48 protein-coding genes, 1 tRNA gene and 1 pseudogene (1 of these 50 running past the window's edge) are annotated in these 57671 nt (G+C 48.8%); 42 read left to right on the top strand and 8 right to left on the bottom strand.

The genetic code is table 11. The features are described from left to right. Window positions 1-12, top strand: the end of a protein-coding gene (gene cysK, locus KYK14_RS03560; RefSeq protein WP_219156901.1) for a cysteine synthase A. It extends 909 nt beyond the left edge of the window; only the last 12 of its 921 coding nucleotides appear in the window; its start codon lies off the left edge, out of view; its stop codon occupies window positions 10-12. A 123-nt stretch (window positions 13-135) separates the two neighbouring features. Here the strand turns inward: cysK and KYK14_RS03555 are convergent. The 4 genes from KYK14_RS03555 to KYK14_RS03540 form a co-directional block, all read right to left on the bottom strand. Then, window positions 136-209, bottom strand: a tRNA-Ala gene (locus KYK14_RS03555). 147 nt (window positions 210-356) lie between these two features. Then, window positions 357-3884 carry a TonB-dependent receptor gene (locus KYK14_RS03550; protein WP_219156899.1) on the bottom strand — a complete coding sequence of 1176 codons (3528 nt, stop codon included), beginning with the start codon at window positions 3882-3884 and terminating at the stop codon, window positions 357-359. A 157-nt stretch (window positions 3885-4041) separates the two neighbouring features. After that, window positions 4042-7146, bottom strand: coding sequence for a TonB-dependent receptor (locus KYK14_RS03545; RefSeq protein ID WP_246601658.1), 3105 nt, complete (start codon window positions 7144-7146; stop codon window positions 4042-4044). Between the two features lie 247 nt (window positions 7147-7393). Further along, window positions 7394-8116: a C40 family peptidase gene (locus tag KYK14_RS03540; RefSeq protein WP_246601657.1), complete on the bottom strand. Its 723-nt coding sequence runs from the start codon at window positions 8114-8116 to the stop codon at window positions 7394-7396. Here KYK14_RS03540 and KYK14_RS03535 point away from each other — a divergent pair. Together KYK14_RS03535 and KYK14_RS03530 are read left to right on the top strand one after the other, a co-directional pair. Continuing rightward, on the top strand, window positions 8115-9536 hold the full coding sequence (locus tag KYK14_RS03535) for an FAD-binding oxidoreductase (protein WP_219156895.1): 1422 nt from the start codon (window positions 8115-8117) through the stop codon (window positions 9534-9536). The two genes, KYK14_RS03540 and KYK14_RS03535, sit on opposite strands and share 2 nt — an antisense overlap. A gap of 112 nt (window positions 9537-9648) precedes the next feature. Beyond that, window positions 9649-10551 carry a hypothetical protein gene (locus KYK14_RS03530; protein ID WP_219156894.1) on the top strand — a complete coding sequence of 301 codons (903 nt, stop codon included), beginning with the start codon at window positions 9649-9651 and terminating at the stop codon, window positions 10549-10551. Window positions 10552-10642: 91 nt separating this feature from the next. Here the strand turns inward: KYK14_RS03530 and KYK14_RS03525 are convergent, their stop codons facing one another. Next, complete coding sequence (locus tag KYK14_RS03525) at window positions 10643-11131, bottom strand: acyl-CoA-binding protein (protein ID WP_185282701.1); 489 nt, start codon at window positions 11129-11131, stop codon at window positions 10643-10645. Window positions 11132-11255: 124 nt separating this feature from the next. Between KYK14_RS03525 and asnB the strand changes: the two genes are divergently transcribed. The 28 genes and pseudogenes from asnB to KYK14_RS03385 all read left to right on the top strand — a co-directional run bounded on the left by asnB (window position 11256) and on the right by KYK14_RS03385 (window position 43118). After that, a complete protein-coding gene (gene asnB / locus KYK14_RS03520; protein WP_219156892.1) occupies window positions 11256-13163 on the top strand; it encodes an asparagine synthase (glutamine-hydrolyzing) in 1908 nt (635 codons plus the stop codon). A gap of 31 nt (window positions 13164-13194) precedes the next feature. Continuing rightward, window positions 13195-13866 (top strand): annotated as a pseudogene (locus KYK14_RS03515) (glycosyltransferase family 2 protein). Window positions 13867-13993: 127 nt separating this feature from the next. Beyond that, the gene (locus KYK14_RS03510; RefSeq protein ID WP_219156890.1) at window positions 13994-15331 is read left to right on the top strand and encodes a UDP-glucose dehydrogenase family protein; all 1338 of its coding nucleotides are present in this window, start codon (window positions 13994-13996) and stop codon (window positions 15329-15331) included. Window positions 15332-15421: 90 nt separating this feature from the next. After that, entirely contained in the window at window positions 15422-16408 is a 987-nt protein-coding gene (locus tag KYK14_RS03505) for a UDP-glucuronic acid decarboxylase family protein (protein ID WP_187319917.1), read from the top strand. Window positions 16409-16721: 313 nt separating this feature from the next. Continuing rightward, window positions 16722-17837, top strand: a complete 1116-nt coding sequence (locus tag KYK14_RS03500) for a DegT/DnrJ/EryC1/StrS family aminotransferase (RefSeq protein ID WP_219156888.1) — start codon at window positions 16722-16724, stop codon at window positions 17835-17837. A 147-nt stretch (window positions 17838-17984) separates the two neighbouring features. Continuing rightward, the gene (gene gmd / locus KYK14_RS03495; protein WP_185282706.1) at window positions 17985-19103 is read left to right on the top strand and encodes a GDP-mannose 4,6-dehydratase; all 1119 of its coding nucleotides are present in this window, start codon (window positions 17985-17987) and stop codon (window positions 19101-19103) included. 177 nt (window positions 19104-19280) lie between these two features. After that, window positions 19281-20216 (top strand): GDP-L-fucose synthase family protein, encoded by a 936-nt coding sequence (locus tag KYK14_RS03490; protein WP_219156886.1) that lies wholly within the window; start codon window positions 19281-19283, stop codon window positions 20214-20216. Between the two features lie 97 nt (window positions 20217-20313). Next, window positions 20314-21216 (top strand): ABC transporter permease, encoded by a 903-nt coding sequence (locus KYK14_RS03485; RefSeq protein ID WP_343217051.1) that lies wholly within the window; start codon window positions 20314-20316, stop codon window positions 21214-21216. A 54-nt stretch (window positions 21217-21270) separates the two neighbouring features. Further along, on the top strand, window positions 21271-22572 hold the full coding sequence (locus KYK14_RS03480; protein ID WP_219156884.1) for an ABC transporter ATP-binding protein: 1302 nt from the start codon (window positions 21271-21273) through the stop codon (window positions 22570-22572). Window position 22573: 1 nt separating this feature from the next. Next, window positions 22574-23344: a glucose-1-phosphate cytidylyltransferase gene (rfbF, locus tag KYK14_RS03475; protein WP_219156881.1), complete on the top strand. Its 771-nt coding sequence runs from the start codon at window positions 22574-22576 to the stop codon at window positions 23342-23344. Beyond that, window positions 23329-24426 carry a CDP-glucose 4,6-dehydratase gene (gene rfbG, locus KYK14_RS03470; RefSeq protein ID WP_246601656.1) on the top strand — a complete coding sequence of 366 codons (1098 nt, stop codon included), beginning with the start codon at window positions 23329-23331 and terminating at the stop codon, window positions 24424-24426. Before rfbF ends, rfbG begins: the two co-directional genes overlap by 16 nt. Further along, entirely contained in the window at window positions 24416-24955 is a 540-nt protein-coding gene (gene rfbC, locus KYK14_RS03465; protein WP_219156879.1) for a dTDP-4-dehydrorhamnose 3,5-epimerase, read from the top strand. The genes rfbG and rfbC overlap by 11 nt, the downstream gene beginning before the upstream one ends. Continuing rightward, window positions 24955-25869, top strand: coding sequence for an NAD-dependent epimerase/dehydratase family protein (locus KYK14_RS03460; protein ID WP_219156878.1), 915 nt, complete (start codon window positions 24955-24957; stop codon window positions 25867-25869). Before rfbC ends, KYK14_RS03460 begins: the two co-directional genes overlap by 1 nt. Before the next feature lie 13 nt (window positions 25870-25882). Next, entirely contained in the window at window positions 25883-27208 is a 1326-nt protein-coding gene (gene rfbH, locus KYK14_RS03455) for a lipopolysaccharide biosynthesis protein RfbH (RefSeq protein ID WP_219156875.1), read from the top strand. 7 nt (window positions 27209-27215) lie between these two features. Beyond that, the gene (locus tag KYK14_RS03450) at window positions 27216-28577 is read left to right on the top strand and encodes a protoporphyrinogen/coproporphyrinogen oxidase (RefSeq protein ID WP_219156873.1); all 1362 of its coding nucleotides are present in this window, start codon (window positions 27216-27218) and stop codon (window positions 28575-28577) included. Between the two features lie 8 nt (window positions 28578-28585). Further along, window positions 28586-29485, top strand: coding sequence for a glycosyltransferase (locus tag KYK14_RS03445; protein WP_219156871.1), 900 nt, complete (start codon window positions 28586-28588; stop codon window positions 29483-29485). A 113-nt stretch (window positions 29486-29598) separates the two neighbouring features. Next, window positions 29599-30717 (top strand): glycosyltransferase, encoded by a 1119-nt coding sequence (locus tag KYK14_RS03440; protein ID WP_219156869.1) that lies wholly within the window; start codon window positions 29599-29601, stop codon window positions 30715-30717. Window positions 30718-30818: 101 nt separating this feature from the next. Continuing rightward, entirely contained in the window at window positions 30819-31943 is a 1125-nt protein-coding gene (locus tag KYK14_RS03435; protein ID WP_219156867.1) for a glycosyltransferase family 4 protein, read from the top strand. Between the two features lie 136 nt (window positions 31944-32079). Continuing rightward, entirely contained in the window at window positions 32080-33150 is a 1071-nt protein-coding gene (locus KYK14_RS03430; RefSeq protein ID WP_219156865.1) for a glycosyltransferase, read from the top strand. Between the two features lie 205 nt (window positions 33151-33355). Continuing rightward, window positions 33356-34459: a glycosyltransferase gene (locus tag KYK14_RS03425; protein WP_219156863.1), complete on the top strand. Its 1104-nt coding sequence runs from the start codon at window positions 33356-33358 to the stop codon at window positions 34457-34459. 14 nt (window positions 34460-34473) lie between these two features. Then, on the top strand, window positions 34474-35550 hold the full coding sequence (locus KYK14_RS03420) for a glycosyltransferase (protein WP_219156862.1): 1077 nt from the start codon (window positions 34474-34476) through the stop codon (window positions 35548-35550). 11 nt (window positions 35551-35561) lie between these two features. Beyond that, complete coding sequence (locus KYK14_RS03415; RefSeq protein ID WP_219156860.1) at window positions 35562-36617, top strand: glycosyltransferase; 1056 nt, start codon at window positions 35562-35564, stop codon at window positions 36615-36617. A 17-nt stretch (window positions 36618-36634) separates the two neighbouring features. Then, a complete protein-coding gene (locus KYK14_RS03410) occupies window positions 36635-37303 on the top strand; it encodes a DUF1919 domain-containing protein (RefSeq protein ID WP_219156858.1) in 669 nt (222 codons plus the stop codon). Between the two features lie 215 nt (window positions 37304-37518). Then, a complete protein-coding gene (locus KYK14_RS03405) occupies window positions 37519-38403 on the top strand; it encodes a glycosyltransferase family 2 protein (protein WP_219156856.1) in 885 nt (294 codons plus the stop codon). 11 nt (window positions 38404-38414) lie between these two features. Beyond that, complete coding sequence (locus tag KYK14_RS03400) at window positions 38415-39590, top strand: glycosyltransferase family 61 protein (RefSeq protein ID WP_219156854.1); 1176 nt, start codon at window positions 38415-38417, stop codon at window positions 39588-39590. 23 nt (window positions 39591-39613) lie between these two features. After that, a complete protein-coding gene (locus KYK14_RS03395) occupies window positions 39614-40852 on the top strand; it encodes a glycosyltransferase (protein ID WP_219156852.1) in 1239 nt (412 codons plus the stop codon). A gap of 31 nt (window positions 40853-40883) precedes the next feature. Beyond that, a complete protein-coding gene (locus KYK14_RS03390; protein ID WP_219156850.1) occupies window positions 40884-42041 on the top strand; it encodes a glycosyltransferase family 4 protein in 1158 nt (385 codons plus the stop codon). Window positions 42042-42050: 9 nt separating this feature from the next. Next, window positions 42051-43118 carry a glycosyltransferase family 4 protein gene (locus KYK14_RS03385; protein WP_219156848.1) on the top strand — a complete coding sequence of 356 codons (1068 nt, stop codon included), beginning with the start codon at window positions 42051-42053 and terminating at the stop codon, window positions 43116-43118. Here KYK14_RS03385 and KYK14_RS03380 read toward each other — a convergent pair. Together KYK14_RS03380 and KYK14_RS03375 are read right to left on the bottom strand one after the other, a co-directional pair. Further along, on the bottom strand, window positions 43070-44440 hold the full coding sequence (locus tag KYK14_RS03380; RefSeq protein WP_219156846.1) for a hypothetical protein: 1371 nt from the start codon (window positions 44438-44440) through the stop codon (window positions 43070-43072). The genes KYK14_RS03385 and KYK14_RS03380 overlap by 49 nt on opposite strands. Before the next feature lie 10 nt (window positions 44441-44450). Beyond that, window positions 44451-45695 (bottom strand): tol-pal system protein YbgF, encoded by a 1245-nt coding sequence (locus KYK14_RS03375; RefSeq protein WP_219156844.1) that lies wholly within the window; start codon window positions 45693-45695, stop codon window positions 44451-44453. A gap of 111 nt (window positions 45696-45806) precedes the next feature. Between KYK14_RS03375 and KYK14_RS03370 the strand changes: the two genes are divergently transcribed. The 5 genes from KYK14_RS03370 to obgE all read left to right on the top strand — a co-directional run bounded on the left by KYK14_RS03370 (window position 45807) and on the right by obgE (window position 51791). Continuing rightward, on the top strand, window positions 45807-46721 hold the full coding sequence (locus KYK14_RS03370) for a M20/M25/M40 family metallo-hydrolase (RefSeq protein WP_219156842.1): 915 nt from the start codon (window positions 45807-45809) through the stop codon (window positions 46719-46721). Between the two features lie 118 nt (window positions 46722-46839). Continuing rightward, entirely contained in the window at window positions 46840-49077 is a 2238-nt protein-coding gene (locus KYK14_RS03365) for a sodium-translocating pyrophosphatase (protein ID WP_246601655.1), read from the top strand. Between the two features lie 255 nt (window positions 49078-49332). Continuing rightward, window positions 49333-49872 (top strand): hypoxanthine phosphoribosyltransferase, encoded by a 540-nt coding sequence (gene hpt, locus KYK14_RS03360; protein ID WP_219156840.1) that lies wholly within the window; start codon window positions 49333-49335, stop codon window positions 49870-49872. An 87-nt stretch (window positions 49873-49959) separates the two neighbouring features. Then, a complete protein-coding gene (locus KYK14_RS03355) occupies window positions 49960-50580 on the top strand; it encodes an adenylate kinase (RefSeq protein ID WP_219156838.1) in 621 nt (206 codons plus the stop codon). Between the two features lie 215 nt (window positions 50581-50795). Continuing rightward, window positions 50796-51791, top strand: a complete 996-nt coding sequence (gene obgE / locus KYK14_RS03350) for a GTPase ObgE (protein WP_219156836.1) — start codon at window positions 50796-50798, stop codon at window positions 51789-51791. Here the strand turns inward: obgE and KYK14_RS03345 are convergent. Continuing rightward, window positions 51784-52362 carry a hypothetical protein gene (locus KYK14_RS03345; RefSeq protein ID WP_185282734.1) on the bottom strand — a complete coding sequence of 193 codons (579 nt, stop codon included), beginning with the start codon at window positions 52360-52362 and terminating at the stop codon, window positions 51784-51786. The genes obgE and KYK14_RS03345 overlap by 8 nt on opposite strands. A gap of 144 nt (window positions 52363-52506) precedes the next feature. On the opposite strand from KYK14_RS03345, the gene KYK14_RS03340 reads away from it, so the two are divergent. From KYK14_RS03340 to KYK14_RS03315, 6 genes are all read left to right on the top strand, one after another. After that, complete coding sequence (locus tag KYK14_RS03340) at window positions 52507-53046, top strand: nucleotide exchange factor GrpE (RefSeq protein ID WP_219156834.1); 540 nt, start codon at window positions 52507-52509, stop codon at window positions 53044-53046. A gap of 109 nt (window positions 53047-53155) precedes the next feature. After that, the gene (gene dnaJ, locus KYK14_RS03335) at window positions 53156-54295 is read left to right on the top strand and encodes a molecular chaperone DnaJ (RefSeq protein ID WP_219156832.1); all 1140 of its coding nucleotides are present in this window, start codon (window positions 53156-53158) and stop codon (window positions 54293-54295) included. 158 nt (window positions 54296-54453) lie between these two features. Beyond that, window positions 54454-54960: an RNA polymerase sigma factor gene (locus tag KYK14_RS03330; RefSeq protein WP_219156830.1), complete on the top strand. Its 507-nt coding sequence runs from the start codon at window positions 54454-54456 to the stop codon at window positions 54958-54960. Between the two features lie 89 nt (window positions 54961-55049). Then, window positions 55050-55586 (top strand): hypothetical protein, encoded by a 537-nt coding sequence (locus KYK14_RS03325; RefSeq protein WP_208308745.1) that lies wholly within the window; start codon window positions 55050-55052, stop codon window positions 55584-55586. 43 nt (window positions 55587-55629) lie between these two features. Further along, window positions 55630-56577 (top strand): ABC transporter ATP-binding protein, encoded by a 948-nt coding sequence (locus KYK14_RS03320; RefSeq protein ID WP_185282739.1) that lies wholly within the window; start codon window positions 55630-55632, stop codon window positions 56575-56577. Between the two features lie 15 nt (window positions 56578-56592). Further along, the coding region (locus KYK14_RS03315) for an ABC transporter permease (protein WP_219156828.1) at window positions 56593-57671 on the top strand (1079 nt) is incomplete at its 3' end.

Here is a 57671-nt window from a genome sequence, read left to right as displayed (position 1 = left end):
TTGTTTGTGTAGCGCCCTCGCCCTCTTATCTTCTCAACGATACGGCCCTGCTTTCTACGTGAAAGCAGGGCCATGTCAGTTATTGACAAAAACAAAAAAGTCTGACTTTTTCAAGTCAGACTTTTGCAACGGGAGTGGAGAATATCGGAGTCGAACCGATGACCTCTTGCATGCCATGCAAGCGCTCTAGCCAGCTGAGCTAATCCCCCGTTTTTGTCAACCAAGCCGCCAATTGCGTTTTGGTGATGCAAAAGTAGGGTAGATTTTGGTATCCGCAAGGGCAGCACTGAAATATTTGTCAAAAAAACAGGGCTGGCACCAATGCCAGCCCTGTTTCAGAATGCTAACCTTCTGAACTAGTTGAAGATGTAGCGCAGACCAATCTGGCCCTGCCAGCGTGAGCCAATACCACCCGTGTCATTGCGGAAGGTTTTAGTCAGCGGGGTACCTGGCGTAACGGCCCCCGTGGTAGCATTACGGGTAGGGTTATTTAGATAGGGAAAGGTATATACCGGCTGCCCTTGCGCATTATAGCCGGAGAATGACACTGGGTTTACCTTATTCGGCGTCTGGAACACACCCCAGTCGCTGTTGATCAGGTTGCCAATATTAAAGATATCGATGCTGAGTTGGAGCGTGTTACGGTTTTCACCAATGTTGGTGAAGATATCCTGCAACAGACGGGCATCCAGACGATTCTGCCAGGGGCGAATACCACCGTTGCGCTCAGCATACTTACCACGGTTCTTGCTCAAGTAATCGTCTTGCTGAATGTAAGCAGTCAAATCAGCATATTGCTGAGCGGCGGTATAGCGAGCGTATTCTCCTGTCAGGTTGCGTGAATCAGTGTAGAACACAATGTCACGCAGGTTGACTTCACTAGCATTACGCGGGATGTACATCAGGTCGTTGGCGTTTTGGTTATCACCGTTCATATCGCCTGCGTACACATAGGAGAAGCGGCTTTGCGGGGCAGCCTCATAGAACAGAGAGATGGTGGTACCCAAGTGGCCCAGGTACTCCTTGCGGTAGGAGCCGGACGCAATAATGCGGTGCTTCTGCAAAAACTGCGAGTAGCTCAATACATCAGCATTTGGGTCGCCGGATATCTGCCGGTCACGCCAGATAGATTGGGCAATCGAGCCACCATCATTCACCGAGCGCGAGTCGGAGTAGGTGTACGCCGCACTAACGTAGAAGCCGCTCACAAACGACTTTTGCAACTGCGCCGTCACGGCATACGAATAGCCTTTGTTGGTATTCTTCATCAGGATAGCATCACTGATGTTGGGGTTGGAAGCCGATGCTGTGCCCTGTCCTCCGTAGATTCGTTCGTTGCGGGTGATGTTCACCAAGCCAGCGTTTGCACCCGTCTGGGCTGCACCGAAACTATAGAAAATCGGCCGCCGGTCGCCGGCATAGATGCGGTTATTTTCTGTCGCGCCCACCGCATAAGTCAGTGGCTGAGGCAGATTCACGTTTTGGTGATAGACGGCGTTCAGGTCTTTCGTATAGAAGCCTTCCAGGGTAGCAATAATGCCACCGGGCAACTGCTGATCGATAGCCAGGTTGGAGCGCCACACCTGCGGAAATTTAAAGTCTTCGTCCGTTACAGCTAGGTTATAAGCCGTATTGGCCGAGGCATTCTCCGGGCGGTAGGCATTCGCATCGCCATTGAAGTAGGAAGGAGTGCCCGATACGGGGTTAACCGTGTTGGAGCCGCTCAGGCTATACGAGCCAAACTGCACACCATTGTTGCTGGCCTGGTTGGAAAGCCACACGAAAGGCACGCGACCCGTGAAGATACCCGTACCACCCCGTACCTGCGTTTTCTTGTTATCGTTGGCATCCCAGTTGAAGCCTACACGAGGCGAGAACAGCACGCGCTCTTTCGGTGTAGCAGAAGTATTGATCTTTACCCCATCGCGGAAAGTCAGATTCGCTGCGTTGGTGTTTTGCAGCAAATCCGAAGCCACGAAGGGTAGGTCAGCACGGATGCCGTAAGTCAGCTTAAAATTGCTGCGCGGCGACCATTCATCCTGCACATACAAACCCAACTGCATAGCCTGAATGTCGGCATAAGGAAACTCGCCACCGGGTAGGGCAGAGTATTGCAGATTATAGCGTGCCGGGCCGGGGCGTGAAATACCGGTGCCGAGAGGCTCAATCGATGGCATGCTGGTGCCGTTGCTACGGGTGTAGTTATACCCAGCCGAGGCGTAGAAATCCTCTAGGGAGTTAAAGGAATAGTTGCCGTAGTAGTTGGGAGCAAAGCCGTTACGGAACTTATAATACTCGTTATAAGTACCCACCGTCACGTTGTGCTTGCCGAGGTAGGCCGTGAAGTTGTCACCTAACTGATATACGTCGGAGTTCAGTATGTTGAAGGCCGTGAAAGGTTCGTAGCCGAATGAGGTTAGGGTATTAGAAGCTTGGATGCCGTTGATAGCGGCGGTAGAAGTGCTACGACCTGCGCTATTGCCGATATCTACCAGCGGGAAAATAGATCCACCGGGGCTTTGGCGGAAATCGCGGAAAGCAGAATAGCCAGCCGTTAGGTTGTTCGAGAACTTACCCCCGCCAATAGTACTGTTCAACTCGGCAATGAACGAGTTCAGGTTGTTGTTGATGGTGTAGTACGACGAGAAGAACGGCAAACCGAACTGCGACTGTGCGCGGTTACCTCCAATAGCGCCCGAGGTGCTCGGGTTGATATCAGCGTACGACTTCAAGTAGTTGTACTTGATGTTGAAGCGGTTGTTCTGGTTGATGTTCCAGTCAAGCTTGATTGTGGCCTTGTCGCTGTTGGCGCGCTGGTTGTAGCCTTCGTAGGGACCGGGGTTGTAACTGTACTGCTGCTGTAGGAAGTTGCTTAGGAAATCGAGGTCATTGGCATTTACCTGCGAAGTCTGCGAACCGGCAGCCGGCGCCGTGGCGGAGCGATTAGCCGTGAAGTTGCCCGTCGGCGGGTCAGTACGGCGCTCCTGCTCTGCATTGACAAAGAAGAATAGCTTGTCTTTGATGATAGGACCACCTGCCCGAAAGCCGTAGTTTTTCAGGTTGAAGCTTGGGTACGGGTTTTTGACGTCGCCTACCTTATCGCCTACCAAGTCCTGGTTGCGATAGAAGCCATACACCGAGCCCGAAAATTTGTTGGTGCCCGAGCGGGTTACTACGTTAATACCAGCACCTGTGAAAGAGCCTTGGCGTACGTCGTACGGCGCAATGGCCACCTGAATCTGGTCGATAGCATCCAACGAAATAGGTTGGGCACTGGCCTGACCACCTACCGTTGAGTTAAGACCGAAAGCATTGTTGAAAATGGCACCGTCGATGGTAATGTTGTTGTAGCCGCTGTTGCGGCCGCCGAAGCTCTGGCCGTTGGCCTGTGGCGTAAGACGGGTGAAGTCGTTGAGGGAACGATTTAGGGTAGGCAGGCGCTCAATCTGTTCGCGCTGTACCGTGGTAGCAGCACCCGTGCGGTTGGAGTTGATAACAGGGTCCTGACGGCCCGATACCACTACCTCGCCCAGTTGCTGAGCTGCCTCGCTCAGGTTCACATCCAGACGCAGGTTCTGACCCAGCGTCAGGTACACGCCTTCACGTAGGAAATCCTGGTAGCCTACAAAGGTCACGCGTACGGTGTAGGGGCCACCTACGCGCATGTTTTGAATGTTGAAGCGGCCATCCGAGTTGGTAGGGGCCACATACTGCGTGTTGGTGGGGGTATGTACCGCAATAATTGTAGCACCAGGTAGACCTGCTCCCGTTTGATCGGTAATCGTACCGTTCATAGCGGAAGTAGTTACGCCCTGCGTCCAGCCGACGTGGGCAATTAGCAATAGCAACGCTACCACTAAGTAACGTGTAAAATTGTGTTTCATACAGAGGGTTAAATGAAAAACGGCACAAATGTAAGTGTCGACTCCTCTGCTGTAGTATTACTAAATTGTTATGATGTGATGGCTAATGATCATATAGCTAAGACACAAAAAAAGGGTGGAGATTTCTCCACCCTTTTTTAATGAAATTGCTAAGCAATTAGTTGAAAATATAACGTATGCCTAATTGACCCTGCCAGCGTGAAGCTAATGGAGCGATAGAATATGCCCGGTTGCCGTTGCTCACGTAAGAACTGGGAAATGAGAAGGTAGGTTGCACATTAGGGCCAGTTGACTCTACACGTAGAATTTCAGCAGCATTGTTGTTGACAAAGTACTGACGACCCCAATCTTTATTCAGCAGATTACCGGCATTGATAATATCAAAAGTAATCTGGATCGTGTTGCGCTTTCCGCCAGCCATGAAGTTGAAATCCTGCGCAACGCGCAAATCCACTTGGTGGGTCCAGGGCAAACGTGCGCCGAAACGCTCTACATACTGGCCACGGTGGCTGCGCAAGTAGGGGTCGTTCTCAATGAAAGTATTAAACTCATCCTGAATTTGTGACAAGCTTCGGTTAGCTGTGCGGTCAGCTGCAGTCTGCACAAGAATGATTTCATTACCGTCGCGCACATCGCGGGGTACGTAGAGCAAGTCGTTGCCGAAGTTATTATCTCGGTTCAGGTCACTGTTGTTGCCGTATATATACGTAAGGGGTGCGCCAGCATAACCTTCGTATACAGCTGAGATAGTAGTGGCAAGCTTTTCACCAGCGTAGGTGAACTTATAACCAGCAGTCGCCAGAATACGGTGGCGTTGGTCGTTGCGAGAGTAGCCTAACTCGGGGTTATTAGGATCGGCCACAATCTGATTGAACTGGAAGTTGGATGAGGCTGTGCTGCTGGAACCACTGTTGATTTCCTTTGCAACCCCATATGTGTAGGACAACGACGTATTCAAGCCACTGATAAATTGCTTCTGCAACTGAGCTGTTGCGTTATACCGATAGCCACGGCTGGTATTTTGCAACAAGTAAACGTTAGTATAGTTAGAATTAACGCGCCTGTCTTTCGTCTCAGCAGCATATACAGGCCGTTGATCCGGACCGGCTAGACGACCAACTGGATCCGTTAAGTTGATATCTTGATAATAAATATCGTTGATCGTCTTAGAATAGATACCCTCAACGGTAGCTACTACATCACCGGGTAGGCGGAAATCAACTGCGAGGTTGGTGCGCCATACTTGAGGAAGCTTAAAGTCTTTGCCAAGTAGATTGATTTGTGATGTGCTAACAGCACCAGAGCTATAATAGCTTGGGAAGCGTGAAATGTCGGTCAATACTCCTACTTGGCCATTTCCATTCTGCGTAGCTGCTGGGTTTGTCACGTCAACTGCGCCCTGAATTAGACCACTGTTGGTGTAGCTGTTTGAAATCCAAACAAACGGCACTCGGCCCGTGAAGATTCCTGTACCACCACGCACTTGCACTTTAGAGTCGTTGTTCACATCCCAGTTAAAGCCTAGACGGGGTGCCCACAGAAGCTGGCCGCTAGGTACATTATCAGTGCGCAAATCGCTGCCAAATTGTGTGGTTACGCCCTGGTTGAAACCGGGCTTATCGAAGAATACGGGGATATCAAGACGAACTCCCAGGGTCAGACGCAGATTCTCTATTGGTGCGTACTGATCTTGTGCGTAGAAACCCAACTGTAAAGCTGAGAAGGAGGCTTCGCCATTGTCAGCAGTAGGGTAGGCGGCTTGAATTCGGTTTGACCGGTTATTACGAAAATCGGCTAGCGAACGGAATGTATAGTATCCGTTGCCGTTGTTGAGAAACAGATTACGGAACTTATAGAATTCGTTGTGCGTGCCTACAGTGAGCGTATGCTTACCAAAGCCAGCCGTCAGGTTATCTGTCAATTCTACAATGTCCTGATCCAGACTGTTGGCAGCCGAGCTACGTTCTGTACCCAGTACATAGGTATTTCCATTTTCTGTTATCTGAAATTGGGGGAACAACTCTCCAAGCGTACTACGCTGATCCCGGATTCTGTTGTAGCTCAGAATTAGTTTATTGGAATAGCGGCCTAAGCGGCTATTCAATTCTGCTACTGAGGTATTAGTCGAGTTATCAAAACGGTAACCGTTGTTACCAAAACGGAATTGGTTAGAACTACGCGAAATATTATCATCAAAAGCATCAATGAAATTATGACGCAACGTCAGCGTATTGTTTTCCGAAAGGTTGAAGTCTAAGCGAGCAAATATCTTGTTACTCTGCGTGCGACGGTTGATTTCGCCCGTAGCTCCTACCTCATAACCGTAGCGAGAGAGAGCTAGCGAACCAATCTCATTAATAACAGCAGGATCCAACGTAGACCCATCCGTACCAGGTAAGAAGGTTAGAGGAGTGCTGTTACGAGCAATTTCGGCATTTAGGAAAAAGAATACTTTATCCTTCACAACAGCACCACCAACTCGGAAACCAGTTTGGTAGTTGTAGAACTCATCTACGCGTGTCCGATTGCCATTAGCATCACGAGTAACGCTTTTGCCAATAGTATTTTGATTACGTCCAAAACCATAGATGGAAGCCGACAGATCATTTGAACCTGAGCGAGTTACTGCGTTGATACCACCACCAGCAAAGTTGCCTAGCGTTATATCATAAGGAGCAACTACTACCTGAATCTGATCAATAGCATCCAGCGCAATAGGAGTAGTACCAGCCTGACCTCCAGGTGTACCACTACTAGCTAGTCCAAAAATATCATTATTGACAGCGCCGTCAATGGTGATATTATTATACCGGTTATTGGCTCCACCAATAGAACTGCTACCACCACCATTAGCTTGGGGGGAAAGACGAGTGAAGTCGTTTAATGAACGGCTTAGAGTAGGTAGATTCTGAATCTGAGCACGGCTCACGTTCGTTTCGGCTCCTGTACGGCCCGAATTAATTACTGGGTCGCGGCGGCCTGAAACCACTACCTCACCCAACTGCTGCGTCGATTCGCTCAGATTAACATCTAAGCGCAGATTCTGGCCGAGGGTCAGAAAAATACCATCACGGGTTACGTCTTGGTAGCCCACAAACGTTACGCGCACTGAGTACGGACCACCCACGCGCATACCCTGAATGTTAAAGCGTCCATCCGAATTGGTAGGCGCTACATACTGCGTGTTGGTGGGCGTATGCACGGCAATGATGGTGGCGCCGGGTAGGCCACTACCAGTCTGATCGGTAATGGTACCGTTCATGGCCGCCGTAGTAGCCCCCTGCGTCCAGCCACGCTGTACTGACAAAACTGTCAGCAGTAGCACAAGCAAGTTGCGTAAAAGTGTTTGTCTCATAAAGAGAAGGAAAAAGTGAAAAAAAGCTCGCTAAGGACTAAGGAAAAACGCCGCAAAAGTAATAGTTCTGCTGTTGGAGATAATGTTAAGAAATTGTTACGTTGTAAAGGAGTCAATTGAAAGAAATCTACTTATAAAGTTAATTGTCAATTAATTATAATCTAGGACGCACAGCCTTAATAAACCGGCTGAGGTAATAATCTGTCTCCAGACTGTTTTCAGTAACCCCCAATGAGCTGGATGCATGAATAAATTGCACTCCCTCGGTGCTAGACTCCGTCACCATACCCACGTGCGTAATGGTGCCGCTGCCAGGATTGGCGCCGAAGAATATTAAATCCCCTACTTGTAGGTTTTGGGGTTTCACGGGGTCGCCCCAAGCGGCCTGTTCGTTGGAGGAGCGCGGAATGGCTACGTTTATAGCTGCAAATGAATTATAGAGCAGCCCTGAGCAGTCCATACCCAAACGGGAGGTGCCACCAAACTTATAAGGAGTGCCCTGGTAGGAGCGGGCCGTGGCAATGACAGTGGCCATTTCGCGCGGCACATTAGCTGGCAGAGAACTGCGTTTCACCACAATCTTGGTGCGGCCGGAGGGTAGGGCCTTTCGGGTCTTGGTGCGGGCCATCGGGCGACTCCGGCTGGTGCCGCGGCGCCGATCCTCGGCCTTCATGCGGGCCATATCGCGGGCCGAGTAATAGCGGCCGTTGCGGTAATTTACTTTGCGGGTGCCGTTGCAGGAGCTGAGCCACAACACTATCCCCATCAGGAAAATAGTGAAAAGCCGCCGCGCCTGCTCCGAATACTGTACCTTCGCGATGGATGCCTGCATCGGCACAAAGATAGGTGAATCGGTCATTTGTTCTTTTTCTACCATGAATTTCCAGTCTCTCACTCCCGAGCTGATTGCTGCTTTCGAGCAAATAGTAGGCCCGGCATACATCTTAACCGCTCAGCACGCTGAAGCCGATGCGTACGCCGACTACGGCCGCGACCACACCGAGGACTTACACTACGCACCCGATGTGGTTCTCCGACCCGCTAACGCTGAGGAAATCAGCCAGATTGTGCATCTCTGCCATAAACACCACATTCCGGTGACGCCCCGCGGCGCTGGTACTGGCTTAAGCGGCGGGGCCCTGCCTGTGCACAATGGAGTATTGCTCAGTACCGATCGGCTCAATAAAATCGTTGAAATCGATGAGCGCAATTTGCAGGCTACCGTAGAGCCAGGGGTAGTAAATGAAGCATTTCAGCAGGCTGTGCAAGCCGTGGGACTGTTCTACCCTCCTGATCCGGCCAGCAAGGGTAGTTGCTTTTTAGGAGGCAATCTGGCCCATAGCAGTGGTGGTCCTAAAGCGGTGAAATATGGTACTACCCGCGACTACGTACTAAATCTGCAAGTGGTATTACCTACCGGTGATATCATCTGGACAGCAGCCAATACGCTCAAAAACTCTACTGGCTACAACCTAACTCAGCTGATGGTAGGCTCGGAAGGTACGCTTGGCATCATCACAAAAGTGGTATTTCGGCTGTTGCCCTACCCTAAGCACAACATTCTAATGCTGGTACCCTTCCGCCAGGAAGCACAGGCAGCAGAGGCAGTATCGGCAGTGTTCCGGGCGGGTATCATCCCATCGGGTATGGAGTTTATGGAGCGCGAAGCTATTGCGTGGTCTTCCGATTACCTGAAAATTCCGCTTACTCTGCCAGATGATATTACAGCACATCTACTTATCGAACTGGACGGCCAGGACCTGGATGATCTGTATAAAGAGGCCGAGCAGGTATATACAGTACTGGAGAACTACGACGTAGGCGAAATCCTACTGGCCGATAACGCCACACAGAAAGACGAGTTGTGGAAAATTCGTCGCAACATTGGCAACTCGGTGCGCTACAACTCGGTGTACAAAGAAGAAGATACGGTAGTGCCCCGCGCGGAGCTGCCTACCCTGCTACGAGGCGTGAAGGAGATAGGGGCTCGCTACGGTTTTAAGAGTGTGTGCTACGGCCACGCTGGCGACGGTAACCTACATGTCAATATCATCCGCGGCGACTTAGACGACGAAAAATGGAATGTAGGCCTGCGCAAGCCTATTTCCGAAATCTTTGAGCTGTGTGTAAAATTAGGCGGCACAATCAGCGGCGAGCATGGCATCGGATTAGTGCAGCAAGGCTATATCGGCATCGCGTTAAAAGAAGCCAATCTCAACCTGATGCGCGGCATCAAGAAGGTATTTGATCCGCATGGTATTATGAATCCGGGTAAAATTTTCAAGTCCACAGAGTGAAAAATCGAATAGATTAAGATAACGAAGGGTTTGAATTTGATATAGATGCTTAAAAAAATAAATTTCGTTTTCTGTTAAAAAATACTGTATCAACATGCAGCGTAATCTAATCATGGGTCTGGCAATTGGCTATACATTTGAAAAAATTAAGCCATTTGTACTCTCGCTAATTAAATGCCAGTACAAAGGTAAGTTAGTTTTAATTGCTGATGATAATTTACATATTCCTCCTGAAGTAAAGATGCAGCTTGATATTGATATACTGTTCGAGCCGGTATTCAGGAAGACAATATTCAAAAGATTGTTGGGTAAGCTTCTTATGCAAAAGCCTGCTCAAACTGCTGTCCATAATTACTTACAAGCTAATATTGGAGGTTTTAAATCTAAATTTATTAAATATTTCATCTATTTGTATGAACGACAAACAGCTCGATACGCTTATTATTACAATTATCTTATTAATAATGAAGTATATGATAAAATACTTATCACTGATGTCAGAGATGTTGTCTTTCAGCAAAACCCTTTCCTTGGGTTAGATTCTATATTGGCTGTATTTCGCGAGGCGCCAGGTGTTAAGTTAATTGATCAATCTCATAACCGAGCTTGGATAGAACAGGGCTTTGGCAAAAAGGTGCTTAGTCAAATGGCTTCTGAACCTATTTTTTGCTCTGGAACAATTATGGGTACTTATGATGGAATACTAAATTTTTTAAGGGCTTTTATGAAAACCTGCATTGAGCACAAGATTCCTTTGAATATTTTAGGTATGGATCAAGGTATATTTAACTATATGATCTTTTGTAATGTTATTCCTTTTGCTGAAAAGTATGATAATGGAAATATTGTTTTAACAATTAATTCTGAATTAGAAGATAAGATGGAATTAAAAGACAAATTATTGACATATAATAAGTATACGCCAAATATTTTGCATCAGTATGATCGTGTAGAAAGGTTTAATAAATATTTTTATTCTGATGCTTATTTTAAGAACGAGCAAATTTGTTTGTAAAGTTAAATATATGTTCTGCTGAAATAAATTTAGATAATGGTAATTTGTTAGCATGAGGCATTAATAGCCAACAAATTACCATTATCTAAATTTATGGCTTTAGCTTTAAGTCATCTTCGCCACCATAAGGAGTGCCACTTTCTAGGTTACCTTGCAAGCCACCAGGGGCCGATTTTCCAGGCTGCGGATCATCAACTCTGGCAGTACCAGCAGGATTTACCTGAGTAGCAGTAGCAGGCTGGCCGTTTCCAGTGATAATATTAGCCGCCTCGCCTACCGGGCCGGCAATTTTTTCGACTAAGGCCACATACTGACGTTTGGCTTCTTCCTCGGGCATTCCTTTATACTTGCTCCACGAGTCCCACTGTGCCTGTGAGAGGCCGGCAGGGCCGTTGGGATTGTCGTGGTCGTCGGTGTCTACCTCGTCATGTTTAGTGTCGTGGTCGCCGTCGGTGGCTTGTTTGTAGAGACCGTAGAGGTCAGTCATGTGTTCAGCGCCTTTTTCGGCAGGTAGGGCGTCTACGCGCGTAATGGCGACTTCAAATTGCTTTTGTAGGCTCATTTGTTCTTGCAGATTCATAATAAAGGGAGGCTGAGGGTGAGCAGGTACCAAGGTGTACTAAACCAGCCGGGCTTTGGTTGCGGAGGTATCTGGCACTTTATTTACAGGGTAGTCCGCAGACTTCGTACTTTTACCCACTGCTATGTGTGGAATTACCGGAACATTCGCCTTTACTGATGCGGGTCGCACGACGCTGGCCGCCCTACCCGCCGCTACCGATGCCATTGAGAGCCGCGGCCCCGACTCGCGGGGGCAATACGTATACGACTGCGTAGGCTTAGGCTTCCGCCGTCTGGCCATTCTAGATTTGTCGGCCGATGGCAACCAGCCCATGACCGACGAGTCGGAGCGCTATACCATTGTCTTTAACGGGGAGATATTCAACTTTAAGGAGTTGCGGCAAAAGCTAGTAGCAAAAGGCTGCCGCTTTCATTCCCAGACCGATACTGAGGTTATTCTTCAACTCTATATCACTGAGGGCCGAAACTTTCTGAAGAAGCTCAACGGATTCTTCGGCTTGGCGATTTATGATAAAGAGGAAAACTCCTTATTCATTGCCCGCGACCGAATGGGGGAGAAGCCCATCTTGGTGTACCGCGACGAAGACAAATTACTATTTGGCTCCGAGATGAAGTCGCTGCTGGCGCTGGGCGTGCCACGTAAACTGGATTATACATCGCTGAGTCATTATTTGCAGCTGAACTACATTCCGGGTCCGGCCACTATTTTCAAAGGGGTCAAGAAATTATTACCCGGCCACTATCTTTATATCAAAGGCAAGAAGGTAGTGCGCAAGCGCTGGTACAAAGTGCCCTATGACCCCAAGAAGGTCCAAAAGAACAAACTCAGCTACGAGCAGCAACAGAAAAAGCTGGTTGATTTGCTCGATGATGCCACATCACGCCGTCTGGTAGCCGACGTGCCGCTGGGTGCTTTCCTGAGCGGGGGCATCGATTCATCTGTGGTAGTGGCACTGGCCTCGCGTCATACGCAGCACCTAAACACCTTCAGCATTGGTTACCGCGACGAGCCGTTTTTCGACGAAACTAAATACGCCAAGCTGGTAGCCGACCGCTATAAGACCAATCACACGGTTTTCTCGCTTACCAACCAGGATTTATACGACCACATCTTCGATGTGCTGAACTATCTCGATGAGCCCTTCGCTGATTCCTCAGCATTGGCGGTGTATATTCTGAGCAAGCGCACCCGCGAGAAAGTAACTGTGGCCCTGTCCGGTGATGGGGCCGATGAGCTATTTTCGGGCTATAACAAGCACATGGGGGAGTTTCAGGTGCGGCAGGGCGGCTTCAAGGCCGAGGCCGTGACCAGCCTGAACCTGCTGTGGGATGTGTTGCCTAAATCACGCAACTCATTCTTTGGCAACCGGGTGCGGCAATTCCAGCGCTTTTCGCGCGGCATGCTCAGCGGCCCCAAAGATCGGTATTGGGATTGGGCTACCTTTGCTTCGGCCACCGATGCGCGTAGTCTGCTCAGCCCCGCTGCCCAGGAGAAAATCAACAAGAAGCTAGCCGACAAACGCCGCAAAGACATTCTGCAACACCTGCACGCCGACGGTGACCTGAATGAGGTACTACTCACCGATGTACAGCTGGTGCTACCCTACGATATGTTGGCTAAGGTAGATCTAATGAGCATGGCTTGCTCGTTGGAGGTGCGTCCGCCGTTTCTGGACCACAATGTGGTTAACTTTGCTTTCTCCCTACCGGTATCGAGCAAAATTGACGAGAATCTGAAAAAGAAGATTGTGCAGGATGCTTTCCGGCCTATGTTGCCCGAGGAGCTATACAAGCGTCCCAAGCACGGCTTCGAAGTGCCCTTGCTTAAGTGGTTCCGCGGCGAGCTGCGTCCGCTGATTGAAGATGACCTGCTTTCCGATGCATTCATCGAAGCCCAAGGGATTTTCGACATAGGAGCTATTCGCGCCCTCAAAACCCAACTATTCTCCCGTAGCCCCGGCGACGTGCACGCCCGCATCTGGGCGCTTATCGTATTTCAGTGGTGGTGGAAAAAATGGATGCAAGCGTAGCTACTTCCACTCTAGGTTTTCTCTTTGCTGCATGAGTTCTATTGCGCCGGTCAGTAAGCTTTCTATGGTGATTCCGGCTTATAATGAAGGCGCAACGATTGTTAAAATACTGGAGCAGATAGAAGCGGTGGAATTGCTTAGCAACCTAGCCAAAGAAGTAATTATTGTTGACGATTGCTCTGAGGATAATACGGCACACGCCGTGCAGCAGTACCAAGCCAACCACCCTAACCTGTCTTTGCAGTACCACAAACATGCAGTGAATTAAGGAAAAGGAGCGGCGCTGCATATCGGTATAAGAGCCGCTACCGGCAACTACATCGTAATTCAGGACGCGGATTTGGAATATGATCCTGCCGAATACAACCTACTGCTGCAACCTGTACTGCGTGGGGTAGCCTATTTGGTATATGGCTCACGCTTTATGGGGGGTAGTCCTCATCGGGTACTGTTTTTGTGGCACAGTATCAGCAGTCATTGGCTAACCATGCTGACCAATTCGTTCGCCAACCTCAATCTGACGGATATGGAAACGTGTTATAAACTTTTTTGGCGCGATATCGTACAGGGCCTGACGCTAGCGGAAAAACGCTTCGGCTTTGAGCCGAAAGTAACGCTCAAAGTAGCCCACTTACCCCGTATACGCATCTATGGAGTAGGAATCAGCTGCTATGGCCGCACCTATGCTGAAGGCAAAAAATAGGGTAGCGTGACGGGGTGTGGGCAATTTATTGCATTATTAGGTATGGATTATTGAGATAATCCATGATTCCTACTTCTTTTTGTTTCACCTTTGCACTGAAGTTATACCAGACTTTTTTCCATCAATTATGAAAATTGCAGTAGTAGGTACGGGCTATGTGGGCCTTGTAACGGGTACATGCTTTGCCGAGGTAGGCATTGAGGTAACCTGCATCGACATCGACCAAAAGAAAATAGATAACCTACACAAGGGGATACTACCCATCTACGAGCCGGGCTTGGAGGAAATGGTAAGCCGCAACGTGTCGGCTGGCCGCCTGAATTTCTCTACTAATCTGGCAGAGGCTATCAAAGAGTGTGATGTGGCATTCATTGCCGTAGGCACTCCTCCCGGTGAAGACGGTTCCGCCGACTTGAAATACGTGCTGGCCGTAGCCCGTGGTATTGGCGAGAACATGAACGATTACTGCGTAGTAGTAACCAAGAGTACGGTACCAGTAGGCACGGCTGCTAAAGTGCACAAGGAGTTGAAAGATGCGTTGGCCAAGCGCGGTGCCAACATCGAGTTTGACGTAGCTTCCAATCCCGAGTTCCTGAAAGAAGGTGCTGCCATCGACGACTTCCTGAAACCTGACCGCATTGTGGTCGGTATTTCGTCGGAGCGGGCCGAAGAGGTGATGAGCCGCCTCTATAAGCCGTTCCTGCTCAACGGCCACCCCATCATCTTCATGGATATTCCGTCGGCCGAAATGACGAAATATGCAGCCAATTCCATGTTGGCTACCAAGATTTCGTTCATGAACGACATTGCCAACCTGTGCGAAATCATGGGCGCTGACGTGAACATGGTGCGCAAAGGCATCGGTTCCGATGTCCGTATTGGCCACCGCTTTATCTATCCCGGCATCGGCTACGGTGGCTCTTGCTTCCCCAAAGACGTGAAGGCCCTCATCAAGACCGCTTCCGAAAACGGCTACGAGATGCAGGTGCTGAAGGCCGTGGAAAACGTGAACGACGCCCAGAAGGAAGTGCTGTTTGATAAAGTAAGCAAGCACTTTGGCGGTGAGCTGAGCGGTAAAAAATTTGCTGTGTGGGGCCTGTCTTTCAAGCCCAAAACCGACGACATGCGTGAGGCGCCCTCACTGGTTATTATCGAGAAGCTGCTGGCCGAAGGCAGCACCGTATCGGCCTATGACCCGGTAGCGATGGAAGAAGCCAGGCACTCGCTAGGCGACCGTATCACCTACGCTAAAGACCCCTTCGAGGCCTTGGTAGATGCCGATGCGCTGTTGGTCGTAACGGAGTGGCCTGAGTTCCGCTCACCCAGCTTCGAGGTAGTAGGTAAGTTATTGAAGGACAAAGTTATATTCGATGGCCGCAATATCTACGACCCAGCCGAGCTGCGCGAAATAGGTTTTGCCTACCATTGCATCGGCGTTAAAACCGCCCACAAAGAGCCAGCTTAGAATAGCTGATAGCTAACAGCTGATTGTTTGAATTCTTGGTCTATTACAAAAAGCTATTAGCTATTAGCTAATAGCTAACAGCTTAACTATATGTCCGACAAAAAACGCGTACTTATTACAGGCGGAGCCGGTTTTCTGGGCTCTCACCTTTGCGACCGATTCCTAGCGGAGGGTTACCACGTCATTGCCATGGATAACCTGGTGACGGGTGACCTCCAGAATATTGAACACCTGTTTGGGAAAGAGGACTTCGAGTTTCATCATCATGATGTGTCGAAGTTTGTGTTCGTGCCCGGCAAGCTGGATTACATCCTGCACTTTGCCTCGCCTGCTTCGCCTATCGACTACCTCAAAATCCCGATTCAGACGTTAAAGGTAGGTTCGTTGGGTACGCACAATTTGCTGGGCTTGGCCCGTGTGAAGGGTGCACGCATGCTGATTGCCAGCACCTCGGAAGTGTATGGTGACCCGGAGATTCATCCACAAGTGGAGGAGTACTTTGGCAACGTAAACCCTGTAGGACCGCGTGGCTGCTACGATGAGGCGAAGCGTTTCCAGGAAGCTATTACGATGGCCTACCACAACCACCACGGTCTGGAAACGCGCATTGTACGAATCTTCAATACTTACGGTCCCCGTATGCGCCTCAACGATGGCCGCGTATTGCCAGCATTTCTGTCGCAGGCCCTGCGCGGCGAGAGCCTGACGGTATTCGGCGACGGTTCACAAACTCGTTCGTTCTGCTACGTTGATGACCTAATTGAGGGTATTTACCGCCTATTGCTGTCGGATTACCCGATGCCGGTGAACGTAGGGAATCCCGATGAAATCACTATCAAGGAGTTCGGGGAAGAAATTGCACGCCTAATGAATGTGGAGTTCAAACCCAGTTACCAAGAACTGCCCCAGAACGACCCAATGAAGCGTAAGCCTGATATCACCAAGGCTAAAGAAATCCTGGGCTGGGAGCCGAAGGTGGACCGCGCTGAAGGCTTGAAGCGTACGCTAGAGTATTTCAAAGAGCACGTGAGCGAGGTAATGGCCGGCAAGGTCGACAACACGCCGCGCAGCTTCTAGGGTGTCGCATTGATGCTGATTCACCTGGCAAGGTAGCTTTAACAAAAGCAGCAATGCTTTGAATCAGAAGTAGATAGTGTTTGTTTAAATACAGAAGCACCTTTACCTCTTCTTAGAAGCGATAAAGGTGCTTCTGTTATATAGGGTGCAATAGGTCGTCCATAATAATAACTTTCTGAACTGTCTTACGCGAGGTAGAGGCTAATAATGACATACCTGTTTGCTGCTGTACCAAGCCTGCAAACAGCAAAATTCGGTTTCTATCTACTTGAACCGGACGCGTTGGACACTGCGCACAACCTACTTTGCATTCATGTCATCTATTCCGTTCCTATCCTTTGAAGCCCAACACCAGCCTCTGCGCGAAGTTATTCTAGCAGCTATAGCACGCGTCTACGATTCGGGGCAGCTTGTGCTTGGGGAAGAGGTAGCAGGCTTCGAGCGGGAATATGCCCGCTTCAATGGCACGGCGGAATGCGTGGGGGTAGGCAACGGACTGGACGCGCTGTACTTCGCCCTGCTGGCGCTAGATATAGGGCCGGGAGACGAGGTTATTGTGCCCAGCAATACGTACATCGCTACCTGGCTGGCCGTTACCAAAACAGGTGCTACTCCCGTACCCGTAGAGCCGGACCTAACCACCAGCAATCTGAATCCTGACTTGCTGCCGGCGGCCATTACACTACGTACTCGCGCTATACTACCCGTGCATTTATATGGTCAGGCGTGCCGCATGACGGAGATTATGGAAATCGCCCGACGTTACGGCTTATCAGTAGTAGAAGACAACGCGCAGGCGCAGGGCGCTACGTTTGCGGGGCAGCCAACCGGCAGCTTTGGAGAGCTGAATGGGACAAGCTTCTACCCTGGTAAAAACCTGGGTGCTCTGGGCGACGCCGGAGCTGTTACGACCAACAATCCAGAACTAGCACGTAAAATTCGGCTACTTCGTAACTATGGTTCGCAACAAAAATATTACAACGACGTAATGGGCCATAATTCGCGCCTGGATGAGCTACAAGCGGCCGTGCTGCGGATTAAACTTCCTTTTCTGATAACTTGGACCGCTCAGCGGCAGCAACTGGCTATCTGGTATAATTCCTATTTGGCTGATATTCCTACTCTACACCTGCCAGCAGTCCAGCCCGGTGCCACGCACGTTTATCACTTGTACGTTATTCATACTCCCCACCGCAATGCCCTTCAACACTATCTAGCGGGCCAGGGCATTGCTACAATGATCCACTATCCAGTGCCACCACATCGGCAGCTTGCTTACCAAGGACTTACACTACCGCAATCACTGCCTATTGCAGAGCAATTAGCGGCTACCTGCTTAAGCTTACCCCTGTGGCCAGGCATGACACAAATTCAGATTGAGAAGATAGCAAACGCTATTCGGGCTTTTTATTCCCAAACTGCTATTTGATTTCGCGTTTCAGTACAATATCGTATTAGAAAAAATGCTAATTTCACCTTTCTGAACGCCCATTTGCCAAATCCACCCATTTTTTCTTATTACCCAACAGCGTCTCTCACTTCGATTAATTCCATCATCACTTCAAACACATTACACATGGCAAAATGTGCACTCATTACCGGTATTACAGGGCAGGATGGTACTTACCTGGCTGAATTGCTACTGAGCAAGGGCTACGAAGTTCACGGCGTTAAGCGTCGTGCTTCCCTGTTTAACACCAGTCGTATCGACCACCTCTATCAGGATCCGCACGAAAAGAACGTGCGCTTCACGTTGCACTACGGCGACCTAACGGACTCTACCAACCTGATTCGCATTATTCAGGAGGTACAGCCCGACGAGATCTACAACCTCGGTGCCATGTCGCACGTGAAAGTATCGTTCGATACGCCTGAGTACACTGCCGACGTGGATGGTATTGGTACACTACGTCTGTTGGAAGCCGTTCGCATCTTGGGCATGACCAAGAAAACCCGTATTTATCAAGCTTCTACCTCCGAGCTATACGGTTTGGTGCAGGAGGTGCCCCAGCGCGAAACTACGCCCTTCTACCCCCGTTCGCCCTACGCCGTGGCTAAAATGTACGGCTTCTGGATTACGGTGAATTACCGCGAAGCCTACGACATGTATGCCTGTAACGGTATCCTGTTCAACCACGAAAGCCCCCTGCGCGGCGAAACCTTCGTGACGCGCAAAATCACCCGTGCCGTATCGCGCATTGCCCTAGGCCTACAGGATTGCCTATACCTGGGTAACTTGAGCGCTAAACGCGACTGGGGTCACGCTAAAGACTATGTGGAAGGCATGTGGCGTATGCTGCAGCAGGAAACCGCCGAAGATTTTGTACTTGCTACTGGCGTAACCACTACTGTACGCGACTTTGTACGGCTGGCATTTGCCGAGGTAGGCGTAGAGCTGGCTTTTGAAGGTGAAGAAGACAAAGAGGTAGCCCGCGTAGTAGCCTGCAACAACCCTGACTACCAGCTCGAAATTGGTTCTATCGTGACGAAAGTAGACGAGCGTTATTTCCGTCCCACGGAAGTAGAGCTGCTCATTGGTGATCCTACCAAAGCCAAAACTAAACTTGGCTGGGAGCCTAAATATGATTTGCAGGGCTTGGTAAAAGAAATGATGCAGTCGGATTTGGACGAGTCGCGCCGCGACGAGTATCTGCGCGAAGGGGGGCATACCATCCTGAAAAACTACGCCGAGTAGTTTGTTGTTAAACTCTAGAAATTAGCTCCCCTGCTTTTTCAGGAGGGGTGGGGGTAGTGACAGGTAGAGATTAGAACACTAGAATTAACTATTGTTCAATGATTTGAACCTCCCCCTGCCCCTTGAAATGAAAAAGGAGGGGAGCTAATTTTATAGCGCTCATAAAAAAAACTTCTAATGGAAAAGAACGCCAAAATATACGTAGCTGGTCACCGGGGTATGGTAGGCGGGGCTTTAGTACGTCGGTTACAGCAAGCTGGCTACCAAAATATTATCACCCGATCTTCCAAAGAACTAGACCTGCGTAATAAAGAGGCTGTAGACACTTTCTTCACAGTGGAAAAGCCAGAGTATGTATTCCTGGCTGCTGCTAAAGTAGGCGGCATACTAGCTAACAATACCTACCGGGCCGATTTTCTGCTAGATAATCTCCAGATTCAGAATAACGTCATTCAGGCCAGCTTCAATCAAAATGTGAAGAAGCTGTTGTTTTTGGGCTCGTCGTGCATCTACCCCAAAATGGCACCTCAGCCTATAAAGGAGGAGTACTTACTAACTGGCCCTCTAGAAGCTACCAACGAGCCCTACGCGCTAGCTAAAATTGCGGGCTTGAAGCTTTGCGAAGCATTCCGTGACCAGCATGGTAGCAATTACATTTCCGCCATGCCTACCAATCTCTATGGCCCTGGTGATAACTATGACCTGCAGAATTCGCACGTGCTACCCGCATTGCTGCGTAAGTTTCACGAGGCTAAGGAAAGCAATGCTCCAGAAGTAGAAGTATGGGGCACGGGCACACCGCGCCGCGAGTTCCTGCACGTAGACGACCTAGCAGACGCCTGTTTGCACCTGATGCTGCACTATAACGGTAAAGAGCCTGTAAATGTGGGCACTGGTGAAGACCTTACCATCCGTGAGTTAGTAGAACTGGTGCGCGATACAGTCGGATATGAAGGGAACATCCGCTTCAACACCGACAAGCCTGATGGTACTCCGCGCAAGTTACTCGATGTTTCGAAGTTGGCCGAGGCAGGGTGGAAGTATAAGATTGCACTGCCGGAAGGCATAAAGGCTGTGTACCAAGAGGCCTTTCAACCAGCTGTAGTGGCTTAGGTACGGTCCTTGTAAGCGGTTTGTTCCGCTGTATAGTTATCTTTGCGCCCGCAAGTAGCTACCTGCGGGCGCATCTTTTTCCTAACCCACCCCCTTTGTGGATACCACAAACGTTGTAAGTAAGCCAGAGCAAACCTACGTTGATGCTAACGTGCAGGATGACAACTGGACCGAAGTAATTCAGCCCCGCACACGCCTGTTGGACCTGGGCCTAGCCGATGTGTGGCGCTACCGCGACCTAGTAATGCTATTCGTACGGCGCGACTTCGTCTCAACTTATAAGCAGACAGTGCTGGGCCCTATCTGGTTTTTCATCCAGCCCCTGCTCACTACTATCACCTACGTTGTCATCTTTGGCAATGTAGCGCAGCTCTCTACCGATGGCCTACCCATGATGGTATTCTACCTATCGGGTATTACCATTTGGAACTATTTTGCCCAGACGCTGACGAATACGTCTACGGTTTTCCGGGACAATGCTGGTATGTTTGGCAAGGTCTACTTTCCTCGCCTAACGATGCCGCTATCCATCGTTCTTTCTAACCTGGTGCGGTTCGCTATTCAGTTCGGCTTATTTATCGTTGTCTGGCTGTACTACCTACTGAAAGGGGATAGTGGCATACACCCTAACTGGCTAGTGCTACTTACCCCCCTATTGGTAGTTGTCATGGGGCTGATGTCGTTGGGCCTGGGGATGATATTCAGTGCAATGACCACTAAGTATCGTGATTTAGCGATGCTATTGGCTTTCGGTGTACAACTGTTGATGTATGCTACGCCGGTTATCTACCCATTGTCCAGCATCACCGGCAAATACAGATATCTGATTCTGGCTAACCCAATGACCTCTATTGTCGAAACCTTTCGGTACGCTTTCCTGGGTTCCGGCACATTCGATTGGGCCTATCTGGCCTACAGTGTGGCTTTCACCCTAGTAATTCTGCTGTTGGGAACTATCATCTTCAATCGGGTACAGAAGAGTTTCACCGATACTGTGTAGATGCTAATATAGTATTCGGGTCGAACTAACTACTCGCTATTACGCTGAAGACAAATGAGTGATATTGCTATTAAAGTAGAAAACCTGAGCAAGCTTTATCGCTTGGGCGAAGTAGGAACCGGCACTATGAGCCAGGACCTGAACCGCTGGTGGGCCAGCGTGCGGGGCAAAGAAGACCCTTTCGCTACCATTGGAGAAACCAACGACCGCACCAAGAAGGGTAGCAGTAATTACGTATGGTCTTTAAAGGATGTGAACTTCGAAGTGAAGCAAGGGGAGGTGCTAGGCATTATCGGTCGCAATGGGGCCGGTAAATCTACGCTGCTCAAAATTCTGTCGAAAATTACTGCACCTACTACGGGGAGTATTAAGGTAAATGGTCGTATTGCTTCGCTGCTAGAAGTTGGTACGGGCTTTCATCCAGAACTGACCGGACGGGAAAATATCTTTCTCAACGGGGCTATCCTGGGTATGAGTAAAACCGAGATTCGCTCGAAGTTTGATGAGATTGTCGATTTCTCCGGAGTAGAGCGCTACATCGACACGCCCGTGAAGCGGTATAGTAGCGGCATGTATGTACGTCTGGCCTTCGCCGTATCGGCATTCCTGGAGCCCGAAATTTTGATTGTAGACGAGGTGCTGGCCGTGGGTGATGCCGAGTTTCAAAAGAAGTGCCTGGGACGAATGAAGGATGTAAGCCGCAACGACGGTCGTACGATTCTGTTCGTAAGCCACAGTATGGCAGCTGTGAAGAATATTTGCACAACAGGGCTGTTAATGCAGAATGGGCAAGTTTCCTTTGGCGGAACATCAGACGAAGTTGTAGATTATTACATAGCAAATTTTTTAAATTTTAATAGTGATACAAAAATTCAGATAACAGATGCACATCGTACTAATCGCAACCTTTCGCGCTTTATAGAATATAAATCCATAGAATTTGTAAATCCTGTAGATAATAATTTGTATTCCATAGATGACGATATTGTTATTGCAGTAAGGTTTACTAGTAAAGTTGACAAAGAATCATTTCGCTTAGCTTTTTCTATATGCAAAATGGACGAAAGTGCAGTAGGTACTTTCTTCTCAGAAGAAGCTTTGTCAATAAAAAAGGGCCAAGAGAAAGAGTTTTCAATAACTATAAAGAACCATCAACTGGCTAAGGGTCAATATTATTTTGATTTGTCAGTAGGAATTGGCAATGAACTAACGGGTACAACTGATTACGATGTTATTTCAAAAACACTATTTTTTGAAATAGCATATAAAGATCGTCTCAAAACTCAGATGATGACCTTGTGGCATTCCGAATGGGGTAGTATGAATTTTCAAGAAGTTGAATTGAAAGCCGTATAAAATGAAAGTTGTAATTCTAGCTGGAGGCTTAGGTACCCGTCTTTCCGAAGAAACAGTTTTGAAACCAAAGCCTATGGTAGAAATCGGTGATATGCCTATTCTGTGGCATATCATGAAAATCTATTCCTCACATGGTTTCAACGATTTCGTGATTTGTCTGGGTTATAAGGGATATGTCATCAAAGAGTATTTCGCCAACTACTTTTTGCACAAGTCGGACGTAACCATCAACCTCAAGGAAAACTCCCTGCAGGTGCATGATAGTTTTGCTGAGCCTTGGAATATTACGCTTGTGGATACCGGTATGAATACCATGACTGGGGGGCGCATCAAGCGGGTGAAGCAGCATATCGGGGACGAAACCTTCTTCCTAACGTACGGCGATGGTGTAGCCGATGTGAATATTGGTGAGTCGCTAGCCTATCATCAGCAGAGTGGCAAGTTGTGCACTGTAACGGCCGTACAGCCCAGTGGCCGTTTTGGTGCCCTTAACTTTGGTGAGCAAGATGAGGTAACTTCTTTTACGGAAAAACCTAAAGGCGACGGTGCTTGGATCAACGGGGGCTTTTTTGTGTGTGAGCCCGGCGTAATCGATTATATCAAAGACGATACAACCATCTGGGAACGTGAGCCGCTGGAGGGTATTGCGGCGGCCGACCAGATGCAAGCCTATAAACATCATGGCTTCTGGAAGCCCATGGACACACTGCGTGACAAAGTAGAATTGGAAGGTGATTGGCAGCAGGGTGTAGCAAAATGGAAAATCTGGTAATGATGAACCTACCGAGCACTTACCAGGACAAAAAAGTATTCTTGACTGGCCACACCGGCTTCAAAGGCGCGTGGCTACTGCAGTGGCTGCACCTACTGGGTGCCCAAGTGAAGGGCTACGCATTAGCCCCAGAGCATGATGAGGACTTATACAACCTGATTGAGGGCGATACACTGTGTGAGTCGGTAATTGCGGATCTACGCGACGCAGCCCGTCTGGAACAGGAGGTGTTGCGCTTTCAGCCAGACTTTATTTTTCACTTGGCCGCTCAGCCACTGGTACGGCTTTCCTACGAGATACCCGCTGCCACCTTCGCAGTGAATGCCATTGGCACCGCCTATGTACTGGACGCTGTGCGCAAGCTGGAAAAGCCTTGCACGGTTGTACTGATTACAACCGACAAGGTATACGAGAACCAGGAGTGGGTATACTCGTATCGGGAAACCGACCGTTTGGGCGGTTATGACCCGTACAGCGCCAGCAAGGCCTGCGCGGAACTAGTCATCAACTCGTATACCCAATCGTTCTTCAACCCTGCGGCCTTTTCGCACCACCAGAAGGGAATAGCCAGCGCCCGAGCTGGTAACGTAATCGGGGGCGGCGACTGGGCCAAAGACCGGATCATTCCGGACATTGTGCGGGCGCTACGAGCCGGGCAGCCCGTAACGGTGCGCAACCCAAAGGCTGTGCGGCCCTGGCAGCATGTCCTAGAACCACTCGGTGGCTATCTGCTGTTGGGGGCTAGGTTAGCTGCCGAGCCGTTGCGTTACGGCAGCGCCTGGAATTTTGGTCCATATGCAGAGGACAATAAGGTAGTGGAAGCCTTGGTAAAAACGGCGCTGGCTATATGGGGAAGTGGTACTTACGAGAAGCCAACCCTTACTAATCAGCCCCACGAAGCGGGCTTATTGAAGCTGGATATCAGTAAAGCAGTTAGCGAGCTGGCCTGGCAACCTCAGTATACTGCCGATAAGGCCATTAGCCAAACCTTAGAATGGTATAAGGCTTACGATGCACAACCAACTGCTATCCGCGATTTTACGGTGCAGCAGATCAAGACTTTTGCTACGCATGAAAGTTAATGCTACTTCGCTGGCAGGCGTACAATTACTCGAAAACTTCGTCAGCCAAGACAAGCGGGGCACGTTCGTGAAAACTTTTCACTTAGGTGCTTTTCAAGAGCATGGATTGGCAGTGGATTTTCGGGAAAGCTATTATTCCATCTCACACAAAAACGTGATCCGGGGGATGCACTTTCAGCTTCCACCACATGAACATGATAAGCTTGTGTACGTCACTCAGGGAGCGATTCTGGATGTAGTAGTGGACTTGCGGTCCGGCTCACCTACGTACCTCCAGCACCTAGCTGTTTCGTTAGACGAGCATAACCAGGCCATTTATATCCCACGTGGGTGCGCTCATGGTTTCCTAGCATTAAGCAATACAGCAACAGTGGTCTATAATGTGACCAGCGTGTATGAGCCTAAAGCGGATGCCGGTGTTCGATGGGACTCCATTGGGTTTAAGTGGCCTGTACAAAACCCCATTGTATCAGATCGGGATGCCACTTTCAAGAGTCTGAACGACTTTCATTTGACTTCCTGTTTGTGATGAAGATATTAATTACAGGGGCTACAGGTTCCATAGGCAAAGAATTAGTGAAATCTTTGTGTGTGAGAGAGCATGAGGTTGCAATCTTGGCCCGTAATCCAGACAAGGTATACTCTGTTTTCTCGAAAGAAAACATTCAAGGAATAAAAGTAATAGACAGCAGCAATGATAGATGGCCAACTGAAGTAGCTGGATTTACTCCTGAAGTAGTTGTGCATCTTGCAGCTCTTTTAACTAGCAAAGATGATTTAAATATAATACCTGTATTAATAGAAAGTAACATAACGTTTGGTACTCAGCTTTTGCAATCATTAAAAAACGTTGGATTAAAAGTTTTTATAAACACAGGTACATTTGCTGAATATTTTTACGGAGATGGACAATATAGCCCATCTTATCTGTATTCTGCAACTAAAACCGCATTTCATAACATTATCAAATATTATCAACAAATTAGTGGTTTTAAAGTCATTAATGTGATTCCTTACACCGTTTATGGTCAAGTGGATTCACAACCTAAAATTATTGATATTATTTACAATAGCTTTTACAAGGAGTTTCCATCTGATATGTCTGGTGGTGAGCAATTTTTAGACTTTATTCATATTGAAGACGTTGTATTATTTTACTGTTTATTGATTGACCAAGCGAAACTGGTTGAAAACAATTGGGAAGATTATCACTTGGGTACAGGTCAAGGAAGTACACTGAAAAGGATAGCAAGCATATTAAGTGAAAAGCTGGAGATGCCAGAAAATATTAACTGGGGAGCAATCCCTTATAGAAATCGTGATACTATGCATTCAGTTGCTCCTATTGCTAAGCTAGTAAAGCATTTTAATTGGATACCTACTATAACTATAGATGAAGGAATAAATAAGTTTATTTCTGGAAAGAAACCCTCAAGCTTCTGAAATCAGCTCTCACATGTATAAAAATTTCACCGACCCTATTTTGCTTGATAGCCTAAGGCTAATAGCAGAAAAAAATGTCACTAAGACATTTGTTCCAGGCCAAGATTACCTACCCGTAACGGGTAAGGTGTTGGATGCCGAAGATTTGTTGAACGGAGTAGACGCTACCCTTGATGGATGGCTCACGACAGGCCGTTTTGGGCCGAAGTTCGAGCAAAAACTGGCTAAATGGTTTGGGTGTAAATCCTCTATTTTGGTCAATTCCGGCTCGTCGGCCAACTTGGTAGCCTTTTACACGCTGACTTCGCCTAAGCTGGGGGACCGGGCCATCAAACCTGGCGATGAAGTGATTACGGTAGCAGCTGGCTTTCCGACCACTGTCAACCCGATGATTCAGTTCGGTTGCGTGCCAGTGTTCGTAGATGTGGACATTCCTACCTACAACATCAAGCCCGAGTTGATTGAACAGGCAGTGTCGCCCAAAACGAAAGCCATTATGATTGCCCACACGTTGGGCAACCCGTTCAACCTGGAGGAGGTGATGCGCGTGGCGAAGAAGTACAATCTTTGGGTAATCGAAGACGATTGCGACTCGTTGGGTGCTACCTATAATGGCAAGAAAACTGGCACCTTTGGCGATTTGGCCACGCTGTCGTTCTACCCCGCCCACCACATCACTATGGGCGAAGGCGGAGCTGTGTTGATTAATAATATTCGGTTGAAGATGATAGCCGAAAGCTTCCGCGACTGGGGGCGCGACTGCTACTGTGAGCCTGGCAAGGATAATACCTGCAACAAGCGCTTCTGCTGGCAGCTGGGCGAACTGCCCTACGGTTACGACCATAAATACACCTACTCACATATCGGCTTCAACCTGAAGGTAACCGATATGCAGGCCGCAATTGGTCTGAGCCAGCTCAACAAAGCTGATCATTTTGTGCAACGTCGCCGTGAGAACCATGCGATGCTGCTCAGCAAAATGAAGCAGTTTGAAGAGCACTTTATCCTGCCCGAAGCTACGCCTAACTCTGACCCAAGCTGGTTCGGCTTTCTATTAACAATTCGGGAGAATAGCCCGATCGAAAGGCAGGACCTGATTCAGCACTTGGAAGACCACAAAATTGGTACGCGCCTACTATTTGCCGGCAACCTGCTCCGCCAGCCTGCTTATCAGAACATAGAGCATCGCGTTGTTGGTGGACTGGAAAACACGGATACCATTATGAACAAGTCTTTCTGGCTTGGGGTATGGCCCGGTTTGGAAGAGCAACACTACGATTACATTATAGAAGTGCTGGCTGCATACCTGAAAACGGTTGGTGTAGGAGAAGTAAAATAAAAGAGCAATGATTGTAATCCTTGGTGCTGGTTTGGCTGGAATAAGTGCTTCCTATCATATCGGGCATAGTAAATGTCAGATATTTGAGCAACATGCTTACGCAGGAGGACATATACACAGTGAAACCAGAGATGGATTCATTTGGGATGAAGGTCCGCACGTTTCATTTACAAAAAGTGAATACGTGCGAGACCTTTTTGCCAGTAGCACGGAGTTCGTGGAATACCCAGTATTCCCAGCTAATTACTACAAGGGCTCCTGGATACCACATCCTGCACAAACCAACTTATATGCTGCTCCACAGGAAATAAGGGAAGAATGTGTCAAGGATTTCCTATCAATCAGAGAATCACCAGATAAAGCCGATTTTACACCGGCAAACTATCAGGAATGGTTGGAGTTCGCATACGGCAACACATTTGCGGACAACTTTCCTGGGGCTTATACGCGAAAGTATTGGACAACTGAGCCACAAAACCTGACGACAGATTGGGTTGGAGGAAGAATGTACTTTCCGGCGGTTAATGATGTACTAGAGGGCGCTCAGCATCCCTTAGAGAAATCGACGCATTACATAACCTCCGTTCGTTATCCTAAGACGGGCGGCTACTTATCATTCGCTCAGAAGATGTTGGCAGAAGCTAACATTGAGTACGGAAAAAAAGTCTCTTTCACTTCCTTTAAAGATAGAACTGTTTGTTTCTCAGATGGCACTAAAGTGAAGTTTGAAAAACTAATCAGCACTATTCCATTACCGGTGCTAATCCAGCAGAGTGATGCTCCTGACGTAATAAAGGAGGCGGCCAGCCAACTAAGCTGTTCATCTGTCTTACTGGTAAATATCATTGCAAATCATCCAACTCAACGAGAGAACAACTGGATATATGTATATGATGAGGATAAGTATAGCTCACGAATAAATTTCACAGAGCTACTATCTCCTGCGAACGGCATAGTTGGAAAAACTGGTATTCAAGTGGAAGTGTACTTTTCTAAGTACAAGCCAATGAAAGAAAGCCAGGATGAAATTATCTCTGCTGTGTGCAATGAGATGATTGAGATGGGGCTAATTCAAACAGCCGAGAGCATAGAATCTACACACTCGAAGTGGGTAGAGTGGGCAAACGTCATTTTTGATCATCCTAGAAAGAAGGCGCTTGGTAGCATTTATAACTGGCTAGAGCAATATGGTTTAGTAAGGGAAGAAAATGATTTAGAGCCAACGACAGATTGGGATCAACAATTTGCAAAGGATCCTTGTATAGCTTCAGGAAGCTTATTCCTTGCGGGTAGATTCGGTCAATGGAATTATTTTTGGAGCGATGACTGTGTTTTGCGAGGGAGATGTTTAGGTCAAAATGCTTTTTAATAAATTTTATGAAACCTACTTGGTCAGTTACTATACCCACATATAACTCTGCTGCATTTTTGGAAGAAACACTTTTAAGTGTTTTAAAGCAAGATTTAGGGGAAGAAAGAATGGAGATAATTGTTGTTGATAACTGCTCTACTGATAATACAGAAGAAATTGTTGAAAAAACAGGAGGAGGAAGGATAAAATTTTATAGTAATGACGAGAATATTGGCGCTATTGGAAATTTCAATAGATGCTTAGAGGCTGCAACAGGTGAGTTGATACATATACTTAATTCTGATGATCTAGTTATTCTAAATTTTTACAAAGAAATCGAAAATTGTTTTGAAGCAAATGCTGAAGCTTCCTTAGTTGTATGCACTGCCGAACTGATTGATGAAAGCGGAAAGCACAAAGGTTATTCTCCTTCAATAGAATCATTATCAGCTCCATCTGATGATATTGAAGAACTTATATATACTAATCCTGTGCGTACTCCAGCTGTTGTTGTTAAGAAGAATGCTTATTTAAAAGTTGGTAAGTTTGATAAAAATTTGTCCCATGTCGCTGATTGGGATATGTGGGTACGTATAATAAGTAATTTTAAAGGAGTATATCTAGATAAAGTTTTATGTAAATATCGAGTGCATTCTAAAAACGAAACTTCTAGAGTTTTTTTCTCTGGGGAAGATATTTTGGAATATGAAAGGATTTTTCAAAAATTTGAATCAATGGGCTATCCTATAGAAAATAAAAAATACAAACAAATTTTAAAAAAATTCGCTGAAAATAACTATTCAATTATATATAGTAAGTATCGTTATAACAAGGAAGCTGTCGTAAGCTTAAGAGCTATATATAAGCGATATGCGTCTCCTTTAGAATATTTGAAATTAGCTGTAAAGCTTAAATACTTACAGTAAAATATAAATTTGTATATCTTGTGTAAGTGTAATATTTGTTGAATTACTATTTTAATAGTATATTATATATATGAGTGCTTTTTGAGTTTTTGAAATTTAATAACGACAAACCAATGATTGACCTGTTTTATATATCTACGAACTCAATGTGGAGTGGTAGTGAAGAACTTTGGTCAAGGTCAGCAAAAACATTTATTGATGCGGGATATTCTGTTTGCGTCGCTACAGTATATGATCATGAGAAATTAGATGAGCTTAAAGTTAAGCGGCTAAATTTTTTAAATCGTTTTGTTCCCAAGCCATTTTTAAAAAGAGGTATAGAGCGGTTTTTGCCCATTAAGTTCGAAACTAAAGATTCTTTAAAAGATTTACTTTTAGAAGCTAAACCTCAGCTTGTTATTATATCACAAGGTAATATATATGAGTCTATAGATGTAATAAATCTATGTAAATATTTGAATTTTCCATATATTACATTGACTCAGTTGGTGTCCGATCTGTTTATCTGGGTTGGTAAAAATGAGCATGTTTTTACTTTTAGAGAAGTATATAGAAATGCAAAGAAGAATTTTTTTGTCTCTCATAGTAATTTAAAACTTAATAATTTTATTCTTGGCTGTGATCTACTTAATGCGGAAGTAGTTTACAACCCTTGTAAACTACTGAATGACGAATTACCTGCATTCTCGAAAATCAGCGGCTTTTACACAATTGGTTTAGTAGGAAGAATAGAGTGTTGGCACAAAGGGTATGACCTACTTGTACAGGTTCTAAGTGAGGATAAATGGAAAAAGAGACCGATTCAGTTTAACATGTATGGAGATGGCCCCCACACTGAATTCATAAAAACTTATATTTCTAAATGGGAACTTAAGAATCTTGTTCTAAAAGGGCATAGTAATCATATAGGCGAAGTTTGGAGTGAGAATCAGATCTTGCTGATGCCATCTCGTTTCGAAGGGCAAGCATTAGCTTTGATAGAAGCTATGTGGTGTCAGCGAGCTGCCATTGTTACAGACGTAGGTGGTGCTTCTGAGTTAATCGAAGAGGGAGTAAGTGGCTTTATTGCCGATGCACCTACTATTGCATCGATAGATGCAGCATTAGAGCGAGCATGGGAAAAAAGAGATGAGTGGCAACAAATGGGTATTAAGGCAGCAGCTTCACTGAGAGAGAAGCATCCTGCTGATGCTGTTGAATACTTCAACCAGCAACTTCTAAAACTGCTTTGAATGATACCTCTACTGCTAAGTACAACAGTAAAAGGAACTAGAATTTTGTATATATGAGACGGCAACATCATTTCTGCTGTCTAATCTAAGTTATTTTCTTGATGAAGGTTGTCTTCGTATCGTTGTTGCGCGTGTTGCCTTGGGGCGGTAGCGAAGAACTGTGGTTTAGAACAGCAAAGCTTGCCATCGCACAAGGGCATACGGTTTACACACTTACCCAGCATTGGGATACTACTCCGGGGAGAATTGCAGAGCTTCAGAAGCTTGGTGCTACTGCGCTGTTTTACCAAAAGCCTCAGTACTCGCTACTCGATAGAGTAGCTATCAAAGCTAAAGTCAAGCAAAGCGTAGCAGAAGTAGTGCCGCCTGTTGAGGCCGATGTGTTGGTAATATCCAACGGCACCACTTTTGATTTCGCTTACCAGCCTGATATTATGGCTGTATTGTTAAAGAGTGCTAAGCCGTATATACTTATTAGTCAGCATAGCTTTGAGAATGGCAATGTGATCAGCGCTTCCATACGTGAAAGGAATTTGCATATCATGCGCCAAGCTGCTAAGTTCTTTTTCGTTTCGAAGCGGAACCTACACAGTATACAGCGGCAAATTGCGTGTTACCTAGATAATACGCAAATTATCAGTAATCCACTGAACATAAAAGACATTGCTATCAAGCCATTCCCTGCTACCCAGAAGCTGCTGATGGCCTGCGTAGCCCGTCTCGATTGTGGCTTTAAGGGACAAGATATACTACTAGAGGTACTAAGTGGCGAGCAATGGCGCAACCGCGACTTTCACCTCAGCTTTTACGGTACCGGCCCCGACCAGGAACACCTACGGCACTTAATTCAGTTATATGATCTTCAGGAAAAGGTGAAGATTGAGGGGCACGTTAGTGACATAGACCAAATCTGGCAAGCTAACCATGTCTTAGTGCTGCCTTCTTTAAGTGAAGGAACACCCTTGGCGCTGGTGGAGGCCATGCTATCCGGTAGGGCTGCTGTCACCACAGATGTTGGCGATAATAGTGAGTACGTGTTACACGGGATTACTGGCTTTCTGGCGGATTGTGCCTCGAGGAAGTGCATTACTGCTGTCTTAGAAGAGCTATGGCTAAAGAAAGATCATCTTCAGGTAATGGGTGAGCGTGCATTCGAGCACGCTTCTAAGATAACCGATCTTCATCCTGACGAAACCCTGCTGAGCTTTATCGAAACAGTGAAATAAAATGGTGGTGGTAACAATACAGTTAACTCCTATGTAGCTACCAACAAGTAACTCCAAGGTATCCTGTATTTTTGTTTTCGGCTAATGGCACCCGTGACTGGGTAAAGTTATCTGTATCATATTCTACCACACGATAATGGCATCACTTCGAGCAGGAGTTTCCTTTTTGATTTGCACGTACAACGGTGTTGAGCGTATCTCGGAAACGCTGGCTTGCCTAGCGCGGCAAAAAGGGGCTTCTACTATCGAGTGGGAAGTAATATTTGTAGATAACGCCTCTACTGACAATACCACCTCAGTAGCACAGGTGTATTGGGAAAAGCTAGGTTCGCCTGTACCTCTGCGCACGTTTGAGGAGCCACGGCCCGGTAAGAATTTTGCTGTGGAAGTAGCTTTCAGCCAAGCAAGTTATGGTTATGTGTGTATCGTCGACGATGACAATCGTTTAGCGTCTGACTACCTCCAAATTGGCTACGATTTATTAGAATCAAACCCCAAAATTGGCATATTAGGTGGCCAAAATACTGGGGTTTTTGAAGTGATGCCACCCGACTGGTTTTCTGCATATCAGGCTCTGTATGCGGTTGGTCCGCAACTTAGACCTTATCAATCTATACCGCTTCCAGATGGCTTGGTAGAGGAGGCGGTGCTCTGGGGTGCAGGTATGTTTGTCCGAATGGAGGTGTGGTATAAGCTTCGGCAAGGAGAATTTAAGAGCTTGTTTCTAGGACGCCAAGGCACGAAAAACCTGACGGCGGGTGAGGACGACGAACTGTGCTACGCATCTAGGTTGCTAGGGTACGAAGTGTGGTATTCATCGAACCTGAAGCTGCAACACTACATGACGGCTAGTCGTCTGACAGAAGCCTACCGTGACCGACTTTTCTACGGCACGGTGTGGTCCCAGGCGCGCCTGAAAGTGTACCGCGACGTATTAGGTAATTCATCAGGCAAGCAGCTAGGCTCTACCACCAATCTTACGAAAGACATTCTGTACATGAGCCGAACAGTTGCCCAACGGCTCTTGTCCCGCGGCTACGTACAGGCACTTTTAAATGGTGATAACAAGCATTTAATGAGCTGCCACCATCAGCTACTTACTCTCTACGACTTTATCCGTAACTTTCGGGAAATTCAGGACTACTACAAAGTGGTAAAAGCTTTCAAACAGCGCGTGTCTAAGTCCCCTGTTGAGCAGATTGCCTGAGTTAGAAAAGAAGTTGTTGGTTTGGTGTATAATATCGTGGCGTTCTTTTTGAATGGATTCCATAGAAAGTAAAGGCGTATTTTGGTGCGCTTTTTATTTATACGGAGCTAAGTGCATCTTTTTAGGTCCAAATAATGGTTATAGGACTGCTGAGCACTACCAGTCCCTTTGAGCGGCTAGGCTCTCGCGCTAATTCATTTGCTTAATGATGCATACTAATCCTGTTGGTGTCTCTGTTTTAGTTTGTACTTACAATGGGGGTGCTAGAATCACGGAAACCTTGTCCCATCTGGCTCGCCAAAAGGTGGCGCTTGGTTTGCAATGGGAAGTCATTCTGGTCGATAACGCCTCCACCGACAATACGCTGGCAGTAGCAACCGACTATTGGGTCAGCAGTGCGGCGCCTGCCCCGCTCCGGACGTACGTTCAGCCGAAACCTGGTAAAAATTACGCACTGGAGCTAGCCTATGACGAAGCCAGCTACAGCTACATGTGTATTGTGGATGATGATAACTGGCTGGCTCCTGACTACGTGCAAAATGGCTTCGACATCTTACAAAGTCATCCGGAAATAGGCCTGCTAGGGGGAAAAACAGCAGGTGCTTTCGAAGTAGAGCCACCAGCTTGGTTTAAGCAGTATCAACACTACTATGCGGTTGGGGCACCGGTGCTTTACGACGGCAACATTCCGCGCCCCATAGATGATGGCCCTGTAGTTGGTTTTGAGTTATGGGGCGCAGGACTATTCGTGCGCCGCTCTATTTGGGAAGAAATGACAGCGTTACGCTTTGAAAGCCTCCTTTCCGGACGTAAGGGTAAGGATTTAGTTGCAGGTGAAGATCATGAGCTTTCCTATATAGCTCGCCTTCTAGGGTACACAGTATGGTACTCGTCTTCACTATCTCTTACTCACTTCATGACGAAAAGCCGGCTCACAGCTGCGTACCGAGACCAACTCTTGCATGCTTGCGCTATTGGTAGCTTACAATTATTACCTTATAAGTATGCACTGTTAAATAAGAAAGAAGAACCTAATATTACATTAGATGTACTAAAAGATTTTTATTATATAGAATTTTTTACTGTTAAAAACATATTTTCTGCTAATTATTTGGGTTTCTTATTTGGGAAAGAAAAAACATCATTCATCATTAATAATGTACATGTGAAATATATTTATAAATTCTTCTTAAATATTAAGAATATAACAGAGAACTATAAGAAGGTAATAGGTTTTAAACGTAGAGTTATTGCTTATAGAGTAAGTCAAGAGTCGTTAGCAAATCGGTTGGAAATCAAAGAAGCCTAGGGGTGCGTTTAGCAATGAAGCATACTCGTCCGGCTGGTGTGTCGGTTCTTATTTGTACCTACAACGGAGCCCAGCGCCTTGCTCCAACGTTAGAGCACCTCTCGCAGCAGAAACTTACATTAGGTATTCCCTGGGAGGTAGTACTAGTTGACAATAGTTCGACCGACAACTCTATAGCGCTTAGTACTGCTTGCTGGCAACGATACGGAGCCCCTGTACCTTTGCGTCCGTTTCGGCAGCCTATACCCGGTAAAAACTACGCACTGGAAATGGCTTATGATGAAGCACGTTATGAGTTTATGTGCATTGTGGATGATGATAATTGGTTGAATAACGATTACCTGCAAGTTGGGTTTGATTTGTTGAGCCGGCATGATGCTATTGGGTTACTCGGCGGACGCAGCATAGGGGCTTTTGAGGTGCCTATGCCATTGTGGTTTCCGAAGGTCAGTCGGAGCTACGCGGTAGGTACTCCGGTGCTGTTCACTGGAAATCCACCACGGCTATTGACGGAAGCGGGCCCTATTACGCAGGGGGCTCTTTGCGGCGCTGGTCTTTTTATGAGGCATGCCGCATGGCGCTTGCTGCAACAAGCTGATTTTCAAAGTCTATTGAATGGTCGTATAGGCGAAAAGCAGTTAATGGGTGGGGAGGATGACGAACTGAGTTACGCTGTAAAACTTGCTGGTTATGAAATATGGTACACGCCAACATTATGTCTTACTCACTTTATGACTAAGAATCGATTAACCAAGGAATATGTACCTCGTATTATCCATTCTTTCAGCGAAACCTTTACGAGGTTATCCGTTTATCGCCGTCTAGCCTATAATTCAACTATAGATTATTCTCAAGTGTATCCTTGGATAAAGGATTTTATATATCTTACTATACGTACATTCTCTATGAGAAATTTATTAAAATACTTAAAGTTGCGTTTTAAAGATGATATTGAATATTTGCTGATACAAGAACAATTTTATATCTGGATTAATTTTATGAAAGAATTTAATGAAACTCGCCTTAATTACATTAAAGTGAAAAATATGCAGCAACGTGCACGCTTGCTTTATAAAGGAAACAATCAATAGTTATTAAATTAATGCCCGCTTTGTTTTCACCCAACGGAGTTACACTCCTCATCTGTACGCACAACGGCGAGAGTCGATTACATACTACTCTGCATCATATTGCCGCTCAACAGGTTCCGATGCATATAAGTTGGGAGGTAATACTTGTCAGCAACGCTTCGTTAGATAAAACAATAGAAGTAGCTACCGATTTATGTGAGGAGTTGCAATTGCCTGTTCCATATAGAGTACTAGATGAATCTGTGGCAGGCAAGGAAAATGCACTCATTCGAGGATTTGAGGCAGCTAAATACGAGTTTATTGCAATTGTAGATGACGACAATTGGTTAGCTGCTGATTATGTGGCGGTAGCATACGAAACTATGCTTGCTCATCCAGAGATTGGTATCTTGGGTGCGCATGCACAAGGTGCTTACGAAATTACTCCACCTGAATGGTTTGATCAATTTAAAGCGGTATATGCTATTGGCCCACAAAATGAGGGAGTTAATGGGCCACTGCCTGATAATGTAGGTTACATTTATGGTGCCGGCTCAGTGGTGCGGCAATCGGGTTGGCGTAAGCTGTATGCGCACGGTTTCTCTTTCACCACCTCGGCTAAACGAGGAAAAGTGCTTTCAGGAGGAGAAGACCTAGAACTAGGTGATGCGCTCCGTTTGGCAGGCTACAAGTTATGGTACAATGATCAGCTACGCTTCCAACATTTTATGTTTAAAGAGCGAATGACATGGCAATACCTCATGCGTATGGCCCGTAGTACAGCATCTTCGCAGATAACAAGTGTAGTATATTACTTTATCTTTCGGCATCCATCTCTTACTGTGTCACGTTTTCGCTTTCTTTATACTAAACGCTTATTGTGGCTTAGTATACAAATTGTTCGACAGCCTAGGGCATTAATCAATGCACTCCTTTACACAGATCAAGAAAGTCTAACGCACAACTTTGAGATGTTACGCTTAATATACAACATCAAAAGTTCTTTGCGTAATTGGAGAAAATCGACATTTGTTTTTAAAAGTGTAAATAATTTGAAAAAAAGTTTAGTAAACAAAAGATATATTTAAATTATAGCATCAGGTTTATGAGCCATCTTATTAATTCCAAACGTAAAGAAGTAGGTCAAATAATTAATCGAATTCGATTAAGAAACACTGATTTTACGATTTTCTCTAATGACTGTTGGGGTTCGGAGGTTTATAAATATTTTAATTTGCCATATAATACCCCCTTCGTTGGATTAATGTTAATGGCTCCTTGTTACATTAAGTTTTTATCTGACCCTAAATTTTATTTATCTAAAAAATTAGTTTTTCAAAAAGAGTCTCGTTACGAGTCAATAAATGAGTTGCGAAAACGAATAAATAAAAATTTTCCAATGGCAAATTTGAATGAAGAAATAGAAATTCATTTTTTGCATTATGAAAGCGAAAAAGAAGCGTTTGATAAATGGGCACGCCGTGTAAAAAGAATTAATTGGGATAATATATTCGTTAAATTTGATGGAAGTAAAGATTATGCAACTACCAGTTTGGTGTATGAGTTTGATAAATTACCATTCTCATCTTTGCAGTTTTTAAAGGATAATATAAAGTCAGTTTCTACAGCAGTAACCATTCCTAACTACACAACAGATGGTAAGGCGCAATTTGAGATATCTCTCAAATATATAGATATAGTTAGTTGGTTAAATGGGTCTTCTTTTCAGTCCTCGTTGAAGTTACGCTTATTTAATTATATATTTTCAATATAAAAATATTATGTGTTAATCGGAATAAAATATTTTATTATAATTTAATCTAATATTTTAAATAAATTATAATAATTTTTGTTAACATAATAGTAAAGGAGTTAATAGAGTTTTTGTAATTGTGTTAAGTTGCTAAAATAGACAGATATTTGATGAAAAATATTGCGCTGTAAAATAATTGGTTATGTGGTTTCGAGAAAATAAATGTTTTGCCAGTAATGCTTCTCTTTTCGATTATTGTTCCTTGTTACAACCGTGCCGTAATTATTCCGGACACTGTGGCCGCTATTCTAAAGCAGGAGTACTCTGATTTTGAATTGATTCTGGTAAATGATGGAAGTAATGATGAAACTGCTGCAGTAATAGAGAAGCTTGCTGCCGTTGATTCTCGTGTTCAGGTATTTCATAAGGAAAACGGTGAGCGAGGAGCTGCTCGCAACTATGGCGCAAGGCAAGCTCGCGGCCAGTACCTGAACTTCTTCGATTCCGACGATGAGATGTACCCTAACCACTTGCGGGTGGTACAGGCATTTCTCAGCCAGCACGGGGAGGTGGAAATAATGCACACCGGCTATGAACGACTAGATGGTCAAGGCCGCCTGATAAGTGAGGTGTGCGCGTTTCGGGAAGATACCAACCAAGTACTACTGCATGACAACCCCCTAGCGTGCAATACCGTCTTCGTACGTCGGGATATTGCTTTGGCTAATCCATTTGTGGAAGATCGACGATTGTCCTCGGCGGAAGACTGGGAACTATGGCTCCGTCTAGCCAGTCAATACCAATTTCACTCTATCCGTGAAAAAACGTTTTGCTTGCGTGAGCATGACGGCCGTAGCCTCAATACCATTTCCCCAGAGGCTGTGCGAGCTCGGGATGAGCTGTTTGGACAACTCGTGCAGCGGAATCCGGAATTTGCACATCGGTTTCCTGGTAAGGTTGGCCAGTTTGTTGCCGACCGCTATACGTTTATTGCCCTTACTCTAGCCCTAAGTAAGCAGTATCGCGTTGAAACGGCACGTTATCTTTGGAAGGCAGTGCAACAGGACACTAGCGTATTGTGGCGGCGTCGGTTTTTAGCCTCTGTGAAGCATTGGGTGTAAAAGCGGTAGCTATGTTGAAAACGATAATTAAAAAGTTAGTACCAGTTGCATTGCTTAGTAAAGCGTATGCACATTATAATAAGCTGCGTATCAATACTATTGATAAAATAGTATTTCCAGAAAAACGATTTGACGAGCAAGATTTTTTTATTAAGCGCGACGCCTATCCATTTCAAATAACTTCTGTACCGAAGGATCATCTAGACACCCGACTTCAGTATCAAGTTAATGAATACGAAAACTGGACCCAAGATGAGTATCTGTTAGTATACAAAGATGAGTGCTTGATTGACCCGAAATACGGTTGGGCGCTAGCAGCTGATAGGAAGTTAATATATCCGTCGCTAGGGTTTAGTCGGGTTTACTATCTGCAAAAACCTTCCCTGCGTATGCGGCATCTTTTACTTGAAACGTTGCCCGCTCACGATGTATTAGTGTCATTGCGTGATACGGGAGAAGAGAACTATTATCATTTTTACAATGACATATTAGCCAAATTGTTCTTCTTAGAGGAACAATTGCAACTGCCCTATGAAGTTCCGTTGCTTATAGCTGAAACCTTATACAACCGGCCCTATTTTCAGTACTTTTTACAGCATCCCTACTTGAAGAATAGAAATTGGGTAGTGCAGAAACCGGGAGAATATATACGTAGCCGGAAGACGTATTTCTGTAAGCCCTTAACGCATACGGCATCCTACTATGCTAGAATTAGAGAACTAGTACCGGTGCAGGACCTGGTGCCTGTTGGTAGTGCCAACCGTCGTATATTCATCACCCGTAGTCCTAAACGTGGACGCTATATTGAAAACGCTGCAGAAATAGAAGCTATTTGTCGTGCGGAAGGATTCGAGGTCATCGACTTTGACGTGATGACTCTTGCCCAACAAATTAAATTAATGAGAGAGGCTCGCTATGTAGTGGGGATTCATGGAGCAGGCCTAGTGAATATGCTGTTCCATGGTACGCAACCGATGGGGCTGATGGAGTTGCTTCCGCCTGGCGAGTTTTATCCTTTTCACTACATGCTGATGGCGGCTCAATTAGGCTACCAATATGATGGAATGATTGGGGAGGTAGCCAAAAGTAAATACGTAAATGGTTTCTATATTAATCCTGTCTCTTTTCAGAAACACATGATGGATTGGTTGTCTCTAGCGAGTGCTAGGATAAAGGTGCAGGCATAATCTAGCATAACTGGGTGACGATAGTGAAAAAAAGTATTCTGATGATCATTCCCAACTTCGGTCTTGGGGGCGCCCAACGGGTGTTTCATGATCATAGTGTGGAATTGCAGAAGCAATACGAGGTGACGGAGGCAGTTTTTAATCTGGACGAGCCAAACCTGTACCCGAGTGGTAACCCGCTGGAGAATATGGAAGTACCTGGGGGAAATAATGCTAAGCAAAAAGCTGTTAACTTCATACAGCGGATTATTCGTTTAAAAGCCATTAAAAGGCGGTTACATACGGATGTATGTATAAGTCATCTGGAAGGTGCCGATTATGTTAATCTGCTCAGCAAGAGCTGTGAGAAAATAATTCTGCTGATTCATGGATCCAAGACGCACGACCGCAACATCAACGGCGTTGTAGGGTGGCTGCGGAAGAAAGTGTTGATGCCGTTGCTCTACAGGCGTGCCGACCGTATCGTGACGGTGAGCCGGGATATCATTCCGGAAATGGTGGAAGACTTCGGGGTAGATCCGCACAAGCTGGTGGTAATCAACAACTCGTTTGATGTAGCGCAGGTACGTGCGCAGTCCCTGGAGCTTGTAGACGACGCGATGCAAGCTATCTATGCAACTGCACCTGTGCTGATTACCTCCGGCCGCTTGGCTATTCAGAAAAACCAGGCGCCACTGCTAGATATTTTTGCAACATTGCTGGCCCGGCAACCGGCCAAGCTAGTCTTTATTGGCGATGGTGAACTGCGCACCGATTTGGTGAAACATGCGCGCGCGCTGGGCCTGCGAGTATATGAGGCTTGGAACAACGATTCACTCACGCCCGACTACGATATATACTTCATTGGGCTACAAGCCAACCCATTCAAGTATATCCGGCCGGCAACGCTTTTCGTTTTTCCTTCGGCTTGGGAAGGGTTTCCGCTAGCGCTAGGAGAGGCTATGACCTGTGGCATACCCGTAGTAACGACAGATTGCCCCACTGGCCCCCGCGAGATGCTAGCACCTATTTCCTCTACCCCTTTCCAACCTATACGGGCGATGGAGCGGGGGGAATATGGAATATTAATGCCCATGCTCACCGAAGCCGTTACCCTGACTGCCGATAAACAAGTGTGGGTAGATACGCTGGACCAACTATTATCTAATGCTGTAGAACGAGAACAACTGGGTAAGGCTGCACAGCAACGATCCGATGACTTTTCGCACGCCCGCACGTTTGAGCGCTGGGCGCAGGTAATAGATGCCGTGCTGGCAGAGTAGGCGTGTTTATTCCTTTTTAACTACCGTCCGCTTGAGTAAAGTTCACCTGTCCGCAAAGCCCACCATTCTGATCATCGATAACTCTCGGGCCGTAACGGGGGCCTTAAATGCGATTCGGAGTGCAACGGATCCATTGCGCACGCAGTATCGGTTTGTGTACGTACTGCCGGCAGGTAGCACTGGTCGGGCCGTGCTAGAACAGGCCGGTTATTCAATTCATGAATTGCCGTTTGTGGAAATTAGCCGGCGGGTAGGAGACCTTATCCGTTATGTGCCTATGCTGCTATTGAATGGCTGGCGGCTCCGCCAACTAGCCCGACATGAGGAGGCAACGCTGTTGCACCTCAACGATTTTTACAATTTGACAGGCTACGTGGCCCAACTACTAAGTGGGGGGCGGCTGCGCGTGGTAACGCACGTGCGTTTCCTGCCGCAGAGTCTGCCGCAGTTACTGGCTTGCACGTGGCGCTGGTTGGCAGAACGTTTTGCCGATCGTGTGGTATGTGTGTCACAGGCAGTTCAAGCATATTTTAGTGTAACAGCAAAGGTGCAGGTGGTTTTCGACCCGATACCGGAAACAGAACGTTATGTGGTACCGGTGGTACCAACACCACGTCACCCAGCTACCGTAGAACTGCTCTACCTCAGCAACTACATTCAGGGGAAAGGCCAGAACTTCGCCTTAGTGGCTTTCAAAGAAGCTTACGCGCAGTACCCCAACCTGCGTCTGCATTTTGCGGGTGGGGACATGGGTATGCCGAAAAACCGAGAATTTCGGCAGCAGTTGGAAGCGCAGGTACAAGCAGCCGGCTTGGAGCAGATTGTAACGTTTGGCAGTTTCGTGCAGGACGTGGAAGCCGCCATTAAACAGGCCGATATCGTGCTCAACTTTTCCGAGTCGGAATCATTCTCTCTGACTTGCCTGGACGCGTTGTATTACGGTACCCCGCTTATTGCCTCCAACTGCGGTGGGCCTGCTGAGTTGTTTGAGAACGAACGCTCCGGCCTGCTGGTGCCTAACCGCGACGTGGCGGCCATGACTGCCGCCATCACTACGCTGGCCGTCGATACCGAAAAGAGGCGCAAATTTGCGATGGCTGGCCGGGCATTTGTCCGGCAGAAATTTAGTCCGCAGTCCACTTACCTACGTTTGGGTAGCCTGTATAAGGAGCTGGTGGCTCGGCAGTAGCTTGCACGCATGAAGATTCTGTTTATTGCGCCTTATCCCTTAGGGCAGGCTCCCTCACAACGTTTCCGCTTTGAGCAATATCTGGGCATGTTGACGCAGCGTGGGCATCAGTGGCATCTGTCCCCGTTTCTGTCGATTGCCACTTGGCGAATCCTTTACAAGCCAGGGCATACACTGGCCAAGGCTACGGGCATTGTGGCCGGCTTTGTGCGGAGGGTAGGGCTGCTGTTCATGGTGCCGCGTTACGACTATGTGTTTATTCACCGGGAAGCATCACCCATCGGGCCGCCGGTGTTTGAGTGGTTGATAGCAAAGGTGTTGCGTAAGAAAATTATTTACGACTTTGATGATTCTATCTGGTTGGCTAATACCTCGGAAGCCAACAAGCTGGTGGCTGGTATTAAGTGGCACCAGAAAGTGGATAGCATCTGCCGGTGGTCGTACAAGGTGAGTTGCGGCAACGCCTACCTGCATGCCTATGCCCGGCAGTTCAACACGCAGGCTATCATTAACCCAACTACCATAGACACTGAGCACCTGCATAACCGGGTGCGTGATCAACAGGCCCCCGGTAAACTTATTATCGGCTGGACGGGCACGCACTCTACCCTGAAATACTTGCACCAAGTAGTGCCCGTATTGGCCCGGCTGGAGCAGGAGTTCGACTTTGAGTTTCGGGTAATTTCCAATCAGCCGCCATCTTTACCCCTGCAGTCGCTTGTGTATCAGCCGTGGCGTAAGGAAACCGAAATTGCTGATCTACTAGAGTTTCATGTGGGCCTGATGCCGCTGGAAGATGACCTGTGGGCGCAGGGTAAATGCGCTTTTAAAGCCTTACAATATATGGCCTTGGGTGAACCTGCCCTAGTATCGCCAGTAGGGATGAATACAGAGGTAGTAACCGATGGCGTAAATGGCAATATCTGTACTACCCCATTAGAGTGGGAGACAGCTTTACGCCGTTTGCTACTCGATGCGAGCCTGCGTGCGCAGATGGGCGCCGCCGCTCGCCAAACTGTAGAGAAGCGTTATTCCGTGCTGGCCAATAATTCTACCTTCTTAGCCCTGTTCACCTGAGGTTGTGCAGTTCTAATCTTTCGCTGGGGGCGCGCCATAAATTGCATGATGTAAAGCGCACCGAGATAGAAGGGCATCAGCGGAATCTTATAGCGCACTAAGGTGCCGAAGTTGCCGCTGTTGGTGCCTACTCCAATGGCTAATACCACCGAAAAGATAAAGCAGAACGTAAGAATGGGCTGCGACGCAATAAGCCGAAAGCTTTTCAGCACGCCCGTCTTGTAGAAAAGGCTGACCGTAAGGTAGAGAAATAATGCTGCTTCCATGGCAGACAATAGCATAACTGGGTTCCGGGCCTCAAATAAAAAAGGTCGGAATAAACTAACGGTAATTGCCTGCGGCGCCACCTTCACCATAGAACCCAACGAGCCATCAAACGAGCCGATATTATAAGCGGAGCCGTTGGCTACCTGTGAGGTAAGGTACTCTGAGTTGATCTTAGTGCGTTCTCCGATCTTATCAACGTCATATTTGTCATCACCGGCTGTAAGGCGAGTGGCACCTAGATAGCCAGCTCCCAGCCCCATGAGCAGGAAAAAGGGCTTGAGCAGCATCCGCGCCGCTGCCGATTTAATGCGTCTGTTATTTTCGTTGAATACCCAAAGAAGAGCTGGGGGCAAAAAGGAAAGCAGGATGTAAACTTTCACTGAAACCAACAGATACGCACCAATTAACCCTATAATAGTCGAAAATAAAACGTTGCGTTTGAGAATAGTAGCATGGTAGAAACCGTAAAAAGTCCACCCAAGCGCCCCAATACATACGGAATCTTTCATCAGGCCAGAACCCCAGAAAAATACAGAGGGTAGGAAGAATACGGCAATAGCTAACTTTTTATATGCTAACGGATAAATGTGGATAAACGTCAGATACATAGCCCACATACCACTGAAGCTCAGCGCAGCGAAAAGCAGACCGATAATTGTATAGGTATTAAAACAGAAGAGACCGAAGAAAGAAGCAATTCTTACTACAAAATATTCTGTATCAGCATGGTACCAATACAAGCGGCCCACGTACTGCGCTACTTCTGGGTTATAACCTTCCGTGGAACCAAAAATAAGCTGTAGCCCCGCCGATGGCGAGTTCATAAAGGCTTCGTATACTACTTTGGTGTGGCCGTAGTAGTTAAACGTATCACCCCCACCATAATAGAACTGGTAAATTAACCCCAGTGCAATAGCTCCTAGAAACTTCAACGAAAGCGCTGGAATGAAATACTTTTTCGTGAGCGCATTGGTATACTTCTTACGCACCGAAAAAGCAATACCGTAGAAAATAGCTAAGTAAATAGGCGTTAGCAACAGGTCCTTCAGCTCCATACCAGCAGGATTATTTGTGCTTTTTCAGATACGCCTTGGCCTCGCGGTACTGATCCGATTTATGGCTGGCTTTGTCCTCTACTACTGTGTAGTGTTTTTTGGCCGCTGCTATGTCTTTCGCCTTATCGGCCATACGAGCCAGGTTGATGTGGGAGTAGATGTAGAAGCCGCCCGAAGTTTCGCCGGTGCCTTCGGCGAATACAATGCAGCGCTGGTAGTAATCCTTGGCCTTGGCTAGGTCGTTGTACTTATTCTGCATCAGCCAGCCCAGAAAATAGGTGGCATAGCGGCCGCTGATAAACTCGTAGCCAGGAAGTCCCCGATTGATTTTATCCAGAATCTCGCGGCTCACCCGCTCGCTCTCCGTAAACTCGCCCTGATGGAAACAGTTGAGGGCATAGAAGCGTTGAAAATAGCCGTTGTCGGGGTAGTTGGTGGCTAGGTAGCGAGAGAGGGGTAGGGCTTCTTTGGGACTGTTTTCCTCGTTATAGAGAATCTTCATGAGGAAAAACTTGGCCTCGGTGCCAGTGTAAAAACCGTTGTCGGCCACACTGCGCAACTGTTTGAGGCCGAGGGCACGGTCGCCTTTCGGGAAGAAGAGTAGGACGGGGCGCAGAAGCTTATACTCTTCTGAAATCCAGACGGCGTAGTAGTTAAATAAGGCCTGCCCGAACAAAAACTCTGGGCTGAGGCCATTGGCTTCTTTGCTGATTTGCAGGTAGTCCAACGCGTGCTTGCTGCTGAAGGTAGCCTTGCGCCAGTCTTTTCGCTCGGCGTGCAGACGGGCATTGAAGCCATAGGCGGCAGAAAGGAAAAAGCAGGCTTCGTAATTCTTGTTATCTGCCTCATACATTTTCTCGCCTACCGCAATGGCCGAGTCCATGTAAGCAAAGAACAACTTGTCGTACTGCGTAGTCTGTACGTTGGTCGGCACGATCTTCCACCAAGTGCTCAGGCCCATCAGAAAGTAGGGCATAGGGTGATTGGGGTAACGCCGCCGCAGGGACCGAAACTGCTTTTCAGCCTTGTCGTACTTGAAGTTGTACATATTCTGTATGGCCCCCTCCAACTCCAACTGAATGTCGCGGTCCAGCAACAGCCAGCCTTTCGTATCGACCGCGCCGGGTAGCACGTCCACGTTTTCCACCTGAATATTGCGGATGGGAGCCGGTACGCGAGCAGTGTCGGGGCGTTGCGCTAAGGCCAGGAAGGGCAACAGGAGCAACAACAGAAGAAAATAACGTGGGTGGGTCATGGGCACGGATACGAACACAGACAATGGGTACGGTAAACCAGTCAGTCAGTATTCAACGAATAAGCTAAAGTATATCTTTTGCCCTAGTTTCGAATTAACAACCTACACTTCATGCAACTTCTACGAACTCTGTGCCACATACCGGCACCTTCTGGCCACGAAACACGGCTCACCGAATTTTTGCTCCAGTACATTGCCACAGAGCAGAAAAACTGGCAAACTACTCCGCAAGTGCTAGCTGGTGAACAATTCCAGGATTGCATCATCCTCGTGTTTGGGCAGCCCCGTACAGCTGTTTTCGCCCACTTAGATAGCATCGGCTTCACGGTGCGCTACGGCCGGCAACTCGTGCGCATTGGTGGCCCCGACGCGGAGCCCGGCTACCGTTTGGTAGGCGAAGACACACAAGGACCTATCGAATGCACACTGACAGTTGATGAGGAAACCGGCGCATTAGGCTATGAGTTCACCCGAGACATCGAACGCGGTACGGAACTCACATTCTTCTGCGACTTCCGCGAAACCGATGCCACCGTGCAAAGCTGCTACCTCGACAACCGCCTAGGCGTGTGGAACGCCCTGCGCCTTTGCGAAACGCTGGAGCACGGCATTGTAGTGTTCAGTTGCTGGGAGGAGCACGGAGGCGGCTCGGTGGCCTACCTCGCCAAATACATCTACGAAACCTACGGGGTACGCCAGGCCCTAATTTCGGATATTACGTGGGTGACGGAAGGTGTGCGGCCGGGCGAGGGAGTAGCTATTTCCCTACGCGACTCTCTGATTCCGCGCCGTGCCTATGTAGACCGCATCCAGCAGATTGCGGCGGCCTCGGGCATACCGCATCAGTTGGAGGTAGAAGGCGCCGGAGGCTCCGATGCCAAGGAGCTGCAACACGCCGACGCACCTTGGGACTGGTGCTTTGTGGGTGCCCCTGAAGACAACGTGCACTCGCCCGACGAAATCGTGGACAAGCGCGATATCGAAAGTATGCTGGCACTGTACCAAGTGCTGATGCAGGAGTTGTAGGGTAGGGATAGGGAATAGCTGAGGGCTTGATTATTAATGGATAAAGGGTATTTTAACAACCCGTTTGGCTTCGGCCGGCGGGTTGTTCTTTTCTTCCCACCCTCTCACTCCACCCACTATGCTGTTCCTTTACCTGGTGCCCGGCCTCGGGCTGTTAGCGTTATTGTATACTTGGCTGCGTTCAGGCTGGGTTAGCCGGCAGGATGCTGGCGACGAGCGGATGCGCACCATTGCCGGCTACATCGCCGACGGCGCCATTGCCTTCCTGAAGGCTGAGTACCGCGTCCTGACGTTGTTCGGCCTGATTGCCTCCGCTTTTCTATTCTACCTGGGTAGCACCGGCGAGAAATCCAGCCCGGTGATTGTGCTGGCCTTTATCATCGGAGCGGTTTTCTCGGCTCTGGCGGGCTTTATTGGGATGAAGATTGCCACCAAGGCCAATGTACGCACGGCTCAGGCGGCGCGCACCAGCCTGAGCAAAGCCCTGAACGTGTCATTTTCGGGCGGCTCGGTGATGGGTATGGGTGTGGCAGGGCTGGCTGTGCTGGGGCTGGGGTCGTTGTTTATCGTGTTCTACCAGTTGTTTGTGGTGAACAAAGGCGGCGGGGCCAATGGCATCGAGATGGAAACCGCACTGGAGGTGCTCACTGGCTTTTCGTTGGGGGCCGAGAGCATTGCGCTGTTTGCCAGGGTAGGGGGCGGCATCTACACCAAAGCTGCCGACGTAGGTGCCGACCTTGTGGGAAAGGTAGAAGCTGGCATTCCCGAAGACGACCCCCGCAACCCCGCCACCATTGCCGATAATGTGGGCGACAACGTGGGCGATGTAGCCGGCATGGGCGCCGACCTGTTCGGTTCCTATGTAGCCACCATCCTGGCTACCATGGTACTGGGCCGCGAGGTAGTAGCTACCAACGACCAGTTCGACGGCCTCTCACCCATTCTGCTACCCATGGTCATTGCCGGGATGGGCATTGTGGCGTCGCTAGTGGGTATTCTGCTGGTGCGCGTGAAGGAAGGTGGCAACGTGCAGGCGGCGCTCAATTTTGGCAACTATGCCTCGGTTATCGTGTCGGGCATCGCCTCATTCTTTATCATCCGGTGGATGCTGCCCGTGGGCACGCTTGTGATTGGCCGGCCGGGTGCGGCTCCCTTCACGTCGCTGGATGTCTTTTATGCCGTGTTGGTAGGGCTAGTGGTGGGCACACTCATGAGCATCATCACCGAGTACTACACCGCCATGGGCAAGCGGCCCGTCAACAGTATCGTGCAGCAGAGCAGCACCGGGCACGCTACCACCGTCATTGGCGGGCTGGCCGTGGGTATGGAGTCTACAGTGCTACCCATTATTGTGCTGGCCGCCGGCATTATCTTCTCCTACGAGTTTGCCGGCCTCTACGGGGTAGCCATTGCCGCCGCGGGCATGATGGCCACCACCGCTATGCAGCTGGCCATCGACGCTTTCGGGCCGATTGCCGACAACGCCGGCGGCATTGCTGAAATGAGCGAGCTACCTAAGGAAGTGCGCGAACGCACCGACATTTTAGATGCTGTGGGCAACACCACTGCCGCCACCGGCAAAGGCTTCGCTATTGCCTCAGCTGCACTTACCTCGCTGGCGCTGTTTGCAGCGTTTATGGGCACAGCCAATATTTCGGTCATCGACATCAGCAATGCCCGCGTGCTGGCCGGCCTGTTCGTGGGCGCCATGATTCCGTTTATTTTCTCGGCGCTGGCTATATCGGCGGTAGGGCGGGCCGCTATGGCGATGGTGCAGGAAGTGCGGCGGCAGTTCCGCGAAATTCCGGGCATCATGGAAGGTACTGGCCGGCCCGAATATGAGAAATGTGTGGCCATTTCTACCTCGGCTGCTATTCGGGAAATGATGCTGCCGGGCGCTATTGCCCTTATTGTACCCGTCCTCATCGGTTTCACGCTAGGACCGGAGGTATTGGGCGGCACGCTGGCTGGCATCACGGTGAGCGGGGTGCTGATGGCCATGTTCCAGAGCAACGCCGGCGGCGCCTGGGACAACGCCAAGAAGTCTTTCGAAAAAGGTGTGTTGATTGACGGCGTGATGGTCTACAAAGGCTCCGAACAACACAAAGCGTCCGTGACGGGCGACACGGTAGGCGACCCATTCAAAGACACATCGGGCCCCAGCATGAACATCCTCATCAAGCTCATGAGCATCGTGTCGCTGGTGATTGCCCCGCACATTGCCGCGCCCGGCGGCGCAGCACGCAACCTAACGCCAGCCCTGTCGATTCCTAAAACTGAGTTAGGCATTCGTCCTACTGTGCGCTATGTGCATTTTAGCCCAGTGCAGGAAATGCGAAAGGCTGATTTGAGGTAGAGACGCATATTTGCGTCTCGTCGTTGAACGTCCGCCTCCCAAATCGTTCAGCGACGAGACGCAAATATGCGTCTCTACATCGTTCAAGCTTTTTGAAAACGAGCGTCAGGTGGAGCCGTTTCATTCTCCTGGCAGAAGTGTTTCGGCGTCGCTTGGTATAACACACGGCCTTCAATTCAACGCTTAAAACGCAACACTCAACACTTCAGCCCCTACCTTTGCTCGTGCATTTGCACAGGTTTCAACTCTATCTGGATGCCAACGTCAACTATTTCGCTGCACAACAAGCAGTTTGCTCCTTATCTGTCGGCTGGTGAGCTGGCACAGGCCATTCAGCAACTCGCTACCCGCCTTAATCAGGACTACGCCGGCAAGCAGCCCCTGTTTCTATCGGTGCTCAACGGCGCGTTCATGTTCACGGCCGACTTGCTGAAAAACGTGACCATCGACTGCGAGGTGACGTTTATTCGGGTAGCGTCTTACGCGGGTACCGCCAGTACGGGTAGCGTTAAGGAAGTACTTGGGCTGTATGAGGAACTGACTGATCGACACGTGGTTATCCTGGAAGATATTGTGGACACGGGCCACACCATGCGGATGCTGCTGGATACCATCGCGGCCAAAAAACCGGCGTCGTTGGAGGTAGCCACGTTGTTTCTCAAGCCCGAATGTTTGCAGCATGAGCTAGCGGTGCAATACGTAGGCCTGTCGATTCCCAATGACTTTATTGTGGGCTATGGGCTTGATTACGACGGGCTGGGCCGCAACTACCCCGACGTGTACAAAGCGGTGTAATTGCTGCATTAATCGGAGTTGCTGAAGGCAGATTGCCTATCTTGCCACTTTCTTTCACCTTCTGCACTATCTGCGAAACCATTACCCATGCTTAATCTCGTGCTCTTCGGCCCGCCCGGCGCCGGCAAAGGAACGCAAAGCCAAAAGCTAATTGCTCACTACAACCTGGTGCACCTCTCCACCGGCGACCTGCTCCGCGCCCAGATTGCGCAGGGTACGGTGCTGGGGCTACAGGCCAAAAAGCTGATGGACGAAGGCCTGCTGGTGCCCGATGAAGTGGTAATTGGTATGATCGACAGTGCCCTGAAAGAGAATGTGCAATCGGATGGCTTCATCTTCGATGGCTTTCCGCGCACCGTACCGCAGGCCGAAAGCCTCGATGCCCTGCTGGCCCAGCACAACACCAATGTGTCGTGCATGGTGGCACTGGAAGTAGACGAGCAGGAACTGGTGAAGCGCCTGCTGGAGCGCGGCAAAACCAGCGGCCGCCCCGACGACCAGAACGAGGAAAAAATCCGCAAGCGTGTGCAGGTGTACAACACCGAAACCGCGCAAGTAGCCGGTTATTACGCCAGTCAGCATAAATTTCATGCCCTCAACGGCATTGGCGCTATCGAGGATATTTTCCAGCAGATCTGCGCCGTAGTCGATCAGCACCAGCCTACCTCCGAAGGTAGCCAGCAGGCTACCGACGAAGTAAAAGCGTAACTTTGCGATTCTAAATTCGCAACCCTCTGTCATCCTGAGCGCAGCGAAGGACCTTATCACGCGAGAACGAGTCGTTGGTACGATGGTCGTTTTGACGTGGCAAGGTCCTTCGCTGCGCTCAGGATGACAGCCTTTTTTATACAGCACAATTAAGAATCAGGAAGGTGGAATGCAATAATTCCTAATTCCTAATTCTTAATTTTTAATTCAAAACCGTGGCTTCCAATAACTTCATCGACTACGTTAAAATCAACTGCCGCTCGGGTAGGGGCGGGGCGGGTTCGCACCACTTCTTCCGGGCCAAGGGCCTACCCAATGGCGGCCCCGATGGCGGCGATGGTGGCCGAGGCGGCCACATCATCTTGGAAGGTAGCTCCCAACTCTGGACGTTGCTGCACCTGCAATACCAGAAACACCTGATTGCCAAGCCAGGCGAAAACGGCGGCGAAAACCTACGCACCGGCGCCCAGGGCGACGATATCGTGATTCAGGTGCCACTAGGCACCGTGGCCCGCGACGCCGAAACCGGCGAGAAGCGCCTGGAAATCACCGAGGATGGCCAGCGCCTGATCCTAACGCCCGGCGGCCGCGGCGGCCTTGGCAACGACCACTTCAAATCGGCCACCAACCAGGCACCTACCTACGCGCAGCCCGGCGAGCCCGGCATCGACGAGTGGATTATTCTGGAGCTGAAACTGCTGGCCGACGTGGGCCTGGTAGGCCTACCCAACGCTGGCAAGAGCACTTTGCTTTCGGTAGTGTCGGCGGCCCGCCCGAAAATTGCCGATTACGCCTTTACTACCCTCGTGCCTAACCTGGGTGTAGTAGCCTACCGCGACTATCAATCCTTCGTGATGGCCGATATTCCGGGCATTATTGAGGGCGCCGCCGAGGGCAAAGGTTTGGGTACGCGCTTCCTGCGCCACATCGAGCGCAACGCTACCCTGCTGTTCATGATCAGCTGCGACAGCCCCGATATTGCCGCCGAGTACCAGGTACTGCTGGGTGAATTGGAGCAATTCAACCCCGAATTGCTGGACAAGAAACGCCTGCTGGCCATCACCAAATCCGATATGCTGGATGAAGAGCTGGAAGAGGAAATTCGTCAGGCGCTACCCACAGATTTACCTACGGTGTTCATATCCAGCCTAACGAATAAGAATATTCAGAAGCTGAAGGATATGATTTGGGCACAGTTGCATGCTAAGTAGTAGAAGGCGAATCTTGCGGCTTGCGTAGCGTGTAGACGAATCCCAACTCTCGCATGCGCTCCTGTATCTGTGGCTCATCTTCAAGATAGTCAGATGTATAGTCCCAACCTGGCTCCCCAACTAGCAGAACCAACGATTGTGTTTCGATTGCTTTGCTACAGACATGTGGCAGTAGAAAGTCGAAGTGTTTGTTGTCTGTAGTAAAGCCGGTAAGGTGGTTTTCTGTGGTCGGCTTAAATATAGCGAGCGTCTTACCCTTGTTACTGTCAGAGTACAAAGGCTGACCCAGCGCTGTACTTGCTGCCGGAAAAGGAGCCCAGCGAAATGCTAATGTTACAGGTGCTATCGGTAAAAAGACAGACGGAATCAGTTCTTCATCACTGAATACATCTGTGCTTTGTTCTTCCACATCATACTGAAATGACATAGCGCTGCATGCCATTTCAGCATTGCGAGCATAGGGATGATCCGGATCGTGCAGTATAAGCAGCCAATAAGCAAATGTATCGTTCCAATCCTCGTTCCCAGCTTCTCTGTTTAGCTCAACGAAGTCAAAAAGCTGTTGCAGCATAGTGTAAGTTATCAGTTGAATAACTAAGGTACATTTCTGTGTCAAACTGACAGCCAAAACCGCTTTGGCAAACTCCTTGCGCCCGAGTGCTTGCCAATTGGCTAAAACTGAGTGAAAAACCCCTTCCGACGATTATTTCATCCAATGACTGACGATAAGCAACAACCCCAGGACGACAACTTGACGGCTGACCAAGCTACTACTGCTGGCGAAACGGCAGAAACAGCTCCAGTTGATGACGCACCGAAAACCGATGCGGAGCTGGCGGAACTGAAAGACAAATACCTGCGCTTAGCGGCTGAGTTTGATAACTACAAGCGTCGCACGGCCAAGGAGCGCCAGGAACTGTTTAAGACGGCTAGTCAGGAGCTAATGGTGGCTTTGCTACCCGTAATGGACGATTTTGAGCGGGCTAATACCTACACAAAAGACTCGACGGACGTTACCGCTGTTCGCGAGAGCATCGACATTATTTATAACAAATTGGTGAAGACCCTGCAACAAAAGGGACTGACACCTATGGAAACCAAAGGCGGTGCGTTCGACCCCGATCTGCACGAGGCCATCACCCAGATTCCGGCCCCCAGCGAGGAGTTGAAAGGCAAGGTAGTGGACGAGGTAGAGAAGGGCTACTACTTAGGCGACAAGGTGTTGCGCCACGCCAAGGTAGTACTGGGTCAATAATTGCTGAGCATCTGCAACAGCCACAAACGAGCACTGAAACCTTCTGCCCGTTTGTGGCTGTTGCGGCAACAAGCCGGCGGCGCAAACCGCACCGGTCGACTAACGAAATATGGCAACCAAGCGAGATTACTACGAAATACTGGGCGTCGTGAAAACGGCGTCGGGGGACGAGATTAAGAAGGCCTACCGCAAAGTAGCCATCAAGTATCACCCCGATAAAAACCCCGACGACCCATCGGCTGAAGACAAGTTCAAGGAGGCTGCCGAGGCCTACGAGGTGCTGTCGGACCAGGATAAGCGTGCCCGCTACGACCGGTTTGGGCACCAGGGGGTAGGTGGCGCCAGTGGCGGCGGCCCCAACATGGAAGACATTTTCTCCCAGTTCGGCGACATTTTCGGCGGGGGCGGCTTCGAGGGTTTCTTCGGGGGCGGCCAGCGCGGCGGTGGCCGGCGCGTGAAAAAAGGCTCCAACCTGCGCATCAAGCTAAAGCTGGACCTGGAGGAAGTAGCCAGCGGCGTAGAGAAGAAAATCAAGGTGAAGCGCTACACGGCCTGCAACACCTGCTCGGGCACCGGCGCCAAAAACGGCACCGACCTGCGCGAGTGCGCTACCTGCCACGGCGAAGGCCAAGTGAAGCGGGTAGTGAACACCATGCTGGGCCAGATGGTGAGTGCTTCTACCTGCCCTACCTGCCACGGCGAGGGAAAGGTGGTAACCAGCAAGTGCGACGTATGCCACGGAGAAGGCCGCCAGTTGCAGGAAGAGATTATTCCGATCAACATTCCGGCGGGTGTGGCCGAAGGCATGCAGCTCTCGATGGGCGGCAAAGGCAACTTTCCCGAGCGCGGTGGCGTGCCCGGCGACTTACTGATTCAGATTGAAGAGGAGCCGCACGAGCTGCTGAAGCGCGACGGCAACAACATCATGTTTGAGCAGTACATTTCCTTCGTGGATGCGGCTCTGGGTGCCAACCTGGAGGTGCCTACCATTGAAGGCAAAGTCAAAATTAAGGTAGAGCCAGGCACGCAGCCGGGCAAAATCCTGCGCCTGCGTGGCAAAGGCATCAAAGACATCAACGGCTACGGCCGCGGCGACCAGCTGATTCATCTGAATGTGTGGACGCCTAAGAACGTGAACGGCGAGGAACGCGAGCTACTCGAAAAACTGCGCAACGCACAGAATTTCACGCCGAACCCTGGTAAAAACGAGAAAGGCTTCTTCGAGAAAGTAAAGGAGTACTTCCAGTAAAATCACGGAGTAGCACTAATTCTACGGATGCCCGTCTTCTACATAGTAGGAGGCGGGCATTTGTATTTTCTAGCTATGCATACTTCCTGCAAAATCTTTTTCGCGGAAAGCTGTAATGATTAAGGAGACGTGGCGATAAATGAAGTAAATCGCCTGTTATGCTCGCCGCGCCACCCGACTTCCTGGCTCTACTGAACGAGTACCAGCCCTTACTGCGGCGGGTGTGCCGCCTGTACTGCGCCGCTGCCGACGACCAACAGGATTTGTACCAGGAAATAGTAGGACAGCTGTGGCAGGCGTGGCCACGCTATCAGCCCCGGCCCAATGTGAAACTCAGCACGTGGCTGTACCGGGTGGCGCTCAACGTCGCCATCAGCGACTTGCGCCAGCGCCGCCGCCGTCCTACCTCCGCCCACCCCGGCACAGACCGGCTGCCCGACGTGCCCCTACCTCCCGTCGACGGCCCCGATGCCGACGATCTGCACCAACTGTACCAGGCCATCAACCGTCTTTCCGATGTCGATAAAGCGTTTGTGCTGCTCTACCTGGAAGAGCGCACTTATGAGGAAATGGCTGATATTCTAGGTATTACTCAAAATAACGTGCGCGTGAAAATGCACCGCGTGCAGGAAAAACTTCGTCAACTTCTAACGCAACCCGCCTGATGGAACTCGATGAGCTACGCCGGCGCTGGCAACAGTCCGCTCCTAATACTTCCACATCTTATAACGCACAAACTTTAGAACAACTGCTCATGGAAACCAAGCAAAATTCGATTGGCCGGCTGCGGCGCAATGCCCGGTGGGAATTAGGCTTCACCTTGATGCTGCTGGTGGGTAGCACCATCGGGTTTTTTTATGTGAAAAGTCTTGAGACGCGCACTATGCTAATATGGCTTATTCTGATCAGTCTGGTGAGTTTGGGTTCCTACCACCGCCACATGCTCAGCGGCATTCGAGGGCTGAGCGAGGTAGGGGCTACGATACACGCGCACGTGGCCCAGCAGGTAGCAGGCATTCGGCAGATACTAGAAGCTTCCTACCGCTCCAGTGTGTGGGTGGTGTTTAGCACCTTCGGCATCGTCCTCTTCTTTGCGTTGTATAAGGCTCTAACTCAGTATTCCGGCCGATTGTTGCTGATCCAACTCGTTGGGGTAGGGCTAGGTTGTGTAATAGCCGTGGTGGTTAGCCGCTTCACCCGGCGCGTTGCCCGCCAGATGCTGCAAGATCTGTACGGCCGCCATCTCGACCGTCTGGAAGCTACCCTGCGAGAGTTAAACCATAGTGAATAGTAAACCCACTATATTACGACGTCAACCTTTTCCCTTTCTACTTGTGCAACCTATACTTGAAGCGCTGAACGTACGCAAGACCTACGCCCAGCACACAGCACTGGATGGCGTGAGCTTGGCCATCCCAGAGGGTAGCATCTTCGGGCTGCTGGGCCCCAATGGTGCGGGCAAAACCTCGCTTATTCGCATTATCACGCAGATTACGGCCGCCGACGAAGGAGAAATCCGGTTTCGGGGGCAGAAGCTGAACCCCGAGCACATTGCCCAGATTGGCTACTTACCCGAGGAGCGCGGCCTCTACAAGAAGATGAAGGTAGGCGAGCAACTGCTCTACCTGGCCCGCCTGCGCGGCCTGAGCAGGGCCGATGCCACGCAGCGCATCAAGAACTGGCTGACGCGCTTCGATATCAAGCCCTGGGCCGATAAAAACGTGGAAGACCTGAGCAAGGGCATGCAGCAGAAAGTGCAGTTTATTGCCACGGTACTGCACGAGCCGTCTTTGATTATCCTCGATGAGCCGTTCTCCGGTTTCGACCCTATCAATGCCAACCTCATCAAAGACGAAATTCTGGAACTGCGCCAGCGCGGAGCTACCATTATTTTCTCTACCCACCGCATGGAGTCGGTGGAGGAAATGTGCGACAGCATTGCCCTGATCAACCGCTCGCGCAAGGTGCTGGATGGCACCGTTTCCGACATCCGCGACGCTTTCAAGACTCAAACCTACGTGGTAGAGGGCAAGGGCCGATTGATGGTGTTGCACCCCGATTTTGAGGTGCTGGAGCACAAAGAGCGCGAAAACGGCTTCTTCCAGGACCGCATCCGACTGCACGCCGGCACCACGCCCAACGACTTGTTGCGCTACCTTATCGGCAATGTGGAGGTGCACGCTTTTCGGGAGCAGATTCCGAGCATCAACGAAATCTTTATTCGGCGCGTGCGCGAAACCATGCCCGAAACGCTGGTGGAGCTTGAAGAAAGCCGCAACTAACTTACTGTTACTAGAATGGAATCGAAATTTTGGTTGGTCGCACAGCGCGAATACTTGACCCGCGTCCGGAAGAAAAGCTTCCTGGTTCTGACCCTGCTGGTGCCGGTGCTATTTGCTGGTTTTGGCTTTTTGATAGCCAAAGTAGCTATGGCAGATAACGACGATATTGACGTAGTGCGGGTGCTGGACCAAAGCCCGGCCCAGCTGGCCGCTCGCCTGAAATCGACGGAGCGGATGCAATTTATTCCGGTGCAAGGGCCGTTGGAGCAGGCCAAGAGCGAGTACCGCAAATCGGATGATGGGGGGCTGCTCTACCTGCCAGCTACCATCACGCCGGAGCAAAACACAGGCATTCAGTTGTATGCGAAAGGCAACGTGAGCCTGCGCAAACAAAAGGCCGTGGAAGACGCGCTGGACAAAATACTAGCCGAGGAAAAGCTGCGTGGAGCCGGCATATCACAAGAAAAGCTGGACGCGCTACGGTCTTCCGTAGACGTGGCCAGCATCAATCTGGATGAAGCGGGCAAGGAGAAAAGCAGCAATGCGCTGGCTACTTCGGGCATTTCCTACGCCTTGGCGCTCCTGATTTACATGTTCATCTTCATCTACGGCGTGCAGGTTATGCGCGGGGTAGGGGAGGAGAAATCGAGCCGGATTATGGAGGTGATGCTGTCGTCGGTGAAGCCGTTTCAGTTGATGATGGGCAAGATTGTTGGCATTGCGGCCGTAGGCCTCACGCAGTTTTTGCTGTGGGGTGTGCTGTCGTGGGGCGTGTCAGTGGCCGTTGGGGCATTGGTGCTGGACAAATTGGAGCCGGCTAAGACCGAGGTAGCCGCTACCAGTGCCCAAACCACGACCAGCGGCACCGCGTCGGCCGCTACCCCGGCCGCCGCGCAGTCCGACAACGACCCTACTGCCATCCAGCAAGCAGCCACCACGGACCGTTTGGGGATTTTCAAGGTACTGGGTGATTTGCCGATTGGTACGATTCTGTTCGGTTTTGTGGCCTATTTCCTAGGTGGCTACTTGCTGTATGGGGCGTTATTCGGTGCTATCGGTGCAGCCGTAGACGACCAGACGGACACCCAGCAATT

The sequence above is a fragment of the Hymenobacter profundi genome (assembly GCF_019334315.1).
Lineage (GTDB): Bacteria > Bacteroidota > Bacteroidia > Cytophagales > Hymenobacteraceae > Hymenobacter > Hymenobacter profundi.
This window is presented reverse-complemented; position numbering and strand designations above follow the sequence as displayed.

What these genes read in the sequence shown, in the direction of transcription:
- hpt (WP_219156840.1), top strand. Translation starts at nt 49,333, where the DNA reads ATGCCAACGTCAACTATTTCGCTGCACAACAAGCAGTTTGCTCCTTAT.
- KYK14_RS03535 (WP_219156895.1), top strand. Translation starts at nt 8,115, where the DNA reads ATGAATTTCCAGTCTCTCACTCCCGAGCTGATTGCTGCTTTCGAGCAA.
- KYK14_RS03440 (WP_219156869.1), top strand. Translation starts at nt 29,599, where the DNA reads ATGATTGACCTGTTTTATATATCTACGAACTCAATGTGGAGTGGTAGT.
- KYK14_RS03460 (WP_219156878.1), top strand. Translation starts at nt 24,955, where the DNA reads ATGAAGATATTAATTACAGGGGCTACAGGTTCCATAGGCAAAGAATTA.
- KYK14_RS03365 (WP_246601655.1), top strand. Translation starts at nt 46,840, where the DNA reads ATGCTGTTCCTTTACCTGGTGCCCGGCCTCGGGCTGTTAGCGTTATTG.
- KYK14_RS03510 (WP_219156890.1), top strand. Translation starts at nt 13,994, where the DNA reads ATGAAAATTGCAGTAGTAGGTACGGGCTATGTGGGCCTTGTAACGGGT.
- KYK14_RS03345 (WP_185282734.1), bottom strand. Translation starts at nt 52,362, where the DNA reads ATGCTGCAACAGCTTTTTGACTTCGTTGAGCTAAACAGAGAAGCTGGG.
- KYK14_RS03500 (WP_219156888.1), top strand. Translation starts at nt 16,722, where the DNA reads ATGTCATCTATTCCGTTCCTATCCTTTGAAGCCCAACACCAGCCTCTG.
- KYK14_RS03545 (WP_246601658.1), bottom strand. Translation starts at nt 7,146, where the DNA reads ATGAACGGTACCATTACCGATCAGACTGGTAGTGGCCTACCCGGCGCC.
- KYK14_RS03430 (WP_219156865.1), top strand. Translation starts at nt 32,080, where the DNA reads ATGGCATCACTTCGAGCAGGAGTTTCCTTTTTGATTTGCACGTACAAC.
- rfbC (WP_219156879.1), top strand. Translation starts at nt 24,416, where the DNA reads ATGAAAGTTAATGCTACTTCGCTGGCAGGCGTACAATTACTCGAAAAC.
- KYK14_RS03410 (WP_219156858.1), top strand. Translation starts at nt 36,635, where the DNA reads ATGAGCCATCTTATTAATTCCAAACGTAAAGAAGTAGGTCAAATAATT.
- KYK14_RS03340 (WP_219156834.1), top strand. Translation starts at nt 52,507, where the DNA reads ATGACTGACGATAAGCAACAACCCCAGGACGACAACTTGACGGCTGAC.
- KYK14_RS03525 (WP_185282701.1), bottom strand. Translation starts at nt 11,131, where the DNA reads ATGAATCTGCAAGAACAAATGAGCCTACAAAAGCAATTTGAAGTCGCC.
- KYK14_RS03450 (WP_219156873.1), top strand. Translation starts at nt 27,216, where the DNA reads ATGATTGTAATCCTTGGTGCTGGTTTGGCTGGAATAAGTGCTTCCTAT.
- KYK14_RS03330 (WP_219156830.1), top strand. Translation starts at nt 54,454, where the DNA reads ATGCTCGCCGCGCCACCCGACTTCCTGGCTCTACTGAACGAGTACCAG.
- KYK14_RS03550 (WP_219156899.1), bottom strand. Translation starts at nt 3,884, where the DNA reads ATGAAACACAATTTTACACGTTACTTAGTGGTAGCGTTGCTATTGCTA.
- rfbH (WP_219156875.1), top strand. Translation starts at nt 25,883, where the DNA reads ATGTATAAAAATTTCACCGACCCTATTTTGCTTGATAGCCTAAGGCTA.
- KYK14_RS03370 (WP_219156842.1), top strand. Translation starts at nt 45,807, where the DNA reads ATGCAACTTCTACGAACTCTGTGCCACATACCGGCACCTTCTGGCCAC.
- KYK14_RS03405 (WP_219156856.1), top strand. Translation starts at nt 37,519, where the DNA reads ATGCTTCTCTTTTCGATTATTGTTCCTTGTTACAACCGTGCCGTAATT.
- asnB (WP_219156892.1), top strand. Translation starts at nt 11,256, where the DNA reads ATGTGTGGAATTACCGGAACATTCGCCTTTACTGATGCGGGTCGCACG.
- dnaJ (WP_219156832.1), top strand. Translation starts at nt 53,156, where the DNA reads ATGGCAACCAAGCGAGATTACTACGAAATACTGGGCGTCGTGAAAACG.
- KYK14_RS03380 (WP_219156846.1), bottom strand. Translation starts at nt 44,440, where the DNA reads ATGGAGCTGAAGGACCTGTTGCTAACGCCTATTTACTTAGCTATTTTC.
- KYK14_RS03400 (WP_219156854.1), top strand. Translation starts at nt 38,415, where the DNA reads ATGTTGAAAACGATAATTAAAAAGTTAGTACCAGTTGCATTGCTTAGT.
- KYK14_RS03505 (WP_187319917.1), top strand. Translation starts at nt 15,422, where the DNA reads ATGTCCGACAAAAAACGCGTACTTATTACAGGCGGAGCCGGTTTTCTG.
- KYK14_RS03385 (WP_219156848.1), top strand. Translation starts at nt 42,051, where the DNA reads ATGAAGATTCTGTTTATTGCGCCTTATCCCTTAGGGCAGGCTCCCTCA.
- KYK14_RS03435 (WP_219156867.1), top strand. Translation starts at nt 30,819, where the DNA reads ATGAAGGTTGTCTTCGTATCGTTGTTGCGCGTGTTGCCTTGGGGCGGT.
- KYK14_RS03355 (WP_219156838.1), top strand. Translation starts at nt 49,960, where the DNA reads ATGCTTAATCTCGTGCTCTTCGGCCCGCCCGGCGCCGGCAAAGGAACG.
- rfbF (WP_219156881.1), top strand. Translation starts at nt 22,574, where the DNA reads ATGAAAGTTGTAATTCTAGCTGGAGGCTTAGGTACCCGTCTTTCCGAA.
- KYK14_RS03530 (WP_219156894.1), top strand. Translation starts at nt 9,649, where the DNA reads ATGGGTCTGGCAATTGGCTATACATTTGAAAAAATTAAGCCATTTGTA.
- KYK14_RS03425 (WP_219156863.1), top strand. Translation starts at nt 33,356, where the DNA reads ATGATGCATACTAATCCTGTTGGTGTCTCTGTTTTAGTTTGTACTTAC.
- KYK14_RS03540 (WP_246601657.1), bottom strand. Translation starts at nt 8,116, where the DNA reads ATGGTAGAAAAAGAACAAATGACCGATTCACCTATCTTTGTGCCGATG.
- KYK14_RS03480 (WP_219156884.1), top strand. Translation starts at nt 21,271, where the DNA reads ATGAGTGATATTGCTATTAAAGTAGAAAACCTGAGCAAGCTTTATCGC.
- KYK14_RS03415 (WP_219156860.1), top strand. Translation starts at nt 35,562, where the DNA reads ATGCCCGCTTTGTTTTCACCCAACGGAGTTACACTCCTCATCTGTACG.
- gmd (WP_185282706.1), top strand. Translation starts at nt 17,985, where the DNA reads ATGGCAAAATGTGCACTCATTACCGGTATTACAGGGCAGGATGGTACT.
- KYK14_RS03325 (WP_208308745.1), top strand. Translation starts at nt 55,050, where the DNA reads ATGGAAACCAAGCAAAATTCGATTGGCCGGCTGCGGCGCAATGCCCGG.
- rfbG (WP_246601656.1), top strand. Translation starts at nt 23,329, where the DNA reads ATGGAAAATCTGGTAATGATGAACCTACCGAGCACTTACCAGGACAAA.
- KYK14_RS03420 (WP_219156862.1), top strand. Translation starts at nt 34,474, where the DNA reads ATGAAGCATACTCGTCCGGCTGGTGTGTCGGTTCTTATTTGTACCTAC.
- KYK14_RS03445 (WP_219156871.1), top strand. Translation starts at nt 28,586, where the DNA reads ATGAAACCTACTTGGTCAGTTACTATACCCACATATAACTCTGCTGCA.
- KYK14_RS03490 (WP_219156886.1), top strand. Translation starts at nt 19,281, where the DNA reads ATGGAAAAGAACGCCAAAATATACGTAGCTGGTCACCGGGGTATGGTA.
- KYK14_RS03375 (WP_219156844.1), bottom strand. Translation starts at nt 45,695, where the DNA reads ATGACCCACCCACGTTATTTTCTTCTGTTGTTGCTCCTGTTGCCCTTC.